General features: G+C 32.8%; 51 protein-coding genes, 1 tRNA gene and 4 pseudogenes (1 of these 56 only partly in view). 14 read left to right on the top strand and 42 right to left on the bottom strand.

Annotated elements, in window-relative coordinates; all coding sequences use genetic code 11:
• From CD034_RS08150 to lpdA, 6 genes are all read right to left on the bottom strand, one after another.
• Nucleotides 1-593 carry the 5' portion of a hypothetical protein gene (locus CD034_RS08150; RefSeq protein ID WP_002449415.1) on the bottom strand. The gene continues 181 nt to the left of window position 1, outside the view, so the window shows 593 of its 774 coding nt (coding positions 1-593); its start codon is at nucleotides 591-593; its stop codon lies off the left edge, out of view.
• A complete protein-coding gene (locus tag CD034_RS08145) occupies nucleotides 583-921 on the bottom strand; it encodes a PadR family transcriptional regulator (protein ID WP_002449459.1) in 339 nt (112 codons plus the stop codon). Before CD034_RS08145 ends, CD034_RS08150 begins: the two co-directional genes overlap by 11 nt.
• A gap of 153 nt (nucleotides 922-1,074) precedes the next feature.
• Nucleotides 1,075-2,358, bottom strand: coding sequence for a dihydrolipoamide acetyltransferase family protein (locus CD034_RS08140; protein WP_103288286.1), 1,284 nt, complete (start codon nucleotides 2,356-2,358; stop codon nucleotides 1,075-1,077).
• Nucleotides 2,359-2,372: 14 nt separating this feature from the next.
• Nucleotides 2,373-3,413 (bottom strand): alpha-ketoacid dehydrogenase subunit beta, encoded by a 1,041-nt coding sequence (locus CD034_RS08135; protein ID WP_049335336.1) that lies wholly within the window; start codon nucleotides 3,411-3,413, stop codon nucleotides 2,373-2,375.
• A gap of 69 nt (nucleotides 3,414-3,482) precedes the next feature.
• Complete coding sequence (locus CD034_RS08130) at nucleotides 3,483-4,436, bottom strand: thiamine pyrophosphate-dependent dehydrogenase E1 component subunit alpha (protein ID WP_103288285.1); 954 nt, start codon at nucleotides 4,434-4,436, stop codon at nucleotides 3,483-3,485.
• 41 nt (nucleotides 4,437-4,477) lie between these two features.
• On the bottom strand, nucleotides 4,478-5,830 hold the full coding sequence (gene lpdA, locus CD034_RS08125; RefSeq protein WP_103288284.1) for a dihydrolipoyl dehydrogenase: 1,353 nt from the start codon (nucleotides 5,828-5,830) through the stop codon (nucleotides 4,478-4,480).
• Nucleotides 5,831-6,090: 260 nt separating this feature from the next.
• Here lpdA and CD034_RS08120 point away from each other — a divergent pair, with 260 nt between their 5' ends.
• The gene (locus tag CD034_RS08120) at nucleotides 6,091-6,708 is read left to right on the top strand and encodes a CadD family cadmium resistance transporter (RefSeq protein WP_002454644.1); all 618 of its coding nucleotides are present in this window, start codon (nucleotides 6,091-6,093) and stop codon (nucleotides 6,706-6,708) included.
• Nucleotides 6,709-6,753: 45 nt separating this feature from the next.
• On the opposite strand, the gene CD034_RS08115 is transcribed toward CD034_RS08120, so the two are convergent.
• From CD034_RS08115 to CD034_RS08105, 3 genes are all read right to left on the bottom strand, one after another.
• Nucleotides 6,754-7,161, bottom strand: a complete 408-nt coding sequence (locus CD034_RS08115) for a carboxymuconolactone decarboxylase family protein (RefSeq protein WP_049437668.1) — start codon at nucleotides 7,159-7,161, stop codon at nucleotides 6,754-6,756.
• A 16-nt stretch (nucleotides 7,162-7,177) separates the two neighbouring features.
• Nucleotides 7,178-8,374: a 3M3SH-releasing C-S lyase gene (locus CD034_RS08110; protein ID WP_103288283.1), complete on the bottom strand. Its 1,197-nt coding sequence runs from the start codon at nucleotides 8,372-8,374 to the stop codon at nucleotides 7,178-7,180.
• A 177-nt stretch (nucleotides 8,375-8,551) separates the two neighbouring features.
• Nucleotides 8,552-9,064: a DUF308 domain-containing protein gene (locus tag CD034_RS08105; RefSeq protein WP_103288282.1), complete on the bottom strand. Its 513-nt coding sequence runs from the start codon at nucleotides 9,062-9,064 to the stop codon at nucleotides 8,552-8,554.
• A gap of 304 nt (nucleotides 9,065-9,368) precedes the next feature.
• Here CD034_RS08105 and CD034_RS08100 point away from each other — a divergent pair, with 304 nt between their 5' ends.
• Nucleotides 9,369-10,055 (top strand): type 1 glutamine amidotransferase domain-containing protein, encoded by a 687-nt coding sequence (locus CD034_RS08100; RefSeq protein ID WP_002449405.1) that lies wholly within the window; start codon nucleotides 9,369-9,371, stop codon nucleotides 10,053-10,055.
• A 70-nt stretch (nucleotides 10,056-10,125) separates the two neighbouring features.
• Here CD034_RS08100 and CD034_RS08095 read toward each other — a convergent pair whose 3' ends face one another.
• Nucleotides 10,126-10,947: a LysR family transcriptional regulator gene (locus CD034_RS08095; protein ID WP_103288281.1), complete on the bottom strand. Its 822-nt coding sequence runs from the start codon at nucleotides 10,945-10,947 to the stop codon at nucleotides 10,126-10,128.
• Nucleotides 10,948-11,061: 114 nt separating this feature from the next.
• On the opposite strand from CD034_RS08095, the gene CD034_RS08090 reads away from it, so the two are divergent.
• Entirely contained in the window at nucleotides 11,062-12,057 is a 996-nt protein-coding gene (locus CD034_RS08090) for a YeiH family protein (protein ID WP_103288280.1), read from the top strand.
• A 75-nt stretch (nucleotides 12,058-12,132) separates the two neighbouring features.
• Here CD034_RS08090 and CD034_RS08085 read toward each other — a convergent pair whose 3' ends face one another.
• The 10 genes and pseudogenes from CD034_RS08085 to CD034_RS08040 form a co-directional block, all read right to left on the bottom strand.
• Nucleotides 12,133-12,990 carry an ABC transporter substrate-binding protein gene (locus CD034_RS08085; protein WP_002454636.1) on the bottom strand — a complete coding sequence of 286 codons (858 nt, stop codon included), beginning with the start codon at nucleotides 12,988-12,990 and terminating at the stop codon, nucleotides 12,133-12,135.
• A 134-nt stretch (nucleotides 12,991-13,124) separates the two neighbouring features.
• The gene (locus CD034_RS08080; RefSeq protein ID WP_002454635.1) at nucleotides 13,125-14,468 is read right to left on the bottom strand and encodes a dihydrolipoyl dehydrogenase family protein; all 1,344 of its coding nucleotides are present in this window, start codon (nucleotides 14,466-14,468) and stop codon (nucleotides 13,125-13,127) included.
• Nucleotides 14,469-14,485: 17 nt separating this feature from the next.
• Nucleotides 14,486-14,926, bottom strand: coding sequence for a MarR family winged helix-turn-helix transcriptional regulator (locus CD034_RS08075; RefSeq protein ID WP_002454634.1), 441 nt, complete (start codon nucleotides 14,924-14,926; stop codon nucleotides 14,486-14,488).
• A 369-nt stretch (nucleotides 14,927-15,295) separates the two neighbouring features.
• Nucleotides 15,296-16,999 (bottom strand): ABC-ATPase domain-containing protein, encoded by a 1,704-nt coding sequence (locus CD034_RS08070; protein WP_103288279.1) that lies wholly within the window; start codon nucleotides 16,997-16,999, stop codon nucleotides 15,296-15,298.
• 100 nt (nucleotides 17,000-17,099) lie between these two features.
• Complete coding sequence (gene glcP / locus CD034_RS08065) at nucleotides 17,100-18,443, bottom strand: glucose transporter GlcP (protein ID WP_002488477.1); 1,344 nt, start codon at nucleotides 18,441-18,443, stop codon at nucleotides 17,100-17,102.
• A 152-nt stretch (nucleotides 18,444-18,595) separates the two neighbouring features.
• Nucleotides 18,596-18,835 carry a hypothetical protein gene (locus CD034_RS08060; RefSeq protein WP_002454631.1) on the bottom strand — a complete coding sequence of 80 codons (240 nt, stop codon included), beginning with the start codon at nucleotides 18,833-18,835 and terminating at the stop codon, nucleotides 18,596-18,598.
• A 429-nt stretch (nucleotides 18,836-19,264) separates the two neighbouring features.
• Nucleotides 19,265-20,044: pseudogene (locus CD034_RS08055) on the bottom strand ((S)-acetoin forming diacetyl reductase).
• A gap of 301 nt (nucleotides 20,045-20,345) precedes the next feature.
• On the bottom strand, nucleotides 20,346-21,740 hold the full coding sequence (locus CD034_RS08050; protein ID WP_002454629.1) for a YfcC family protein: 1,395 nt from the start codon (nucleotides 21,738-21,740) through the stop codon (nucleotides 20,346-20,348).
• Between the two features lie 304 nt (nucleotides 21,741-22,044).
• Nucleotides 22,045-22,560 (bottom strand): annotated as a pseudogene (locus tag CD034_RS08045) (ArsB/NhaD family transporter); the annotation flags it as partial.
• A gap of 52 nt (nucleotides 22,561-22,612) precedes the next feature.
• Nucleotides 22,613-23,479, bottom strand: a complete 867-nt coding sequence (locus tag CD034_RS08040) for a hypothetical protein (protein WP_103288277.1) — start codon at nucleotides 23,477-23,479, stop codon at nucleotides 22,613-22,615.
• Nucleotides 23,480-23,683: 204 nt separating this feature from the next.
• Between CD034_RS08040 and CD034_RS08035 the strand changes: the two genes are divergently transcribed.
• Nucleotides 23,684-24,364, top strand: a complete 681-nt coding sequence (locus CD034_RS08035) for a M15 family metallopeptidase (RefSeq protein ID WP_002449285.1) — start codon at nucleotides 23,684-23,686, stop codon at nucleotides 24,362-24,364.
• 113 nt (nucleotides 24,365-24,477) lie between these two features.
• On the opposite strand, the gene CD034_RS08030 is transcribed toward CD034_RS08035, so the two are convergent.
• From CD034_RS08030 to panB, 4 genes are all read right to left on the bottom strand, one after another.
• Entirely contained in the window at nucleotides 24,478-25,074 is a 597-nt protein-coding gene (locus CD034_RS08030) for a hypothetical protein (protein WP_103288276.1), read from the bottom strand.
• Nucleotides 25,075-25,223: 149 nt separating this feature from the next.
• On the bottom strand, nucleotides 25,224-25,607 hold the full coding sequence (gene panD / locus CD034_RS08025; RefSeq protein WP_049417501.1) for an aspartate 1-decarboxylase: 384 nt from the start codon (nucleotides 25,605-25,607) through the stop codon (nucleotides 25,224-25,226).
• Between the two features lie 5 nt (nucleotides 25,608-25,612).
• Nucleotides 25,613-26,464, bottom strand: a complete 852-nt coding sequence (gene panC, locus CD034_RS08020; protein ID WP_103288275.1) for a pantoate--beta-alanine ligase — start codon at nucleotides 26,462-26,464, stop codon at nucleotides 25,613-25,615.
• The gene (panB, locus tag CD034_RS08015) at nucleotides 26,448-27,275 is read right to left on the bottom strand and encodes a 3-methyl-2-oxobutanoate hydroxymethyltransferase (RefSeq protein WP_049417505.1); all 828 of its coding nucleotides are present in this window, start codon (nucleotides 27,273-27,275) and stop codon (nucleotides 26,448-26,450) included. Before panB ends, panC begins: the two co-directional genes overlap by 17 nt.
• Before the next feature lie 82 nt (nucleotides 27,276-27,357).
• On the opposite strand from panB, the gene CD034_RS08010 reads away from it, so the two are divergent.
• Nucleotides 27,358-28,212 carry an oxidoreductase gene (locus tag CD034_RS08010; RefSeq protein ID WP_065580995.1) on the top strand — a complete coding sequence of 285 codons (855 nt, stop codon included), beginning with the start codon at nucleotides 27,358-27,360 and terminating at the stop codon, nucleotides 28,210-28,212.
• A gap of 118 nt (nucleotides 28,213-28,330) precedes the next feature.
• Nucleotides 28,331-29,206: a helix-turn-helix transcriptional regulator gene (locus CD034_RS08005; protein ID WP_002454622.1), complete on the top strand. Its 876-nt coding sequence runs from the start codon at nucleotides 28,331-28,333 to the stop codon at nucleotides 29,204-29,206.
• A gap of 26 nt (nucleotides 29,207-29,232) precedes the next feature.
• Here the strand turns inward: CD034_RS08005 and CD034_RS08000 are convergent, their stop codons facing one another.
• Nucleotides 29,233-30,156 (bottom strand): hypothetical protein, encoded by a 924-nt coding sequence (locus CD034_RS08000; RefSeq protein ID WP_103288274.1) that lies wholly within the window; start codon nucleotides 30,154-30,156, stop codon nucleotides 29,233-29,235.
• 121 nt (nucleotides 30,157-30,277) lie between these two features.
• Nucleotides 30,278-31,150, bottom strand: a complete 873-nt coding sequence (locus CD034_RS07995; protein ID WP_103288273.1) for a trypsin-like serine peptidase — start codon at nucleotides 31,148-31,150, stop codon at nucleotides 30,278-30,280.
• 218 nt (nucleotides 31,151-31,368) lie between these two features.
• Here CD034_RS07995 and CD034_RS07990 point away from each other — a divergent pair.
• From CD034_RS07990 to lip, 3 genes are all read left to right on the top strand, one after another.
• Nucleotides 31,369-31,459 (top strand) — tRNA-Lys (locus CD034_RS07990).
• 152 nt (nucleotides 31,460-31,611) lie between these two features.
• Nucleotides 31,612-33,123: an MFS transporter gene (locus tag CD034_RS07985; protein WP_049417556.1), complete on the top strand. Its 1,512-nt coding sequence runs from the start codon at nucleotides 31,612-31,614 to the stop codon at nucleotides 33,121-33,123.
• Nucleotides 33,124-33,516: 393 nt separating this feature from the next.
• Nucleotides 33,517-35,784, top strand: coding sequence for a YSIRK-targeted triacylglycerol lipase (gene lip, locus CD034_RS07980; RefSeq protein WP_103288272.1), 2,268 nt, complete (start codon nucleotides 33,517-33,519; stop codon nucleotides 35,782-35,784).
• A gap of 216 nt (nucleotides 35,785-36,000) precedes the next feature.
• Here lip and CD034_RS07975 read toward each other — a convergent pair whose 3' ends face one another.
• From CD034_RS07975 to CD034_RS07960, 4 genes and pseudogenes are all read right to left on the bottom strand, one after another.
• Nucleotides 36,001-36,294: a hypothetical protein gene (locus CD034_RS07975; protein WP_002449192.1), complete on the bottom strand. Its 294-nt coding sequence runs from the start codon at nucleotides 36,292-36,294 to the stop codon at nucleotides 36,001-36,003.
• Nucleotides 36,295-36,420: 126 nt separating this feature from the next.
• Nucleotides 36,421-36,954 (bottom strand): VOC family protein, encoded by a 534-nt coding sequence (locus CD034_RS07970; RefSeq protein WP_002449191.1) that lies wholly within the window; start codon nucleotides 36,952-36,954, stop codon nucleotides 36,421-36,423.
• Between the two features lie 196 nt (nucleotides 36,955-37,150).
• Nucleotides 37,151-39,160 (bottom strand): catalase, encoded by a 2,010-nt coding sequence (locus CD034_RS07965; protein ID WP_103288271.1) that lies wholly within the window; start codon nucleotides 39,158-39,160, stop codon nucleotides 37,151-37,153.
• 208 nt (nucleotides 39,161-39,368) lie between these two features.
• Nucleotides 39,369-39,989: pseudogene (locus CD034_RS07960) on the bottom strand (nitroreductase family protein).
• 306 nt (nucleotides 39,990-40,295) lie between these two features.
• Between CD034_RS07960 and CD034_RS07955 the strand changes: the two are divergent.
• A complete protein-coding gene (locus CD034_RS07955; protein ID WP_002488489.1) occupies nucleotides 40,296-41,672 on the top strand; it encodes an amino acid permease in 1,377 nt (458 codons plus the stop codon).
• Nucleotides 41,673-41,750: 78 nt separating this feature from the next.
• Here CD034_RS07955 and CD034_RS07950 read toward each other — a convergent pair whose 3' ends face one another.
• The 6 genes from CD034_RS07950 to CD034_RS07925 all read right to left on the bottom strand — a co-directional run bounded on the left by CD034_RS07950 (nucleotide 41,751) and on the right by CD034_RS07925 (nucleotide 49,412).
• A complete protein-coding gene (locus CD034_RS07950) occupies nucleotides 41,751-43,052 on the bottom strand; it encodes an NtaA/DmoA family FMN-dependent monooxygenase (protein ID WP_103288270.1) in 1,302 nt (433 codons plus the stop codon).
• Nucleotides 43,053-43,147: 95 nt separating this feature from the next.
• Entirely contained in the window at nucleotides 43,148-44,182 is a 1,035-nt protein-coding gene (mcrC, locus tag CD034_RS07945; protein WP_002454615.1) for a 5-methylcytosine-specific restriction endonuclease system specificity protein McrC, read from the bottom strand.
• Nucleotides 44,179-46,299 (bottom strand): AAA family ATPase, encoded by a 2,121-nt coding sequence (locus CD034_RS07940; protein ID WP_002454614.1) that lies wholly within the window; start codon nucleotides 46,297-46,299, stop codon nucleotides 44,179-44,181. Before CD034_RS07940 ends, mcrC begins: the two co-directional genes overlap by 4 nt.
• A gap of 137 nt (nucleotides 46,300-46,436) precedes the next feature.
• Nucleotides 46,437-47,795, bottom strand: a complete 1,359-nt coding sequence (gene brnQ, locus CD034_RS07935; RefSeq protein WP_103288269.1) for a branched-chain amino acid transport system II carrier protein — start codon at nucleotides 47,793-47,795, stop codon at nucleotides 46,437-46,439.
• 214 nt (nucleotides 47,796-48,009) lie between these two features.
• Nucleotides 48,010-48,234: a hypothetical protein gene (locus CD034_RS07930; protein WP_002449204.1), complete on the bottom strand. Its 225-nt coding sequence runs from the start codon at nucleotides 48,232-48,234 to the stop codon at nucleotides 48,010-48,012.
• A gap of 185 nt (nucleotides 48,235-48,419) precedes the next feature.
• Nucleotides 48,420-49,412, bottom strand: coding sequence for a metal ABC transporter solute-binding protein, Zn/Mn family (locus tag CD034_RS07925; protein ID WP_002449309.1), 993 nt, complete (start codon nucleotides 49,410-49,412; stop codon nucleotides 48,420-48,422).
• Nucleotides 49,413-49,638: 226 nt separating this feature from the next.
• On the opposite strand from CD034_RS07925, the gene CD034_RS11235 reads away from it, so the two are divergent.
• From CD034_RS11235 to CD034_RS07915, 3 genes and pseudogenes are all read left to right on the top strand, one after another.
• Nucleotides 49,639-49,779, top strand: a complete 141-nt coding sequence (locus CD034_RS11235) for a hypothetical protein (RefSeq protein ID WP_153801330.1) — start codon at nucleotides 49,639-49,641, stop codon at nucleotides 49,777-49,779.
• Nucleotides 49,780-49,965: 186 nt separating this feature from the next.
• Nucleotides 49,966-51,513, top strand: coding sequence for an SLC13 family permease (locus tag CD034_RS07920; protein WP_064206847.1), 1,548 nt, complete (start codon nucleotides 49,966-49,968; stop codon nucleotides 51,511-51,513).
• Nucleotides 51,514-51,600: 87 nt separating this feature from the next.
• Nucleotides 51,601-51,938 (top strand): annotated as a pseudogene (locus CD034_RS07915) (arsenate reductase/protein-tyrosine-phosphatase family protein).
• Nucleotides 51,939-51,997: 59 nt separating this feature from the next.
• Here the strand turns inward: CD034_RS07915 and CD034_RS07910 are convergent.
• The 4 genes from CD034_RS07910 to CD034_RS07895 all read right to left on the bottom strand — a co-directional run bounded on the left by CD034_RS07910 (nucleotide 51,998) and on the right by CD034_RS07895 (nucleotide 54,521).
• Nucleotides 51,998-52,198, bottom strand: coding sequence for a hypothetical protein (locus CD034_RS07910; protein WP_002449526.1), 201 nt, complete (start codon nucleotides 52,196-52,198; stop codon nucleotides 51,998-52,000).
• A 194-nt stretch (nucleotides 52,199-52,392) separates the two neighbouring features.
• Entirely contained in the window at nucleotides 52,393-53,271 is an 879-nt protein-coding gene (locus CD034_RS07905; protein ID WP_002449266.1) for a mechanosensitive ion channel family protein, read from the bottom strand.
• 186 nt (nucleotides 53,272-53,457) lie between these two features.
• Complete coding sequence (locus tag CD034_RS07900) at nucleotides 53,458-53,970, bottom strand: universal stress protein (RefSeq protein WP_002449321.1); 513 nt, start codon at nucleotides 53,968-53,970, stop codon at nucleotides 53,458-53,460.
• Nucleotides 53,971-54,056: 86 nt separating this feature from the next.
• Complete coding sequence (locus CD034_RS07895) at nucleotides 54,057-54,521, bottom strand: hypothetical protein (protein WP_049437715.1); 465 nt, start codon at nucleotides 54,519-54,521, stop codon at nucleotides 54,057-54,059.
• 191 nt (nucleotides 54,522-54,712) lie between these two features.
• On the opposite strand from CD034_RS07895, the gene CD034_RS07890 reads away from it, so the two are divergent.
• A complete protein-coding gene (locus tag CD034_RS07890; RefSeq protein WP_049431596.1) occupies nucleotides 54,713-55,045 on the top strand; it encodes a hypothetical protein in 333 nt (110 codons plus the stop codon).
• A gap of 320 nt (nucleotides 55,046-55,365) precedes the next feature.
• On the opposite strand, the gene CD034_RS07885 is transcribed toward CD034_RS07890, so the two are convergent.
• A complete protein-coding gene (locus CD034_RS07885; protein WP_103288268.1) occupies nucleotides 55,366-56,565 on the bottom strand; it encodes a GTP-binding protein in 1,200 nt (399 codons plus the stop codon).
• A gap of 290 nt (nucleotides 56,566-56,855) precedes the next feature.
• The coding region (locus tag CD034_RS11455) for an MFS transporter (protein WP_258026835.1) at nucleotides 56,856-57,671 on the bottom strand (816 nt) is incomplete at its 5' end.

Raw genomic sequence — 57,671 nt, 5'->3', positions numbered from 1 at the left:
GCGAACAAACGCTGTTTCAAAACAAAACATAAAATCATTACAATTAACAACAGAATCAGTCCTATGATCACACTTTTTGATTCAGTTAGTGTAATGATATAATAAATGGGATAGTGTTTTGTAAGGTACGTACTTAATAGGATGAATCCAAAAATAACTGCTCCCCATATAAAAGCATAAATATATATTCGTCGTTGCTCTCCATACTTTACGAGACCCTTTCTAATTAAGAAAAAAGGTAAAATCGTAGTTATACAAAAGATAAATAAAATATTAATAATAAAACCAATTGTTACATTAAGTTGTTCTGTAAAAAAGTTTGGGATAATAAAAATAGCTAGCATAAATGCTGAAAATAAAGCTAAGTATTTAAATAATCCCCTAGTTAAAATTATATATTCTGAGAACTGATCAGCATAATCTTTTACTGAAGTATTTAGAATATCACTAACATCATCATGATTCTTTTCGGCAAGTTCGAAATGATCTCTTAACTCTTCTATAATATCATTAACCTCATGTTCATCTTTACCTCTAAATAAGAGTTCAGCCTTTAACTTAAATAAGTAGTCTTCTTTTTCTTTACTTATCATCATTATCACTCCTGAATATATGGTTCATACCTTTATTGAGCGCTTGCCACTTTTCTTTAAATTGCTGTAATTCTTTGAGTCCACTTTCTGAAATGGTATAGTACTTACGATTAGGTCCACCATTATCCGATTTACGCATGGTTGTATGTACATAACCTTTTTTATCTAGTCTTAAGAGCACTGGATAAATACTGCCATCACTAATTTCAGGAAATTGATGTTCCTTTAATTTCTCAAGAATTTCATATCCATACGTTTCTCCTTTTGCAATAAGACCTAAAATTGCTCCATCTAAAAGTCCTTTCATTATTTGATTAGATATTGTCATGTAATCACCTTTTACTAACTATCTTATAATATAAGATAGTATAAAATAATAGCTCCGTCAACTAACTTATAATGTAAGATAGTTGAGTATAAATAAAGCCCCAGAAGTACTTTATACTCCTGGGGGTCTTCATGATAAAAAGTTATTTATTATCTATAACATCAATAGATATGGATTTTCAATATATTTAGCAAGTACTTTTAAGAAATCAGCTGCGCCTGCGCCATCTAAGATTTGATGATCGAATGTTAAACTTAATGGGATACGAGAGATTTGTTTTACATGATCTCCTTCAAGAACAAGTTCTTTAGCTAGAGCACCGACACCTAAGATACCTGTTTCACCTAAATTTAAAATTGGTGTGAAGTATTCGATACCACTTGCACCCATATTTGTAATTGTAAATGTCGCACCACTAAGTTGAACGTCACCTGTATTTCCTTCACGTACTGCTTCAGCTGATATTTTAATTTCTTTTGCTAAAGTGCCAATACTTTTAGTATTTGCATTGTCAATGACTGGCACCATAAGACCATCTTCAAGTGATGTCGCAATACCTAAATGTACATCATCGTATTCTGTTAATTCACCGTTTTCATAACGAGCGTTCATTGCACCATATTCTTTTAATGCTAGGACTACTGCTTTAGCTAATAAAGCTGTGACTGTCAATTTTACATCTTGATCTGCATCTTTTAATTCTTCAGATAATCGAGCTTTAAAGTCTAATAAACGATCTGCGTTGACTTTGCGATGTAATGTTAATTGAGCAGTATTATTAAGACTTTGACGCATATTTTGAGCAATACGTTGACGCATTGGGTTTAGACCTTCACCAATGCTAGACACATCGAAGTTGTGTGCCGTTGAAGATGCACTTTCGTTAGACGTACCCGCTTCACCTTCATAATCATAGCCTTCTGAGTCTACACGTTGAATATCTAATTTTGTAATACGATCATTTCCACCTGTACCTTTAATTCTTGTGATATCAAGGTCCTTATCTTTAGCCATATTACGTGCTAATGGAGAGATAAAGATACGGTCACGTTGTTCAGGCTTCGCTTCTTTTTCTGTATCTTTTTTATCAGATTGTTCTTCATTTGAAGAAGCTTGTTGATCTTCAGACGTTGTGTCGTTATCTTTATTCTCTTGGGTAGTTTCTTCAGAATCATCGTCATCGCTTCCTACGTCTTCGCCTTCTTCTCCGATGATACCAAGCACTGCTTTTACTTTTGCATCTTCGCCTGCTTGTACTTTGATTTTTAGTAATGTTCCACTTGTAGGTGCTTCGACATCGTTTGTTAATTTTTCAGAGCTAATTGTGACAATGCTTTCGCCTTCTTCTACTGTATCGCCTTCTGATTTAAACCAATCTTCTACAGTACCTTCTTTCATTGTCATACCAAGCTTTGGCATAATAATATTTTCACTCATTGTGATACACCTCCCTACACGTTAGCCTTTTTTAAGTCATCAACTAATTCAGATGCTACGTCTAATACTTTATCTGCATTTGGAATATATGCCGCTTCTAAGTTTGATGCAAATGGTACTGGTGTATCTGGTGCTGTTACTTTTTTGATTGGACCGTCTAAATAATCGAATCCAATATCACCGATGACAGAAGCGACGTCACCAGCAATGTTACATTGTGGACTTGATTCATCAATAACAATTAAGCGTCCTGTTTTTTTCACTGATTCTAAAACTGTATCTTGATCCCATGGAGACACTGAACGTAAATCGATGACTTCTACTGAAACATTATCTTCTTCAAGTCGGTCAGCTGTTTCTTCAGCCACTGCAACCATTTTACCAATTGCGACAATAGTTAAATCATCACCTTCTCGTGTAACATTGGCTTTACCAATCTCAATCGTATAAGGTTCTTCAGGGACATTACTTTTTTGACCAAGTAATGTTTTATCTTCTGAAAATACAACTAAGTTATCGTCTTGAATCGCTGACATTAATAATCCTTTTGCATCATATGGATTTGATGGTACAACTACTTTAACACCTGGAATTGTTGCGAACATATTATATAGAGATTGAGAGTGTTGTGCTGCCGCACTTGCGCCAGCGCCATGAACGGTACGTACCACTAATGGAATTTTAGCTTTACCACCAAACATATATCTCATTTTTGCACCTTGGTTTAAAATTGGGTCTAAACCAAAGCCAATAAAATCGTTAAACATGAGTTCTGCGATGGGACGTAATCCGGTAGCTGCTGATCCTACAGCTGCACTTAATGTAATATGTTCAGAAATAGGTGTATCAATCACTCGTTTACGACTATATTTTTTAGCCAGTCCTTTTGTAACACCGAATACGCCACCAAATGTATCGTCGTCTTGAATATGTTCTACTTTTGCGCCACCTGAAACGTCTGTACCAATTAAGATGACATTTTCATCTTTCTCCATAGATTGATCAATCGCTTCATTAATCGCGCCCATAAATGTTAATTTACGTTCTTCACTCATCGTAAAAACCTCCTCGTCTGGTTAGGTTCGTTCTTATCTATTTCTTCATTTTAGTGCTTTAAAGGTTTGTTATGCAAAAACATCTTTGTATAGTGAATCTTCATCTGGTAATTCACTTTCGTCCGCAAATTTCACAGCATCTTCTACGGCTTGTTCAGCTGTGTTTTCAATATCATCTGCTTCTTCTTCAGTTAACCAACCTTCTTCAATCGCTTGTTTTCTGAATTCTACAGTGGCATTTTTATCTGCATTACGATCATCTGGTGATTTAACTTTTTGTTCGTCACCTTCAAAGTGACCATATTTACGATACGTATCACATTCGATTAATGTAGGACCTTCACCTTTTTTAGCACGTTCTACTGCTTCTTGTGTCGCTTGATAGACGTCTAAAACATCCATGCCATCCACACGTACGCCTGGCATATTATATGCAGAAGCACGTTCTGCAATTGTTTCAGATGCACTTGCATAGTCGTGTGTCGTACCTTCAGCGAATTGGTTGTTCTCACAGACAAAGATAACTGGCAAGTTTAAAATTGAAGCGAAGTTTAAACCTTCATGGAATGTTCCTTCATTTGCGGCACCATCACCAAAGAAGCATACCGCCACATTGTCTTTACCTTGGTTAATAATTGAAATACTTGCACCAATCGCAAGACCAAAACCGCCACCTACGATACCATTGGCACCGAGCATCCCTTTGTCAATTTCGGCAACATGCATTGAGCCACCTTTACCATGACCTAAACCATCACGTTTACCCATGATTTCTGCCATCATACCGTTTAAATCGCAACCTTTTGCGATAGCATGTCCATGACCACGGTGTGTACTTGTAATATAATCATCGTCAGTCAGTTGTGACATGACACCTGTGGCAACGGCTTCTTCACCGACATATAAATGTACAAATCCTGGGATTTGACCATCACTAAAAATTTTGTGTACCTTCTCTTCAAAAAATCGAATTTCATTCATTGTTTTATAAATCCAACGTGCTTGTTCTTTTTCCATTTTCATTGTCAATTCCTCCTATCTTTCATAGGGCGTAAGTGTAATAACTACATGTGAATTGCAGAACCAAAGTATGCATCCGCACCTTCGCCAATCGCTTCTAATAATGCTGGATGTGGTTGAATTATTTCGGATAATTCATAGATGGTACCTTCTGACGCTTTTACTCCTAGGACTTCGCCAATTAAATCTGTCGCATGAGGTCCTACAATAAAGGCGCCGAGTATTTCCCCATATGTTTGATCAATAACTAATTTTATAATTCCTTCATTTTCCCCTTTAATGAGCGCCTTCGCATTACCTTGAAACGCTGATTGTGTGACTTTCACATCATATCCCGCTTCTTTGGCTTGCTCTTCTGATAAGCCAATGGATGCCGCTTCAAGTCGTGTATAAATACAACGTGTAATGTTCTCTTGACGAACAAGTGGTGGGTGTTCTCCAGCAAGTGTTTCTGCTACATGAATACCATGTGCACTTGCAGCATGTGCAAGTTGATAACCTTTGACTAAATCACCAATCGCATAGACATGTTTTTGACTTGTTTGATAATGGTCATCGACTTTAAAGAACTTTCCATCCATCTCTAAATTTAAATCTTTAGCCACTTGTGTATTCGGTTGTCTACCTGTCGCGACAAGTAACGTGTCGAAGCTGACGTCATCTTGACCATCAAGTACAATTTTAGTTTTATCTACTGTTTTAATTTTCGCCTTTGTAATAATGTTAATGTCTTGATTTTCTAAATGAGATTTTAATAACTCACGTGTATCATCAATTTCAGTAAGTAAAATATCATCTGCCACTTCAACAATGGTTACGTTCACGCCAAGATCAGCCATTGATGAAGCGAGTTCTGTTGCGATGACACCACCGCCAATCACTGCTAATTGTTTAGGTAGTTGTTTTAAATCGAAAAATGTATCTGTTGTTTCATAATCGACGTTATCTAATCCATCAATAGGTGGTACAAATGGTTTACTACCTGTCGCTAAAATAATATCTTTACCTTGATACGTTTCATTATTTACTTTTACGTTTAAGTCTTTTGAAATGCTTGCTTCTCCCTCAATATAAGCTACTTTGTTTTTCTTTAGTAACTGTTTAACGCCACCCGTAAGTGTTTGTACCACTTTCTTTTTACGTTGTACAAATTTAGGAAAATCGATATTTAATTCTTTCGTCGTCATTCCCCAGTCATTAGCAACTTGAATGCTATGTGCTTTTTCCCCGTGTTCTAATAATGTTTTAGATGGAATGCAACCCACATTTAAACAAGTGCCTCCAGCATTGAATTTTTCAATGACTGCCACCTTTTTACCTAATTGCGCGGCACGAATGGCTGATACATAGCCTCCAGGTCCTGCACCAATCACAATCAAATCATATGATTCACTCATGAATGAACGCCTCCTTCCATAAGAGAACTTTTATTATTTTTAATATAAAGAGATTTTTGTAAGCGATTTCTAATCTCTTCATTTTCATTTTACACTTTATATTTTGAATTTTCAAATTATTTAGTATTTATTTTTTTTTATTTTTTCCATGCAAGTAGACATTAAAAATTTGGTGAAAATTTTAAAATAAAATCTATATAATTCTTATTTGAAATACGTTATACTTTATTCAATATCACTTTTAAAAGGACAGTTAAACTATGATTCAAACTATCATTACTGCTGCGATATTGTATATCGCAACTGCAGTCGACTTACTTGTTATTTTGCTTATTTTTTTCGCGCGAGCACAGACAAAAAAAGAATATAGAAATATTTATATCGGTCAATATGTAGGATCTGTGACATTGATTGTCGTAAGTTTATTCTTTGCCTTTGTCTTAAATTATGTACCTGAAAAATGGATCTTAGGATTACTTGGTCTTATTCCTATCTATTTAGGATTAAAAGTAGCTATTTTTGATGATTGTGAAGGAGAAAAAAGAGCGAAACAAGAACTAGACAAACACGGATTAACTAAACTAATTGGCACGGTGGCGTTAGTGACGATCGCGAGTTGCGGAGCAGATAACATTGGATTATTTGTCCCTTACTTTGTCACATTAAGCGTCTCTGAACTCATTGTGACACTAATCGTCTTTTTAGTTTTAATCTATGTCTTAGTGTTTACTGCACAGAAGCTTGCATCTATTCCTGAAATCGGAGAAACTGTAGAGAAGTTCAGTCGTTGGATCATGGCAGTGGTCTATATTGGACTTGGTTTATTTATTATTATCGAAAACCATACCTTGCAGACGATTTGGGGAATGTTATTTTAAATGAAAATTATTAAAGGACTCTAACCTAAGCTAGAGTCCTTTTATTTAAGGTTCTAATTTCATCATCGCACCAAATTGTTGTTGGGCATTTGTAAATGTGATGAACGTAATAAGTTCGACAATTTCTTTATCTGATAAATGAGACGTTAAGACCTCTGTGTACGTTGTAGGTATTTGATCTCCCAATTTGATATAGACTTCTGTAAATCCTATACATATTGCTGATTTTTCATCTGTTAGACTCCCGGTAGGCTTGCCTTTTGCTTTACAATATTGGCAACCATTTTTCTGAGCTAGCATACGGCGTATCTCTTCTTTAAGTTCTGCGTTTAACGCGCTAGTATTTTCTAGTGTGTCACTCAATGCTGACCACGTCTTCATAATGTCTTCGTGATGACCTAATAATTGTTGAAATGGTGTATGACCTATGTGTGAGGGTTCAATAATAGCCATGATATGTCCCTCCTATTTAAACTAAAGCCGCTTTTATTTTCTGTAGTCCCTTTTTCATCACTTCTCTAGGAACTGCAATATTAATTCTAATATGACCCTCTGCGTTATGAACAAATTGCTCTGCGCCTTCAATGATAACACCAGCGTTTTTAATAAAGAATTTCGCCATTGATTCATCAATATCTTTTTCTTTAATATAATAGCTTAAATCTACCCAAGCTAAATACGTTGCCTCTGGAATTTTAAACTCTGCATGTGGTAGTTCTTTTTCTAGGAAATCTGCTAAATAGTTAAAGTTATCGTCTAAATAATGATTCATTGCTTGTAACCAATCTTCGCCTTTTTCATAAGCAGCTTGCGTGGCAACCACACTTAGAGGATTTTCCGTACCAAAGTGATGTGTATTCCAAGTTTTTAGAAGCGATTCATTTTGAATAATGATATTTGAAAACATCAAACCTGCAATGTTGAAAGCTTTACTTTGAGACATAGTTGTAATGATTTTGTCGTAATCAGGGACAGCTTTGGCAAATGGGGTATGTGATTGACCTGAACGTTTGATATCACAATGGATTTCATCTGAAATGAGCCATACATCATTCTCTTTCATAATTTGACCTAATGTGGATAACTCTTCTTCTGACCAGACACGTCCCGTTGGATTATGTGGATTCGCAAAAATGCATAATTTAATATTTTCTGTTTCTACTTTTTTACGTACATCATCAAAATCAATCTCATAATATCCATGATGATTGATTAGTGGAGAATATACTGTTGAAATATGATTTTTATCACATGCCATTTTAAATGGTCCATAACTCGGCGTAACAATTAATGCTTTATCATCCTTATCACAAATATAACCTACAAGTTCAATTAACCCAGCCACAATACCGTGAGAGAATACGAGGTACTCTTGAGGAAAAGTGAAACCATAACGTTTCTTTGTCCAAGATACAAAAGCTTCATAATATTCAGAACCGAAGACGTTTGTGTAACCTAAAATTTTCTTATTTAAACGTTCACGAATCGCATTTAATACGACTTCTGGTGTACCAAAGTCCATATCTGCTACCCACATACGAATCAATTCATCATTATCTTTTAAATCTGACGTATCTGCATTACCAAAAAGATAACCTTTGTAGCCTTCCACATTCATTGAATTTGTATAACGACGATCAATGATTTCATCAAAATTGTAATTCACGATAGTTCCTCCTAAACATGTTCATGTGTTTTATCAATTATCATTCTAATACTTACGTTATATTCTGTATATCAACTTTACTTTTCATTCAACGCAGTAGACACGCTTTTTAAGCGAAAAACTCCTCACTTTTACATCAGTGAAGAGTTTAAAATTTAATATGTTTGAATACATATATTATGCTAGACCCTCAATAACGTATGTCACACCTAGGACTGCGAATGTAAATGCGATTAAGGTTGAAACAAAAATCATACCCATCATTGGATTAAATAATAAGATCATCCCTAAAATAATCCCTAGGATATTTACGATAATTGATAAACCACGTAATTGATGTTGTTGTGATAGTGTAAACAGACCGATAACCGAACTGAAAATAAACCAAAACGCAAACATAAATACAAAGAATACTGAACTTGCTCCAACATTAAATACAACAAGAATACCAAAAATTAAATCGATAATACCATTAATTAAAATTAATTTTGTATTTACTCCTACGAGTTTTTTTGCCGTACGACGGAATAAAAGTTGAATGACACCGCCTACCATAATGAGTAAGCCAATCAGCCAAGTCAGTGTATAGAAGTTTTGAACTGGATTACTAAATATAACCACGGCAATAATCAGTAATAGCGTACCAATGATTAAACTTGACCAATTTAATTTTCCACTATCTTGGGCCATTATTATCTCTCCTTTTTTATATTTAAAATTATATTTAAAGATCACTACAAGTATAATTTATCTATCATTAGAACACAAAAAACCTCACTAATCTATTGACTAGTGAGGATACTTTTACGAATTCATAGAATTGGTAAATTGTATATTAGTATGTACCACCATTAAGATTTTTCAAACAACTTTTGCAAAATTATTTTCAATCACATTAATTTATAATTTTAATATAAAAAATATACCTAGTATGTGTTATTCCTCTTTAAAAATGGGTAATTATGAATTACGTAAACAATTTAGGAGGTATACAATGAGTAAAGCATTAGTTGTAGTTACAAGCGTTTCAAAATATCCTGATATGAATCGTCCAACTGGATTATGGTTGGGTGAAGTCGTTCACTTTGCAGATGTATTATACAAAAATGGTTATGATATCGATTATATTAGTCCAGAAGGTGGCTATACAGCTATCGATCCTGCAAGTCTACAAGAAGATATGATGTCTGAATTAGATTGGAAATATTATCAAGATAAAGACTTCATGACACGTCTTGGTAGTACACTTACACCAGATGCCGTACGTGCTGAAGATTATGATATTATCTATTACGCAGGTGGTCACGGAACAATTTGGGACTTCAAAGATAATAAAGATTTACAGGAATTAACACGTAAAATTTATGAAAATAACGGTGCAGTTTCTTCTGTATGCCATGGTGCTATCGGCCTATTAAATGTCACAGATAGTGAAGGTAATTCTATTATTAATGGTAAAACTGTAACTGGTTTCTCTAATACTGAAGAAGAAGCAGTTGGCTTAGCAGATAAAGTTCCTTATTTAACAGAAGATGAACTTAAAAATCGTGGTGCACATTACGAAAAAGGTGACAACTGGAGTCAATTCGCTGTTATTGACGGTCATGTGATTACAGGTCAAAATCCACAATCTGGTAAAGCTGTAGCTGAAAAATTCTTAGAATTAAAAAACAATAAATAAGACACCCCGCAGTGTTAATAAAAAAGTTGGACCTTTCAATCTTTAGAAAGATCCACCTTTTTTATATACTCTACTTCATAATCATTTCAATGACAGCTCTAATATTTTTATCAATATATTTATCAACATGTTGAGCAAGGTAATAGTGACGTTTCACATTTAAAGTTGTTATCATTAATTTTTCATAATCCTCGGGATGAATTGCTGATTTTGAAATAATCGCAAACCCATTTCCAGCCTCTACCATTTGTTTGATAATCTTAATATTATTAATTTCTATCAAATATGGATTTAATTTTAACTCAGAAAGACCTACTTCCTGATAAAACCTTGTTCCAGACCCTTTTTCTCTAACGAAACATATATCCATTCTAGGTTGAAGCGACTTTTTGTAAATATACACCATTTCGTCTTCCATTATTTTCTTACATTCTATTGCATTATCTTGAATTTCCTTTTCTACAATACCTATATCTACTCTGTTGTGTTTAATATCATTTATAACAGAATCTGAATTATTAACACGTAAATGAATATGTAACTTAGGATATTGTTGCATAAGACTAGTAAGTTGTTCTGATAATAAATATTCACCATATGTATAACTGCTTCCAATTGTTAAAGTACCTGAGATGATTTCAGATTCCGATGTTAAGTTTTGCCATAATTCTTGTTCAATACTTTCCCGTTTCAATGCATATTGTAATAGCTTTTCGCCATCTCTAGTTAATTTTAAGTAGGGAGACTTAAATTCAAATATTTTAACATGATATTTTAATTCTAAACGTTTAATATCACGGCTCACAGAAGGTTGCGAAGTATATAAATGTTCTGCTGCTCTAGTAAAGCTTTCTGTTTTCATTACTTCAATTAATACCTTGTACGGATCCATGCATCATTCTCCTTTAAGTTTAATATAACATTTTTGATATATACACTATACTAATAATTTATTTAACGTTATAACAATAACGTGCTAAGATTTCATATCGAGGTGAACGTACATATGAAATCAATAATGCAGCCTTCATTTATGAAAGGTATTATGTTTACATTTATAATCGCAATGATCAGTTATATATTAGCTGAATTTCCTATTTTACATACGATTGGGGCATTAGCTATTGCCATCATTTTTGCGATGATATATCGCCAAGTCATAGGTTATCCTGAACATATTCGCCCAGGTATTACGTTTGCATCGAAACGTTTATTAAAATTTGCGATTATCTTATATGGATTAAAATTAAATATGGGGGATATTCTAGGTAAAGGCTGGAAATTACTACTTATTGATATCGGTGTTATTCTTTTTGCTATAAGTCTAACTTTAATTCTTAATACATTGATTAAAGGAAGTAAGCCGATATCTATATTACTTGCCATCGGAACAGGTGTATGTGGAGCTGCAGCTATTGCAGCAACGGCCCCTATTCTTAAATCTAAAGAAAAAGATATTGCAATAAGTGTAGGTATTATTGCACTAGTTGGAACTATATTTGCACTTATTTATACAGCTATCGAGGCTATTTTTAACATACCTACTATAACTTATGGCGCTTGGGCAGGTGTGAGTTTGCATGAAATCGCTCATGTCGTCTTAGCAGCAGATATTGGCGGGCCAGAGGCAATGACATTTGCTTTACTTGGAAAATTAGGCCGTGTGTTTTTACTTATTCCATTAAGCATTGGCTTAATTTTGTATATGCGTTATAAGTCACACTCAAGCCAAGTACAACAAAAAATCGATATTCCTTACTTTCTCATTGGATTTATCATAATGGCTTTTATCAATACATTTGTTCCTATTCCTTCATTACTTATGAATATTATAAATGTTATTACAACGGTATGTATGTTAATGGCGATGGTTGCTCTAGGATTGAATATCGTTTTAAAAGAAGTTATTTCAAAGGCACTTAAACCTTTCATAGTGATATGTATAACTTCAATTTGTCTGTCTGGTGTGACTCTCTTAGTTACTTCTATAATATTTAAATAAGTCAACATGTTATATGTTTATATTTAAAATAAAAGCGTGCATTTCACTATTTTGAAATGCACGCTTTTTCAATTATTATTCTTCAATATTTGTTAAGTCTTCTAAGATTAATTCTGATGCGATTAAGCCTCTGTATTTCGCCCAACGTTCACGGTTTACATCGTGTACACGTTGATTACGAACCGCTTCAATATTTAACCAATCTTCAGTTTCTTTTAATTTTTCATAATCTGTTTTGTTATCTTCATCTACCATAATCAATATACGTTCTGGATTGAAGCTTGCAAATCGGTCTGTATCTACTTTTAAGTAATCTGCGCCCATATATTCAGGTAGATGGTTTTCCATATCTTTAGGGACAGAACCATTAAAACCAACTTTTTGCAAGAATTGTCCAACATATGAATGTGATGCATGAACATATAAGCCATCATGTGTTGGTACAGCAGCAATAGTTGATAAGTCTTTATCAAGTTTAATATCTTTGCTTAAGTCTTCAACTTTTTCATTGTGTTGAACAACAAGTTCACGGCCTTTATCTTCTTTAGATACGAGTTCTGCAATTTGTTTAAATGTTTCAATACTTTGGTCGTAGTTAGCATCAAAACTTTCTAATAATACTGTTGGTGCTGCCGCATTTAATTTTTCAAATATTGATTCATGTCTTGTCTTATCTGCTAGAATTAATTGTGGTTCTGCTTTTTTAATCAATTCTGCATCAGGCTCTAAACGTGAACCAACAGACGTATAGTTACCTACTAAGTGTTTAATAGAATTTTCTAAGTTATTTTTATCTTTGTCATCAGCAATACCTGTGACATTCAATTCTAATTTAGCTAATGCTTCTACAAAAGAATATTCTAACGCAACGACTGATTCTAATTCATCTGGTATTTCTACGTTAACACCATTCGATTCAAATTCTTTACCCATAATATAAATCCCTCCAAATGAGATGACGTTTCATTTTTCGTACAATATAGTTATTTACGTTTTAGAGAAATTTAAACATTTCATTCTTTTATAAAAAAAACGATTAGCCACATGGACTAACCGTTTTTAAATTCTTATAACATGTTCATTTTTAATAAATCAATCACACCACTTGAAGCACCTGGGAATGCAAAGATAAGTTGATTTAAATCTTCCGCTGTCATACGTTGATTAATGATAAATACAAGTAAGTTTACTAAATCATTGGCAGCATCTGCATAGATTTCAGCACCTACTAAGTGTTTATGTTCATCTAGTACAATATACATTTCAGCTTCTGTTTCATTCTTATATTCGAATACCATTTGTTTACCGAATGGCACATGTTTTACTGTATATTGATCATTTTCTTTTGCGTCTTCTACAGTTACACCAATTTGTGATAAACGTGGAAGCGAATAAAGTACCGAAGGAATAGCTGGATATTTAATTTCATCTTGTACCATACCTAAAATATGTGCAGCAATGTAGTTTGATTCAAACGTCGCAGTTGGCGTTAATTTAGGAATCGTTTTATCTAAAACGTCACCGCTTGCGTAAATATTTTTAACATTTGTTCTTAAGTACTCATCTACTTCAATACCTTTTTTACTATAATTGATACCGACATTTTCTAACCCAATACCTTCAACATTTGGAACTCTTCCTGTTGCATCAAGTACATATTCTGTATTGATTGATAATCCAGATTCAGTTGTTAGTGTAAACGCGTCTCCTTCTTTTTTAACTGCAGCTGTATTTTCATTTAGATAGAATTTAACGCCTTCATCTTCTAATTTTTTAACTAATTTATCTACATGATTACGGTTAAATCCTGGTAAAATCTCATCTGTATGATGAACCACATGAACGTCAGCGCCAGTTTTAATCATGATAGATGCAAATTCGATACTGATAATTCCGCCACCAATGAATGTGATACTTTTTGGTGTGTCTTCCATCGATAAGAAGTCACGGCTATCATGTGTATATTCTTTACCTTCGATAGGTAATTTATTGCTATGTTGACCTGTCGCAACGACGATATTTTCAGTTTCAATCGATTCACCATTTACTTCAACTGTATGTTCATTTTTAATTACACCTGTACCATCATATACATCAATACCTTGTTGTTCAAATAATGATTTTAACTGACCAGCCATTGGATCAATCACTTTATGTTTATAATCCATTAAGTTTGACCAATTTACTTTAAGATTTTGTGATTCAACAATACCAGGATAGTGTGTTGCTTCTTCTAACACTTCAAATGGATTTTCAAGTAAGATTTTAGCATTACAGCCCCAGTTTGTGCATGTTCCCGCAATACGCTCTTTTTCGATAATTGCTACTTCTTTACCTGCATGTTTTAATGTTAAAGCTGCGTGCCAAGCTGCATGTCCACTACCAATAAATGTAACATCGTATGTTTTCATTTAACTCATCCTCTTCTTTATTTTTTATTGAGTTGTTTCAAACCATGTTCTAGTTGTTCTAATACGTCTTTTGCTTGGTTATATTTCGTTTTATCAAAATTTGAAGGTAAACATTCGGCTACCGCTTCAAAAACTGCTTCTTGTTGTTGATGTGCTTTTTCAGTAAGTGTCACCATCAGTTGACGTTTATCAGTTTCAGAACGTTCTCTTATGACCCATCCTGATTGTTCTAATCTTTTTAAAAGTGGTGTCAACGTATTACTTGATAAATCAAGTTGTCTACCAATCTCATGTAATGTTCGATTATCTTCTTCCCATAAAGCCAGTAAAACTAAATATTGAGAATACGTTAATCCAAATGGCCTTAATTGTTGTTCATAAAATTGTGCAAATAAGCGGCTCACATTATATGCCGAAAAACATAATTGATTCGCTAATGTCATTTCATCCTTTTTCAACACAGCACCTCTTTTCTATCGTTCGCGATTGATTTTAGTATAAACAATCTCGCGCGATTAATCAAATGATAAATATCCAAATATTTCTAAAATATTGAAGGTGAGAGATAGAATTTATTTTAAATTTGTTGTTTCACTCCCTAATACTTTTGCTATTTTAATCAGAAAAGTCTCACTTTCCTTTAATAAAAAGAAAAGTGAGTCTATGATTTACATATGTCCAATCGATAAATATTTATTTTTTTAATCTTCTTTTTGTGGTTTTCCGTATTCTTCCGTTATTAATTCAGATGCTTCACTATTAAGCAGACTTTTAATTTTTCAAAAGTAAGACTACCCGCCTACTAAAAAAGAGAATATATACTCTTTTTACTTCACTTTCAATCCTCTATATCGATTTAAGGTACCGATAAACTCTTGTTTACGAGGTAAGGCAAGATGTCCTGGATGTCCATTAAAATGAGAGAGCGCTTCTAACCCTTCATGCTCAATTAAACGATACATCTCATTTGTGGCTTGAATTATGGAATTCTGATTATTGATGCCATGACGTCTAAAGTAATCTAACATTACCGTAATAGCGTTTGTCTGACTATCATCCACAAGTTGTTCTAATCCTATTAGGTTAATAGGCTCATGACCATACATAATAGAATGTAACCCTTTTGATTTGAAACGATCCTCTTTTCCTTTTTTAGAGAAAGAATCCGTTAACGGTATGCGGTGAGATAGCACTCCAAATGATTGATTACCATCAATTTCTCGCTTATAGCCGTCAGTATTCGCAATTTCTTTTGCTTCCTCTGTTACATCTTTTAAATGATATTCATCCATCATTAATACTTGGTCAGCAACATCAAAATAATCTCCTGAACCGCCCACAATAAGAATAGTAGAAACACTATAATCTTCATATAATGATTTTACTTTATTAGAAAATGGAGTGATTGGCTCTTTTTCAGGAGCAATTAGTTGTTGCATACGACCATCACGAATCATAAAATTGGTAGCTGATGTATCTTCATCGACTAATAATAATGAACTTTCTGTTTCTAAAGCTTCGATTACATTTGTGGCTTGAGATGTACTACCACTTGCGTTTTCTGTAGAAAAGTGTGTCGTATCCTTCTTTCCTGGCAGATTATCAATAAATGGACTAATATCGACATTCTCAACGTTTCGACCATCCTCAGCACGTATTTTCATCGCATCATGTTGAGTCACCACAAATTCTCGACCGTCATGTTGAATGTGATCATATACACTACGCTCAAGCGCTTCTAATAGTGTCGATTTACCATGGTAACCTCCACCGACAATAAGTGTAATCCCTTGTGGAATAGCCATCCCTGTGACTGCCCGACCACTTGGAAGGTTGAATGTATGTTCAAATTTCTTAGGACTTGTGAATTGAATAGCACCTTTCATTGGAGCGTCCGACACACCACTTTTTCTTGGCAAGATTGAACCATTTGCCACAAATGCGACTAAATGTTCTGTTTCAAGTTGTTGTCTAATATAGGTCTGGTCTAGTTTTAATGCGACTTGTTCGTTCAATGCTTGTTGATTTAAATTTTCGTATTGTATCGCTTTTTCTACCATTCGAGGAATGCCTTGTATTATCGTATGTGATGCTGCTTTTCCTAGAATCTTACGTCCGGCTGCTGGTAGCCCAACTTCAATACGTATTTCAATCTCTTTATCATTAATCACTACAGATGTACGTTCGAGTATTTCTTGTCCTGGATGATCGATAAAGATCTTCCCATTTTTACCCGAACCTTTCACCGTACGATTGAAATGTTTTAACTGGGTATCCACTGTTCGAGTTAAAAAGTCTGAAGTCGCTATACGTTTATCTTTAGTGTCTAATAATTCATTAGGAATTTCAGTCTCATGTTTCCCAATAATGACACGCATTTTTGAAGGTGGCGCAAAAGGATCGACTTGGACATGATCTATAGCTAGACGGAATTTATCAAATTGATATATCCCTTTCATTCGTTTATAAGCGCCATATTTTTGTCCGTCTAAAGATTTAAGTAATCGTTCTAAATCTTTTGACTGTTTCATCTTAATTCCTCCGTTCATAGCATTACTTTTTTATGTTTACCCTTTTTTTAAAAAATAAAAAATCACTACTCCAAATCATTGAAGTAGCGATATACATACGTTATTCAGATTTAACACCTGTACGTAATCGTAACTCATGTTCAATTTCAGCTAAACTGCGACCCCGTGTTTCTGGAAGATACTTAATCACAAAGAACATCGCTAGTACGCCAATAGCAGCAAAAATTAAGAATACCCATTCTGTATCTAAATTATGATTTAAAATTGGGAATAATTGTGCAACGATTAACGTACCAAAGTTTAATACTAATGCCGCAATACCTGTTGCTGCTCCTCTTGCACGTGTTGGGAATAATTCAGGTAACATGACCCATAAAACTGGACCCCATGAAATTCCAAAGAACACGATAAATAATGATAAACAAATAATAATGACCCAGGCTGATGATTGAATACCGATTGACCAAATAAGCATCGCCATAATAACCAATGAAGCAATCATTCCGATGTTTCCTATAACGAGGAGTTTTTTACGATCGACACGGTCAACAATAAATAATGCCAAAATCGTTACTAATACGTTTACCACACCAATACCGACTGTACCGATAATTGAAGCAGAGCCACCTAGACCTGCTTTAGTAAAAATCGTTGGGGCATAGAAAATAACTGCGTTGATTCCGATAAATTGTTGAAAAATCGCAAAGATACACCCAATAATAAGCGTCGGACGTAACCAAGGTGATTTGATTACTGAGAATGTTGATTCTGATTGAGAAGCTATTTCTTTCATTTCTTTAATTTCAGCATCAATTGCATCTGGATTATATGTGATTTTCATTACGTCACGCGCTGCTTTTTCACTTCTATTTTCAAGAAGCCAACGTGGACTTTCAGGCATAAATGCTACACCAATTAATAAAATTAATGAAGGAACCACGGCTAAACCTAACATCCAGCGCCAAGCACCCATATCTGCAAAGGCATAGTTCACTAAGTATGCAGCTAAAATACCAATTGTAATCATTAATTGGTTAAGTGAACCTAAAGATCCACGTAGTTCTGTAGGGGCCATTTCAGTAAGATATACAGGTACCGTTGACATTGAACCACCTACGGCAAGTCCAACAATGGCACGACCAATAACAAGCATGACAATATTTGTTGAAAATGCTAAAACAAGTGATCCAACAATAAATACCAATGCGATAAATAGTACTAAGCGACGACGACCAATTCTATCTGATAAAGGTCCACTGCCACCTGCACCTACAATCGCTCCGAAAAGCATTGATGACACAACTAACCCTTCTATCGCACCATTATGTAAAGGAATATCCTTAGGAATATAAAGTAATGCGCCGGAAATAATACCGTTATCATAACCGTAAAGCAAACCTCCTAAAGCACCCAAAATAAAAATCAAATATTTATTTACTTTCATATAATATCCTTCCTTTTTCAAACTAGTAAATATTATACGTATTAATTGAAAGCGTTTCAATGTTTTTTTAATTTAATTTAAAAAAGCAATCTTCACATTATAGCTGTAAAGATTGCCGTTCATATTAATATGATATAAAATCGTTTTCTTTTCTAAGCAAGTAATAATGGACTTGAAAAAATAAGAAAGAAAATAATTGTTAAAAATAACGTGATACTATTAAATACTTGGCTGCCACTCATTAGACCTACAACACTTGAAACCACTGACAATAGCATGACAAAAAAGCCAGGTAAATACCAAAACATATCTGTAAATGTAATCGAAACTGCAAGTAGAAATGATAATATACATAAGATACCAGAAACTATATTCATATTGCTTAATCTCATTGATGTCTTCCTTTCTGTAAGATATTAATCATATTATATACTATATTTACATTTAAATTTACTATATATCATTATTTTTTTAAATATAAAATATCCTATCTAAATAAGAGTATTTTTAATTTTGATTGAATCTCTAAATATTTTTATTAAAACAAAGTTAAGGAGTATGATGTATAATATGCATAAACAATCAAAATTAAAACGTTCATTGTCTTTTAATTATTTTTTACTAAATACTCATTTTTAATGAGTTATACAATTTAGATGGATCCATTTATTATTGATATATTATGAACATCAATAAGGTTAAATATTTCATCATATACAGATATGTCTTCTAAAAGAATATAAAAATGCACCCCAAAAGTTAGATTTTAAGTCCAACTTTTGGGGTGCATATCAGTTTTAAAAAATAATAATTTGTTTAAATTAATGGAGTCTCATACCGCCATCAACAATAATAGTTTGACCAGTAATATAATCAGAATCACTACTAGCTAAGAAACCAACCACATTAGCTACATCTTCTGGTTTAGATAAACGTTTTAATGTGATTTGATCAGTGAATTGTTTCCAACCCCATTCTTCTGGTTGATTATTTTCTTTGGCTAATTTTTTAGCAATACCTTCCATCATAGGTGTTTCAACGATACTTGGTGCAAATGCATTTACTGTAATATCTTTGTCAGCTAAATCACGCGCAGCAACTTGAGTTAATCCACGAACTGCGAATTTAGTACTACTGTATAACGATAATCCCGCATTACCTTCAACACCTGCTTGAGATGTTGCGTTTATAATTTTACCGCCATGACCTAATTTTTCAAATTGTTCTAAAGCCGCTTGAATGCCTCAGAATACGCCTCCAACATTTACTCCGATAACTTGATTAAATTGTTCAGGTGTTACTGTATGGATAGGCGTTGTTGGTCCTAAACCAGCATTATTTACGACTACATTTAACTCTCCAAAATGTTCTACAACTTTACGTGTCACATCGAAAACATTTTCACGGTCAGATACGTCAGCTCTAAATGCGACTGCTTCTTGATCTTCTTTTGAAAGTGCTTCAGCAGCTTTTTTTGCGCCTTCTTCATTAAAATCGACAATAGCAACGTTAAAACCGTCATTAAATAAACGTTCTGCTATTTTGAAACCAATACCTTGTGCTGCACCTGTAACAAGTGCTACTTTTTTAGAAGTGCCCATTTACTACACCTCTTAAAGTAATATAACTTTCAATTATTATGTTAGCACTTTGTATGTAAAATACCATGAAAAGTTTGTGAACTTTTGAACAAAGTTTTAACTTTACTCCTTTCTGCCATAAATAGTAGCACTGAAGAACAATTTATATATTTTATTTACTAAGGCTATAAACGATCTTTAATGATTAAAACAAGTATCCTAAAGGGAGACATTATTTAATACCTTTACTTTTATATCTTTTTAAGACGCCCTTCTCACTACCTTCAGACAAACGTTAGTCTACCTTAGGTGTATATTTTCCTTAATAACCTATAACTAAAGCAATAGACATAGCAACGCTACATATCATTATCCATATTAATATAGGTTTCCATACAAACTTTACCCATTCCGTATAAGAAATTTTACCTACAGCTAGGGCTCCCATTAAAATTGCTGATGTAGGAAATAGAATATTACTGATTGCATCACCATATTGGAAGGCAAGCACTGTCAATTGTCGATTAATGTGAAGTAAATCTGAAATAGGCACCATCAATGGCATAGTCGTTAAAGCTTGACCTGATCCTGATGGGATAAAAAAGTTAAGCATAAATTGCAATATGAACATTGCGATAATGACTAAAGATGAGGGTACATCTGTTAGTAACGTCGTCATTCCATGAACAATAGTATCAATAATTTTTCCATTCTCTAATAAAACGATAATTCCTTTTGCAAATCCAACAATCATCGCGCCAAATAGAATATTTTGCATTCCTTCAACTAAGGCATCAAATGTTCCATTGAAACCAAGCCCACCTATAAATCCAGCTAAAATACCTGCAAGTAAAAAATTGGCACTCATTTCATTAAAGCCCCATCCGAATTTAAAAATACCAAAAACATTAAATATTATTGTGGCCATAATAATGATTAAACTACCTGCTTGTTTTTTACTAAAGTGTTGATATTCAATATCTTGTTGAATAAGTCCTTCTTCTTGTTCTAAATGATATACAATACTCTTCGTCTTATCTTGTTTGACTTTATTTGCATAGACCATGACAGTTGTAATAGCAGTTGCTAGTATAAGGAGATATATGATGGTACGAAGCCCCCAACCAGAGAACATCGGAAGTTCCGCAACAGTTTGAGCAACCCCTACTGTAAATGGATTTAACATTCCTCCACTAAACCCACTCGCGGCCCCTAAAATCACCATAGCTGCTCCTGTCAATGCATCATATCCTAATGTTCGTGCAATAATAATACCAATTGGAACAAAAATAATCGTTTCTTCTGCCAAACCAATCGTAAAACCTAAAATTGAAAAAGCCGTCATAGTTAAAGGAATCATTAAAAAATTCGCTCTTCCTAATGTTCTCATAGCTTTATTGACGCCATTTTCAAATGCACCTGTTTTATGCACAATCCCAAATGCACCACCTACTAAAAATACATAAAATACAATTTCGCCTCCACTTATAAGTCCTTCTGGAATTGCTCTAAAAATATTTAAAAAATTAATGTGTTCTGACGAAATAGTGTGATATGTACCTGACACCACTAATGTTTGTCCATTTTTCTTTTCTCTAACATATTCTCCTGCTGGAATAATATATGTCATAAGCCAAGCAACTAGAATAATAAACATTAATATTGCATAAGTATGTGGCGTCTTTAATTTAAATTTCCCTTCTTTCTTTTGTTCCATAGTATCCCATCCTTTTTTATATGAACTTTGAATATAAAATATATTTATTATCATACCTTATTTATAAGTAAATGATAAGATTACAATTTTTATAACAATTTATTAAATGACATCACTTACTGTTATTTCAAAGAAGACTATGCAATATTTACTATTAAACATGACATACTTCATGATATCCCTACGAATATCATGCTAGATATTGATCGTCAATGCCTTATTCAGAAAAAGTTATCGCGGTGATATTATATTTTATCGTCACTTAAATGATTAAAAGCCATAAATCTTTTGATTTTTGGCTTTTTTATAAGAGCTGTAATGTAATATATAATACTAATAAAGTCATAAATAAGACTGGAACCATTATGACAATACCTTTTTTAAAATAAATGCCCCACGATATTTTAATTGCCTTTTGTGATAAGACATAAAGCCATAATAGTGTTGCTAAAGAACCAATAGGTGTAATCTTAGGGCCTAAATCAGATCCAATCACATTAGCATAAATCATATCTTCTTTAAGTATATGCGCTGCTTGTGATTGACGAATAACAATCGCATCAATGAGCACGGTCGATAAATTATTCATCATATAAGATAATATAGCCGAGATGAAACCTACAATCATGATATTTGTACACAGTCCATGATTGGATATTGCTGAAAATATCTGTCCTAACATACTTATAATACCAACGTTCTTCAATCCAAAGACCACTAAATACATACCAATTGAAAAAATCACAATATTCCATGGTGCTCCTTTAATCACTTTTCTAACTGATACAGCGTTTGATTGTACTGCTAAAATAAGAAAAACGTTATGACAAGATTTAATTTAATCCTCTCACAACGTTTTATTAAACGATAATTTATTTTTCTTCTTTTACAATGTTACCTTTTTCATCTAACTTTTGAATCTTTCCATGTTTTGTTCTATAAGTGCCTAGAATTTCACCTTTTTTGTTACGATAATTCACAATCCAATTCCCATTATGATCTGTCATTTTCACATCATCCCATAAATAACCTGATTTTTTTAATTCTACTTCATCAAAATCAGAAATTAATTGATACACTTCGTTACGATAACGTGTATTGACACTACCAGATTTTTCTAAATCATTTGAAGCTAACGGATTCCCTTTATCATTAGCACTATCAGGTAACGCGTTTGAAATATGCATTTTACTTATAAGTTCTGGTAAAGCTTTATTATGTTTATATACTTCTTCTAAACTAGCTTCTTTTCCTTTATCAAGTAAATCGTTATAATCCAATGTACCTTTTTGCATACGTCCTACATAAACTGTATCTTTATTAACTCCAATTAGCGCTTGATAGGTACTTTTATCTGGATAAACCGTAAAGAACTGCATATGTTTTGGTGCATGTTTTACTGGTTGTTTCATTTTAACTAATGTAAAATCAACTAATTTATAATTATGTTTGCCCGTAGGTAATCTATATTCATAAATTCCAGTTAGAATTTCATTTTTAGTCAATGTATATTGATCGACACCATCAATACAGAATGCTAATGCTAATCGTTCTTTCGTGGATAATTTAGACGTATTGGTCGATGACGTTTCATCTTTTTTATCTGATTCGTTCTTTTTAGCTTTTTGAACGTTATTTTGATTTGATTTTGATTTATGATCTTCTTTTGAAGATTCATGCGTACTACAAGCAGCTAATAACATCATCATGATACTACCCAAAAATAAAATTTTTTTCATCTATTGGCCCCTCATACATTCTTCTCATTTTATTAATATACTATACATTATTTATACATTATTTGAAGGGGAAGATAAATATAAATTTTGTTAAAATACCACTTTTTCATAAAAGTTGTGTCTTATATAATTAAAAAACTATGTTACACTGTGTACAATGTTTCATTATTGTTTATAGCAATTAAAATTTAAAGGAGTTTAAGCATGAAAAAATTCTCTGCAATCTTAATAACAAGCGCTTTATTACTTTCAGCTTGCTCACATAGTAATGATAATAATGGTAAAAATGAAAATAATACTAAACAAACATCTCAACCTAATAAAAGTGATGACAATCAACAAAGACATACAAAAGTCATTAAAAACGGTCGTACGTATGTCGATGGTGTCTTAATTGTAAACAAAGATATCGGTCTTCCTTCAAATTATAATCCTGGTGAAGATCCAAAAGCCCAACAAGCTTTACAACAATTATTTAGTGCTGCACAAAAAGATGGCATTCAATTATACAAAATGAGTGGTTACAGAAGTTATCCTACTCAAGTACAACTATACAATCGCTACGTTGCACGTGATGGTAAAAAAGCTGCAGATAAGTATAGCGCACGTCCTGGCTACTCAGAACATCAAACAGGTCTTACATTTGACATCGGTGGCGTTAATTCAGATAAAAACTTATATGCAAGTTTCGGAAAAACAAAAGAAGGTCAATGGATTGCGAAAAACGCCCATAAATACGGCTTTATTGTGAGATATCCTAAAGGAAAAGAAAAAATTACTGGTTATCAATACGAACCATGGCATTTACGTTATTTAGGAAAAGATACTGCAACCAAAGTATATCAATCCGGTAAAACATTAGAAGAATATGTAGGATTAAAATAATTGATTCATCAAGAAACTTATTACAAAAAACCATGAGTAGATAAGGCTCACTCATGGTTTTTTTATATGCATCTAAATGTTTCACGTTGGTCTAACTTTAATTTATTGAGTTATTATGAGTGTAATTGTTGATCAATATACTCCCAAACTAGCTTACTGACTTCATTATATTGCTCAACTGTTACTGGCTTATCAGCATAATGGTAAACTGGATCTCCCGATCTATATACATAATTATTGTAATATTTAACTAGCTGATTATAAACTTGATACTCAACTTTTCCATTTTCAGAACGTATCGGACCATCTTGTGATGGTGGCCCTCCATCTTTTTCAATTATTTTTCCATTGTTTCTGTTAATCATAACATGCTGTTTAACAGAACTATTGATTCCAAACAATGGTGTTTCAAAAAATGCTTGATTAGCATTACTTTTATCTTTTCTATAAATCAAATCTTCAGTTGTATAAAAACTACCATTTGCATTAAGTTCATCACTCGCAATTGCTCTCGCCTTATCCAGAGTGATTGTTTTATTTCGTTGTTGCTGATTTCGATTATTATATTGTTGTTGCGTTTGATGTTGCTGCTTTGAAATGTTAGAGTTATCACTTTTGTCATCTTGAACAACGTTAATATTAATATCTTCACACGAGGCTAACAAAAAACTAGAAGACAATATTAAAATAGTTAGTTTCTTAAAATACATTATGTACTTCCTTTATAACAAATTACAAAATAATTGTTTAAAATATTATGTATTAATTTATTTTTAACATTTTGTAATAGTTTATTAAAGAGAAATAAAGAATTTTTTAAATAATAAGTACAAATTTTTTAGCCTACCTGCACTCTTAATTACTTAATTATTGTATTTTCTTTTTCATGTATCATTTGAACAATTTCATTATTCTCGTTCATAATCGCGACTTTAGGTGCATGATCGATTAATTCACGTTCGTCCAACTGTACATAAGTCATAATAATAACTATATCATCGACTTCTACTAAGCGAGAGGCAGCGCCGTTTAGACAAATTTTCCCACTGCCACGTTCGCCTGCAATCACATATGTTTCAAAACGTGCCCCATTATTATTATTGACGATAGCAACCTTTTCATTTGGAAGAATATCAACCGCATCTAAAATATCGGCATCGATCGTAATACTTCCTACATAATTTAAATTGGATTCTGTGACACGTGCTCTATGAATTTTACTATTCATCATTGTTCTAATCATTTTCTTTATTTACTCCCTAAAATAATATTATCTATTAAACGTGCTTTAGAAAATTTGACAGCTAAAGCAATAAAAATTTGACCATTTATTTCATTAACAACTTCAAGTTCAGGATAACTATAAATTGCGACTTCATCGATATGACCACTTGTATGTTCTTGTAAATATGTTTTTATTGCACCAACGAGCATATGACTTCGACGTTCACCTTCTTCATACATGTCTTTGGCTAATGTTAAACTTTTACTTAAATGAACCGCTTCTTTACGTTCTTCATCAGTCAAATACACATTACGAGAACTACGCGCAAGTCCATCGTCTTCACGTACTATATCGACGCCGACAATTTCAATAGGATGATTAAAATCTTTTACCATTTTCTCAATAATTACTAATTGTTGTGCATCTTTTTTACCAAAATAAGCTTTATTAGGAGTTACGATATTAAATAATTTATTCACTACTGTAACGACACCATCAAAATGTCCAGGACGTTGTGGGCCTTCTAAGACTTCCCCTAGACGTCCCACCTTTAATGTGACACCTAATTCATCTGGATACATCTCTTGAGCGGAAGGGTGGAATACATAATCGACATGAATATCTTTAACTAAAGAAACATCCTTATCAATTTGACGAGGATATGCATCATAATCTTCATTAGGTCCAAATTGTAATGGATTTACAAATACACTAATAACTGTCACATCGTTTTCTTCAACTGAACGTCGCATCATACTTAAATGTCCTTCATGAAGTGCACCCATTGTTGGAATGAAACCTATTGATTGACCAGACGCTTTTATGCGTTGTGCGATTGTTTGCATCTCTTTTACAGTATTAATTATTTGTGTCATTTTTATTAACCTCATCTAATACTTTTTTCTTATACGTATGTGCTTCTGCAGGAAATGCTCCCGCTTTCACTTCTTTATCATATTGCTTCATACCATCAATGCCTACAGATAAATCTGCAAACTGTTTTACGAATTTAGCATAACGTTCTACACCATAATTCAACATATCGTGATACACCAATACTTGTCCGTCTGTATCTTTGCCTGCTCCAATACCAATAACTGGAATGTCTAATTGTTTACTAATTAATCCAGCTAAGTCACTTGGAATAGCTTCTAATACTAAAGCCACTGCACCCGCTTCTTGAACGGCATGTGCATCACGAATAAGTTGTTCTGCTGCGTCTTTTGTACCACCTTGTAACTTGTAACCCATAACACCGACACTTTGTGGCATTAAACCAAGATGTGCAACAATTGGAATACCAATTTGTGTCGATTTTTTAATGAAGTCAGTTAAATGGGCACCTTCTGCTTTTAATGCATTCGCATTGGTTTGTTGATATAACGTTATCGCATGATTTAAATCATGTTCCGCACTTACGCCTACCGCTCCGATAGGTAAGTCTACAACGATAAATGTATCATCGGCGCCTCGACGAACAGCTTTACCATGATGAATCATATCATCTAAAGTAACTTGAGTGGTTGTATCATAACCTAAAACTGTCATTCCTAGCGAATCACCCACTAGAATCATATCAATATTGGCTTGTTGCGCTTGTTTTGCACTGGGATAATCGTATGCTGTAACCATTGAAATTTTTGTACCATTTTGCTTCATTTCCATAAGTTTTGACAAATTTTTCATTATTTTATCGATCTCCTATAACATTATCTCAATAATATCACGTATAATTATATGTAATATTTTAAAGAAAGGAAAGTTATAAATGCGTATTGCGATTATTGGACCAGGCGCTGTAGGTACGACGATTGCCTACGAATTACAACAAGTATTACCTCATATCACATTACTTGGAAGAACAAATAAGTCCATTCACTTTCAACCTGCAAATCAACATGTCATTGTTAAAGATATTAAGTCTATGACTAACTCCTTCGATGTTATTATTGTGGCAGTCAAAACGCATCAACTTGAATCTTTAGTTCCAGACTTAAACCGTCTTACTCATGATGAGACAACTATTATCTTAGCTCAAAATGGATATGGTTTGCGTTCAACTTTACCATTTAAACATGTCTACCAAGCTGTGGTCTATATTAGTGGACAGAAAAAAGACGATGAAGTGACCCATTTCAGAGATTCCCGTTTGCATATTCAGCATGATCATCGGACTGAACAACTTAAACGCTATTTAGAATATACTAAAATAGAACTTATATTAGAAGATCACATAGAAACAACGATTTGGTATAAATTACTTGTCAATCTTGGTATTAATTCAATTACTGCATTAGGTGGCAATACTGCACAAATTTTAAAAATTTCGGAAGTCTATCAATTATGCACGCGCTTATTAGAAGAAGGTAAACAAGTCGCTATAGCAGAAGGTATTACATTGCCTGACACGATTGTTGCAGATATTATGCATATCTATGCTGGTTATCCAGATCATATGGGGACAAGTATGTATTATGATGTGATGAATCATCAGCCCCTTGAAGTAGAAGCAATTCAAGGTTTTATTTATCGTAAGGCTAGAACACATCACCTTTCTACCCCATCGTTAGATACAGTTTATGCATTATTACGGTCTCACCATTCTTTATCCATTCAATATTAATGTTAAAATCAATGTTTAACTATTAATATTTTGTCAAATTATATAGTAACAAACTCTATTACAAGCTATATAATTATTTTTAAAAACTTTTTCACTTTAATAAAAGGGAGATATATCTTTGGATAAAGCAACACGTATACTTAATATGTTGACATTATTATTAAATGGTCATGTTGTTACTCAAGAAGACTTAGATCGCTTTACAAATGTCAGCAAAAAATCTATTCAACGTGATATTAATACAATTAATACATTTTTTTATGAAAGTCATTTTTGGAGAAGCAATCATACTAAAATCGTCTATAATTATCAATTAGGCGGTTATGAACTCACACATGATACTACGAACAAACAAAGTCTTGGTGTACTAAGTTTACTCATTAAGTTACAAAGTCTCACACCTATTCTTCATTACGATATTTACAAATTTTTCTTAAATGCGCTGTCGTCTGTCAGAATAGAAGATAAACATATTTTGATGACGATGTTACATCAATTCAAAGTACGTGATGATTTACTTCCTGGAAAACTATTAATGGATCTTCAAAAAGCCATCGTCAATAAACATAGAGTGCGTATTGAAGTAGATCATAACAAAATAACTATTAAACCATTATCTATTTTGTATATGCATTATGATTATTGGTTTACTTACGAATTTCAACATAAAATACATACTGTTTCTTTGAAATCGATATCATCCTTACACGTTCTAGATACAAAATTTTCTAAAGACTTCGCGAATAATGCAGTATTATTTGAAATGAGTACAACCATTTGGAATCAATTTAAACAACAATTTTCAATTAAAGAGATTGTTTCCCGTAATGAAGACACCATTTTGGCATGGGTAAATTGCACGCGATTTGATGCTTATTATATTGCTTATCAACTTGCTCCTCTAGCAAAAATTATTGCTCCAGAATCATATATCGATAGTTTTATTGAGCGTTTAGATGAAATTAAACGTACTTACACAGAAAACAACAGCTGACCATTAAAATCAGCTGTTCCTTTTTATTAATCAATTGGATCTCCATGTTCATCATATTTTGTTACTACACCGTCAGAAGTAACGATATATGAGCCAACTAAATCTCCATTTTCATCTAAAATTGAGAAGCCCCAATCTCCGTTTTCATCTTGTTCTGGTTCTTTATATGTGTACGTATCAGTATCTAATTGATGACCTTCATAATCTTCTACCTTATCAATGACATTTGCACGTGTTACTTTTTCAGTAGATGAAGATGATTCACTAGTTGTATTGTTTGAATCAGTATATGTTTTTCCATTAGTAAAAACGATTTGATTCACAATCTCCTTATAATTAGAATTCTCACCGTATTTCTCAAGTAAGGTATGGAGATCTAATTCATGACCTGTTTGTGAATTTACAAATTGACTGTATGTGCCTGGACTTTGGGTTGCGATAATTGTAACCCTATCGCCTCCTACTCCAATAAGCGTAGAAAATGAGCCTTTAGCAGGCTGAGTAGCATAGAATTTCATATTACTTGGTGCACCCTCTACTCCATTGTCTAATGCTTCTAATTGATACGTATCTATACTTTTTTGTTCGCCGCCACCGTTATAATTCGCAAAATATGAATGATTTCTTAATTCATTTGCAGTAATAGCATAGTCTGACACTGAAGGATCATTTAAAGCTAACGCTACTTTTTCAGCTTGAGATAAGTTGTCGATATTACTATTTGTTTTATTCTCTCGTTGATTGCTATCATTTGAACTTTTATTACTATCTTGTTGGGTATTATTTTTATGATTATCTGAAGTGTTTTTATTTGATGATTGGTTACTTTGTGATGTAGTATGTTCTGATTTTTCACTAGAATTATTGAGCCCAATCATATCTCCTAAATCACAACCTGCAAGTAAAGTTGTCGCCGTTATTGCGCCGATAGCTAAGTAATGTTTCTTCATTTATTTCGCTCCTTTTAAAATAAAAAATATATATTCAACTGACAATATTAAACAGACTCTGTATGTCGTTATGAAAAAGTACACACTTCATTATCTAAAGCATGTACTTTTTTTATATCAATTACTTAATATGTTGACGTACGAAACGACCAGCATATCCTTTAAACGATTCGCCACCAGACATTTCTTGTTTAGCATAAGCATCCGTTGAACCACCCATTAAGTTATATCCATATGTTCTTAAGCCATACATTTTTGTAAATGTACTATTTAACATTGGCGAGCCTGAAGCGCCTGATCTAAAAATATCTTTCGTTTGAATCTCGGTACCATTTGTTGAAAATTGAGTTACACGAAGTTTATTAAAATAGGCTTTTGTGTTGTCGTTATATTGCCATGGATATCCTAATGAATAAAGTGGCGAATTGAATTTCAATTGTTTAATCTCTGAATCCGTTGCAATTTTAACTGGTTTCACATATTTAGACATATTTTGTTTTGTGTGAACCACTGCAATATCATATTGTGGTACTTTAATCACTTCTGTTGCTTGGAAAACATATGGCATACGACTTCCATCACGATTCATTTGAAATTTAATATATTTCGGAGCCGCTGCACGACCATATTGATCATCGATCACGTGTGCATTTGTTACAAATGTATGTGCCCCAATCACTGTTCCTGTTCCCATAGAATCTTGTTTTCTTACAGATGCATCACGAGAGCCTTTTTTCCAGCCGTTTAAATTAGATACACGACCAATCGCCTTTAAATTATTTTGTGAGGCATTTGGATAGCGTTGGATTGAAATACTTCTGTTACTAATTTTTTTCGCTTTTAAATACGCCTGATATGAGCCTCTTTGTATACCGTCATAATAATAGTTGGTTTCTACAGCTTTAGCCTCTTGATGTTGGGCGGAATATCCGATTACACTGGCACCAATAATGACACTCGCTACTAATGATTTACCAAATTTAGATTTTAACATTAATTTGTCCCCTGCTTTCTTCCATTTAGAAATGAATTTGTTTTATGTTTAAAATAAAATATGTACATCAATATTATAAAACAAACAAAGGACAGTATGCGTCTTTTTTATAAAACAATTTATTTTTAACTTTAATGTACATTTATAAATTATTTACATAGAAAATATTTTTCTTTACAAACTTCAAAATATATAGTATAGTATTAAAGTAAAATCTTGGAGGGATACTCAAGCCTGGCTTAAGAGGCTAACCATTTTATGGTTAGTAGGAGCTTTTAGCTCGCGTTGGTTCAAATCCTTCTCCCTCCGCTATCTAAGAAACCTAAGATTAAATTCTTAGGTTTCTTTTTATTTTATATTTTATATATAAGACACTCTTATTTATTTTTCCAATTTATAGGAGTACAATAGTTAAGTTGCGAAATGACGATACACCATATTCATATATCGGAGTGAAAAAAATGGACTTTTGGTCATCTAAAAAAGGAAAAATGCTAGAAATATCAATACTTGGCATACTAACTATCTTCGGCATTGGTTCACAATATTTTTCAAATTTGGCTTATAGTTTAAATCAAGGTATTTTACAAACATCATTTGGTATAGGTTCTCAATATCTCATTATACCTTCTGTGATTGCTAACTTTGCCTTTGCACTTGGCGTGCCACTTGGACATACATTGACACACAAATTCGGGTTTAGACGTAATTTTTTATTCTTTGTAACTCTATTTTTAATCGGCTCGATTATCGGGCTTTTTTCTTTCGACCTAATTATTTTATCTATTGCTAAAGGTTTACAAAGTTTAAGTACCGGCGTCTTATTTTTCACACTTTTACCAAAACTCTTTCTCAACTTCCCTAGACAATACCGCAATGTATTCTTATTAATGGTTATTGTAGGTTTATTTGGCGCAAATGCATTGGGAGGTCTATCAGGTAGTCTATCTTTAGAATTAGATCGTTGGCATTGGATCTTTATTATTAATATTATTTCAGCTATCTTATGTCTTATTTTAGGTTCAATATTCTTAACAAAAGAAGAATATCAACATTCTGAACCTATTCATATTAGTCGTCCTATGATTATTTCATTAGTTCTTAGTACGATTGCTCTTACGCTACCGATGGGGATGCTTACACAAAAAGGGTACGGGTCTCTCTGGGTCTGGCCTATCCTAATTATAGCAATTTTATTCATTGTAAATTTTGTAGTTTTTAATCACGAAGCAAAACATCCATTTGTTCACTTTAAAACGTTATTAACAAAGAAACCACTTGTTGGTGCAACAATGGCTATATCTTCACATTTAGCCTTATTATGTGGTATTGCAGGAATTAATGTGTATATAATTAGAATCTTAAAATTACCTTTCACTATATCTTTACATTTTTATTTATTCTTTTTCATAGGTGTCATTGTGACAGGATTTATTAAAATGTTTATCTATAGTGCAGTAGGAGCTGGTGTTTTAGGCACATTAGGCTCATCAGCATTACTTTATGTCAGTGTTCATTGGATGATTTTACATGATATTGTAAATATTCATTTACTTTATATTCAAGGTTTCCTACTTGGTTTTGGTGCAAGTATGACACTTGTAAGTGGTGCTATGGCAACATTATTAGATGGCGATTTACTTCAAGCTGGTCAGCGTTCTCAAACGATGCACACAATACGTAACTACGCGGCAGCATTTCTTGTTCCAGTGATTGCCTATCTGATTAAATATAATATTCAAAAAGGAACACAATCTGTTTATACAGAAAATATTACAAACACTTCAATTTATATTAAGCGTATAAAAGATATTGCTATTGATGCTGATCATAAAGTATTTCTACTAATGATTATTTTCAATTCGATTATGTTAGTATCATCGATTATCCAAATGTCTCTTGGAAAAGGGAGACGTATTACACCACCTCGTTCGCCTAAAAACCCCGAGTTACATTTGAATATACACAAGTAATGATTTTTAAGGAACAGTTTACTTTATTAGGGTTTCGCTCCTTAGTTTACGATGTTATTACACATTTCAAGTTCATATATCCTTAAAATGTACATTTACTCTATGTAATTGTGACAGATTATTGACAACGCTTTCATATAGCGTTACTATCTATTTACATTCAATAGACAACGTTGATGGTTAAATCTCGTATGTAGCTCTGTTCTACATACGACAATTTTTCGCCATATTTGTAAACGCTTTCTAAATTGTCTGTTAAGAAAGGATGGTTACTTTGGAAAATATTAAAGCGATATTTAGTAAACTTTTCGGATTTATTCCACGTTCAATAATTAATATTTTTATTTAATCTATATATTTTATAACAAAAAACAATTAATAGAGGTGCTATTTATGAAAAAAAGTGAAAACAGATACAGTATTCGTAAATTCAGTGTGGGTGCATCATCCATTTTAGTAGCGACATTGCTATTTATGGGAGGCGGTGCTGCACAGGCAGCAGAAACACATCAGGAAGTGGGAAATCCTGAATCAGCTGTAGCACAATCTATTGGGGATCATAAAAAACAATCTGATAATCAAGAAACACGACAAGACAATGTTCAATCTGACGAACAAGCTACTTCTACATCTCAATCAGTAACTAATGAAAATGAAGCACAACGCTTACATAATGAAAACAAAGCTTCAACTCAAGTTAAAGATAGCACTGATCAATTAAATACTAATGAAGGAACAACTGACAACATTGTAACTCATCAATCTACAAAACATTCAGTAGCTGAAACTGAAGAAACATCAACTACAAAAACATCTTCTGATGACCCTGAATCAGTTTCAACTAAAGAGGAGCAACCTTCTCTTGAAACACAAGAATCGACTAAAAACACAATTCAAAAAGACACACTAGCCTCAGATAAAAAAGATAACACAACTGAAATATCAACTACTAAAAATCAAGCTCACTCTTCAGAAAACGTGACAAATGAAAGTCCGACAGAAGAGAAAACAACAACTCAAACAACGACTGCTGAAACCAACACATCATCTACAAAAGACAATACTTCAAAAACAACTGACAGTCATTCAACAAAAACATCTCAGTCAACACCTCTAACAGAGAGTAAAGAATTAACACCATCAAAAACTCAACAAGATTCAAATGTAAATCAGGATGCAATAAAAAATAATGACGTAGAGGCACCATCTACTGGAAAAACAAACGATACTGTAGACACAACTGAAACAAAACAAACAGTGACAGCTAAACAACCCACAGATCCTGCTGCACCTACAGTGAATACTTTAAACACTAAAGATGAAGCGATCTCAATTGACGGTACAACAAATGAAACTGTTGGACATAAAGATGCTAAAGATCAAAAAAATTCACAGGCTGGCTTAGAGACATTAGCTAATAATGCAGTAGCAACAACAAATAATACATCTCAACAGCAAGGTACGACAGAAACAAAAGATCAAACCAATAAAGTTGCTAAACAAGGTCAATACAAAAACCAAGATCCAATCATTCTTGTTCATGGTTTTAATGGATTTACTGATGATATCAATCCTAATGTTTTATCACATTATTGGGGCGGCGATAAATTAAACATTCGTCAAGATTTAGAACAAAATGGTTATAACGCTTATGAAGCAAGTATCAGTGCATTTGGTAGTAACTATGACCGTGCCGTTGAACTTTATTACTATATTAAAGGTGGTACTGTAGATTATGGTGCTGCACATGCAGAAAGATATGGACATGAACGCTATGGTAAAACATACGAAGGCGTTTATAAAGATTGGCAACCTGGTCAAAAAGTGCATCTAGTTGGTCATAGTATGGGAGGACAAACTGTTCGTCAATTAGAAGAATTATTAAGAAATGGTAGTCAAGAAGAAATTGAATACCAAAAAACACATGGTGGTGACATTTCTCCTTTACTACAAGGTGGACACGATAATATGGTTTCTTCAATTACAACATTAGGCACACCGCATAATGGTACCCACGCTGCAGATGAATTAGGAAATGAAGCACTTGTTCGTCAAGTGGTTTTTGATTTAGGTAAACGATTAGGTAATAAAAATTCACGTGTAGACTTCGGTTTGTCTCAATGGGGTCTAAAACAACAACCTGGTGAAAGCTACATCTCTTACCTTTTACGCGTTAAAAACTCTAAATTATGGCAATCTAAAGATAATGGTTTTTATGATTTAACACGTGATGGCGCGACAGATCTTAACCGCAAAACATCACTTAATCCAAATATCGTTTATAAAACGTATACAGCTGAGGCAACGCATCCGACTTTAATAGGAAAACAAAAAGCAGACTATAATATGTTCTTACCATTCACAGTGACAGGAAATGTGATTGGTAAAGCTACTGAAAAAGAATGGAGAGAAAATGATGGTCTTGTATCTGTGATTTCATCTCAACATCCTTTCAATCAAGCTTATACAGAAGCAACTGATACAAATCAAAAAGGTATTTGGCAAGTAACACCTACTAAACACGACTGGGATCATGTCGATTTTGTAGGTCAAGACAGTACAGATACAAAACGTTCAAGAGAAGAACTACAACAGTTTTGGTATGATTTAGCAGATGATTTAGTTCAAACAGAAGCGCTAACTTCAACTAACGAAGCTTAATATAATTTTTTGCGGAAAGGTGGTTGTCTAATGTCTGGTGATGTCTTTCAATTACTTGGTTCTTTCTTCAGAATAGTTAAAGCATTATTTTTCTAATTTCATATAAATAAAAGCACCTCCGAATGAGATGAAGACATTTTCACTCGTTAGGAAGTGCTTTTTATTATGTAAGATTTGTAAGAACATGATGTCATAAAGTGCTGTAAGTTTTTCAGTCTAGTTAGATGAACGTACATCTACATTATTATCGTTTGACGAGAATGCTTCTTCATTTGCTGAAAGTGTGATCTTTTTAGAGTGGTTAGAAGCTTTGACTTCATGACGTAATGCACTATTCAATCCTAATAAATTATTTGCTTGAGTTTCTTCACTATTGTAGCTTTCTAATCCATTCACAATTTCAGTCGCTAAATATTCACATGCATCTTGATTGTCAACTTCGACTTTTTCATTGATTATTGATTCAATTACTTCAATTAAGTCACATTTTTGAATTTGAATATCAATCATTTGTTCTACTCCCTTAAACTGTCATTAAGCCATTTGATAGGCTTTCTAGTTTATTACCCTGTTTCTAGAAAATGTACACAAAATCGTCACTGTCGAAAAATGTAATGCACTACTGCGTCCATTTTATTACTCATCGTTACTTTTAGGAATAAATACCTTCGCTTCACTATCTTTTGGATAATAAAAACCATTAGGTACAGTTTGAAGTTCGATTAAGCTTCCCCATGGCGCTCGAATATAAACGGTTTTATTATTCTCTGTATTCTCATATTTTGTATTAGAATGTGGTTCAGATAGTGGCTCTCCTCCTGCCTGTTTGACACGTTCTAATACATGTTCAAATTCGTCACTTTCAATATAAAAAGAAATATGTGTAAAACCTATATCTTGTAGTGATTGTGGTTCATGTTGTTGAGCGTGTTGGAATTCAAACATTTCAATATTAGGACCACAACCAAACACCATCATGCGTTTATGAATAATTGAAGTTCCTTTTTCTAGCCCTAAGATATGCTCGACATATTCGCCACCTCTTGGTTCATCATTTTTAGTTTGACTATCATATGCAATTTTTCCATCTAGTCCCTGTTTAAAAAAAGCAGTGGCTTTTTCAATACTAGGAACCGTAAGACCAATATGATTAATACCTCGATTCATCATATCTCCTCCTTACTCAAAAGAGTGCAAGACAGCATTCATTTTGAATTTATCGTCCACTCCAGTAACGTATCTCCAACTTGTGTTGATTGAAAAGAATTTGGAACAAACGCATGTTCAATTCAATCATCGACTGCCAATATATTAAAAAAGCCTAAGACAACACATTATGTCTCAGGCTTTTTCAAAAAATCATTCATTATTTTCTATCGAAATATCTGTAACGTTTGAATGCGTCAAGGATAGCTTGTGGTTCGCTAGATACTACAACACCAGGCGCATCTAAATCAATACGATTACTTTGTAATACATTTTTCGCTTCTTCAGTGATTACAACAGGTTTTTTATGATTATAGCTCATTTCAACAAAGTCAATCGCAGTCGGTAACATTTCTTTACCGTCTGAAAGAACGATTACACTATCAAATACTGTTGAACTTGCTGTGCTATAAGTTTCAGTAATACCAATTTCGTCATCATTAAGGTTTTTAGCTGTTTGTCCAACAAATGCATAGTTTAAGTCGTTGTTAAAAAATACTTCTGCATATGATTTTAATGTTTCAGCGCTAATATCACCATTTACAAGCACTGCTACAGAGTGTCCTTTTAGTGGGATATCAAATTTTTCTAATGTTAATTGGCTATCTTTAGCATCTGATTGCACTTCTTCGTTTTCTGCCGGAACTTCTACACCTACATTATTTGCTACGTATTCAGCTAATTTACGATCAACTTTATTAATTTGATTAACAGCATTTTGTTTTACTTCTGTTGATTTACATTTACCAATTTCAAATGAAAATGCATCAGCTAAATGTTGTTGTTCTGCTTCAGTTAAGCTGTTTTTATATAATTTAGCTTGAGTATAGTAATCTTTGAAACTATCACTACGTTGACGTACTTTATAACCTTCTACTTTTTCATGATAATGCTCGAAACCACCTTGTTCTTTAGGTGTCGTATGAGGGTCATTATTGTTCAAGCCATTTTTATGGTAGGCTGTTTGACCTTGATGAATATATGATTGATGCATTGCATCGCGTTGATTATTATGAACGTCTGCAACTGGGCGGTTAATAGGAATTTGGTTAAAGTTTGGTCCGCCAAGACGAGAAATTTGTGTATCTGTGTAAGAGAATAAACGACCTTGTAATAATGGGTCATTAGAGAAATCAATACCTGGAACAATATGTGCAGGGTGGAACGCAACTTGTTCAGTTTCTGCAAAGACGTTATCTACATTACGGTTCAACGTCATTTTACCAACAATTTTCACAGGTACTTGATCTTCTGGCCATAATTTAGTTGGATCTAAAATATCAAAATCAAAGTCAAATTCTTGTTCAGGTTTGATAATTTGTAAGCCTAATTCCCATTCAGGATAGTCGCCTTTATCAATTGATTCATATAAATCTTTACGATGGAAATCAATGTCTTTACCATGTAAGATTTGTGCTTCATCCCATACTAAGCTTTCTAAACCTTGTTTAGGTTTCCAGTGGAATTTAACAAAGTAAGATTGACCTTCTTTATTTACAAGTCTAAATGTGTGTACACCAAAACCTTCTTGTTGACGGAAGTTTTTAGGAATCCCTCTATCACTCATTGCCCAGAATACTGCGTGCATAGATTCAGGGTTTTGACCAATGAAATCCCAGAATGTATCGTGCGCTGAACCACCTTGTGGCATTTCATTATGTGGCTCTGGTTTTAACGCATGTACGAAGTCAGGGAATTTAATTGCATCTTGAATAAAGAATACAGGTGCGTTGTTACCTACTAAATCGAAGTTACCTTCATCAGTATAGAATTTAGTAGCAAAACCACGAATGTCACGTACTGTATCTGGAGATCCTTTAGAACCTTGTACAGTAGAGAAACGCACAAATACAGGTGTTGTTTTTTCAGGGTGTGTTAAGAAGTCAGCACTTGTATATTCACTTAAATCTTCATACACTTGGAATTCACCATGTGCACCGAATCCACGTGCGTGTACCACACGTTCAGGAATACGTTCATGGTCAAAGTGCATCATTTTTTCACGGAAGTGGAAGTCTTCTAGTAAAGTCGGACCTCTATCCCCTACTGTCAGTGAATTTTCATCTTCACTTACTTTCATACCACTATTTGTAGTCATTGCTGTACCATCATTATTTTTTCTTAGAGCATCTAATTGTTGTTGTTTTTTGTTTTCATTTGATTGATCCATACTTATCTCTCCTAGATATAGATTGGTATCGTAAATACATTGTTATGTACATTGTTTCCTTATTACGGGATACAGTTAGTTATTCCCATTTATAAAAGAATTAATCATTTTAAAGAAAAAATATATTCCCATAAATTTTTATTTAAAGAACTTTCTTTTATAATCGTTTATGAAAATATATTTTTTGATATTTTATATTAAACTTTAATTATTGGTAATCTACTACCTTATCAACTGGCATTCTATATGATGTATGAGGTTCTTTTTCTTTCTTACCAATCGCAACGATTAACACTGGAACGTAACGTTCTAAATCATATCCGAATGCTTCGCCAATTTTGTCATGCTCAAAACCACCGATAGGGTTCGTATCATAGCCATATTGTTTTGCAACTAACATTAATTGCATCGCAGCTAAACTACTATCCACTTTTACGATGTCACTCATAACTTCACGTGAACTATTTTTGTAAGTATCCATTACAAAAGGTAACATTTGGTCTTTTACTTCTTGAGGCATATGTCCTTCCTCAACCGCTTTGTTATAGATAAACTCGCCTTCCTCATAACATTGTAAATCACCGAAAATAACAATCATCGCTGATGATGTATCATTTTGTGACGTATTAAAACGAATTAATGGACGTCATTTTGCTTTCGCTTCATCACTTTCTACAACAACAAAACGCCACGGCTGCATATTCACTGATGAAGGTGCTTTTGTTGCCTTTCTAATGATTTCATTCATTTCTTCATGTGGAATTTTATAATTTGGATCAAATCCTTTCACAGATTTTCTACTTTCCAATATTTCGTTAAAATCGTTCATTCATTTCCCTACTTTCATATTTTAATTACGTAACCTAGATTATTAAATAAATTGAAAATAAATAGAAGTAATTTGCTTATAGATTTAAAAAAACACTCAATTTAATACATTATTAATTATAGTTAATAATGTATTAACATTTATCTATTAGACTATTATTTGATTAACAATAACTAAATAGGGTATCCTTAACCTTAACAAATAAATAATTTGAAATTTAGAAAAATTATTTATGTTATAACAAAGGGTATTGGATTCAGTCATAAAGTTTCAGTCATAAGGTTACTCATGAAAGGGAAGAAAATTATGGCAGAAGATAAACTGCAAAGAGAGTTGAGTAATAGACATATTCAACTTATCGCTATTGGTGGCGCAATTGGTACAGGACTGTTCCTTGGATCAGGTGAATCTGTACATTTAGCCGGACCGTCTATTTTATTGACTTATGTTATTGTCGGTTTTGTATTATTTATGTTTATGAGAGCAATGGGTGAAATATTGTTATCAAACTTAGGATTTAAATCATTTGGCGATATCGCCCATCATTATATTGGACCAATTGCTGGATTTATGGTCGGATGGACGTATTGGTTAACTTGGATTATCTCAGGTATGGCTGAGGTAACTGCAGTAGCGAAATATGTAGGGTATTGGTATCCTACAGTACCAAACTGGCTAACAGCTGCATTTACTATCTTAGTATTAGTCGCTTTGAACTTATTCAGTGCAAAGCTATTTGGAGAGTTAGAATTCTGGCTGTCAATTATTAAAGTGATAACAATTGTAGCCTTAATCATTGTTGGTATTGTGATGATTGTGCTTGGAATGAAAACATCATATGGACAAGCAAGCGTAACGAACCTTTGGTCTAGAGGTGGATTTTTCCCGAATGGTATTCAAGGTTTCTTGATGGCATTTCAAATGGCTATCTTTTCATTTATTGGTATTGAGTTAATTGGAATTACAGCTGGGGAAACTAAGAACCCACACAAAACGATTCCTCAAGCAATTAACAATGTACCTGCGCGTATTTTAATTTTCTATATTGGCTCATTAGCAGTGATCATGTCTGTAGTACCTTGGGATAAACTAAACCCAGCAGACAGTCCTTACGTAAAATTATTCGGCCTGATTGGTATTCCATTTGCTGCCGGTATTATTAACTTTGTCGTTTTAACAGCAGCTGCTTCATCATGTAATAGTGGTATTTTCGCAAATAGTCGTACAATGTACGGTTTAGCAGGTCGTAAACAAGGCCCACCATTCTTGCATAAAACAAATAAACATGGTGTACCTCACTATGCTATTTTAGTTACATGCGGCTTATTAAGTATTTCAGTTATTTTAAATGCAGTATTTAAAGATGCAACAAAAGTGTTCGTTCAAATTACGATATTTTCAACAGTATTGAATATTTTAATTTGGACACTTATCATGATTGCCTATCTAAATTATGTCAAACGTAATCCTGAATTACACAAAGATAGTAAGTTCAAAATGCCTGGCGGAAAATATATGGCATTTGCGATTCTAGCTTTCTTCGCATTTATCTTTATTATCTTATTAATTAACAGTTCAACTAGAATTGGAGTATTATTTATACCCGTATGGGCAATTATTCTTTGGATTATGTATCAAAAATATAAAAAAGAATCAGACAAAGCGAAAGTTAAAATGGAATAATATAAAGAACATTTTAGACTTCCCCCTAATGGAGGAAGTCTTTTTTCATGATATCTATTAAATAAAAGAGAAGCTTAATTATAGTTTCTCTGTATTTATATTTAAATGGTCTTTTAACATATGACTTTCATATTCTTTTCTAAACACGCCACGCGCTTGAAGAACTGGAATGACTAAATCAATAAATTTTTCAAATGCGTTTGGATATGTTGGTGACATTAACATAAAACCATCACACGCTTCTTTTTCAAACCATTCAATCATTTCATCCGCTACTTGTTCCGGTGTCCCCACTATCGTTTTATGCCCTACCCAAGTACCAAATCGATCTAATACATCGCGTAAGGTAAGGTGTTCGGTCATAACAGCACGCTGTACAGCTTCATAAACAGATTTTATAACTTTTTTCTCTAATGCATCATAAGGTGGCAATGATGGCACAACTTCATCTAGTGTCCATTCACTTATATCTAGACCAATGGCTTTAGATAATTGTTTCTTGCGTTTTTCAAGTGGGATTATATCATCTAATTGTTGTTTAAGTTTATAAGCGTCCTTCTCATTCTCATCAACATAAACGGTGAGACCTGGTAATACAAGAGGTGGTTGACGATTTTCTTCCATGGCACGTTGATGAATGTCTTGTCTGAACTGTTGGCCATCTTGTAAATTCCATGCAATTGAAAAAATAGCATCCACGTGTCGTACTGCTAAATCACGACCTGGAATAGAAGTTCCTGCTTGAAATAAACGTGGTCGACCATATTTTGGTGTTGGAATGTTAATAGCTCCGGCAACTTGAAAATACTTTCCTTGATAATGAAGTGGATGAATATACTGATGATTTAAGCCAATTCCTGAGTTTTTGTGATTAACGATAGCCTCTACAGTAAATGATTCCCATAATTTTTTCATTACATTAATAAATTCATCTGCTCGTTCATAACGTTTTTCAAGATGTGGTAAAGCTTGCATCGAGTAGTTTTGTGCTTCTAAATCAAATTGAGATGTTACAATATTTGCCCCAATACGCCCATGAGATATTTGATGTAAACTTGAAAGCATACGTGCTGCAAGATAAGGTTCATAAAAAGAAGAAGAAATGGTACCTATCAAACCAATTGAATGTGTTTCACGTGAAATGGCAGCAAGCGCCGTTAGTGGTTCAAAATAATAAGAAATATGTCCCGTTTCTTCTCCAGATATATATTGACCATCACCTAAGAAGAATGCATCCAGTTTACCTTTTTCGGCTAATTTCGCTAACTTAATTTGAAAATCAATATCTCCAACTTCTTCAACATATGAATGTGGTAGTCTCCAAGAGGCAGGATGTAGACCTGTACTATAAGCTAAAACAGATAAATGCATGTGTTTCATTGTCATTAACCCCTTTGTTATAAGTCAAAATTGTCATTTTAATTTGCATATATCGTATATGAATTGTTGAAATTTTACAATATCTACTAACTATTTTATATCTTAAAATAATTATATACAATATCATCTAGTTGTTTAGCAATATGAATAAAATCTTGATTTAAATCCAATGTTTTGACACTAATCGTATTGCCACTCATCTGAAACGTATTATCAGGTACAAGTTGTTCATCCGTTTTCGCATACAATAACATCCCCGCAACATTTATCTGTTTCGATTTTAAGTGAAATGCTTCATTTTTTACATACGCAAATATTTGATATAAATTTCCAGAATGAATCGTTCTTGTATCAAAATACTGTTGTAACGTCGACGTATAATACTTTGTATCAATAATTAAGCATTTTTTCCCATAAGTGAGCATGACATCACTTCTCATTGTCGGTAACATGTGACGATAATCATCATCAATGGCCCATGGAATATGAGACGCGGTGACTTTTAACTGTGGAAATTCCTTTTTATAATAAGCCCTAACAAACCGTTCATATAAACGCGCCATCTGTTGTTCATCTTCGAACATCATCGTTTCTCTTGAACCGCTTCTTTCTGACTGAATTCGTCCTTGCGTAACAAGGTAACAAATAGCCATTAACATACGATATGTTTCGTGATGACGATCAAATCGTAACTGCCAATCAATATGTCGATAATCTAATATATCTACTTGTTCAAAATATATCAGCAGTCGTTTTAACGCTTTTTTACGTGTGCGCGAAATATCTAATTTTAGAACATTAAGCATTGTTGTTTTTAAAATTTGATTCATATACGTATTAATTGAAAATTCATCATACGTGCAATTTAACTGTTTATGCATCATTGTTCCTTGTTGTATGGATGCTGTGACATTAATCTTTCCTCGTATCACATTAAGCGAGTCATTGTGTTCTAAATAGTCATGTTGAAGACCATATTTTAATTGACTCGATACGCCTTTAATCAGGAGCGCACTATATAAATCTGCCACATTATTAAATGATTCTGTTGCTATATGTTGATAGCCTTTCTTATTCAAAACTGTAAACGCGTAAGACAACATATAATAAATATTATGAATGTTAATCATTGAATCGCTTCCCTTAAACGTACCTTCCAACTATCCACTTTTGAAGGGTCGTCAAACCAATATTCTTTTAATAATGGTATCATTTCGAATTCAATAATATTTGATAATTCAGACTCTGTGACATCAACCATATTACTGAAATAACTATGGCCAATAACGAACCCCTCACCTAACATATCATCATCTCGAATGTCGACATTCAGTGCTTGAATTGTATCAATTAATGCATCAAATTGTGGATTTTTTAAATTTTCTTGATAATGTTTAAATTGTATGGTTTCAAAGGCAGGATTCATATCAAAAAATGCAAATCGACGTCGTAGTGCATAATCAAGCATGGCTAAGCTTCGATCTGCTGTATTCATCATACCAATAATATAAACATTATCTGGAACACAGAATTTCTCATCTGCATAGAGTAATTCTATTTCCATTCCCCTCTTATCATTTTCAATTAACATAAACAACTCACCAAATATCTTACTTAAATTGCCACGATTAATTTCATCGATAATAAAGAAATGGTCTTTCTCATTATCTTCTTCTGCTTGCTTACAAAAATTGTAAAACGCACCGGTACGCAATTCAAAGCCAGTTTCAGTAGGACGATAACCCATCACAAAATCTTCATATGAATAGCTTTGATGGAATTGTACAAGTTTCACACGTTCTTTATCTTTAACACCTATCATTGAATAAGCCAATCGTTTCGCTGCATACGTTTTACCTACGCCTGGTGGCCCTTGTAAGATGACATTCTTTTTTCTTCTAATTAATTGCACAAGCGTGTCATAGTCTTCTTCATTCATAAATACATCGTCTAAGAATTGTTCTGCTGTATAAATGGGATAAGTCGTTTGTGTAGCAACCACTCCATCAGAATGTTCAACTGAAAATAACTCATTAAATTTCCGAATTGTTTCACTATATGGCGTAATTTTAGTGAGCGTCTTATTTAATGTTTTGATTGGAATCTTCCAGTTTCCTTTCTCCTTCCAAACAAGGTGAATAATATTTTTATCATTTTTATATTGATGATTGGATGAAACAACGCCCCATCCTACAATATCAGTCTGTCCTTTTTTCACATAAACAATATCCCCACGTTTCATTTCTTTACTAAATTCCCATATGGCATTAACCGTATGAATATAATGATGCTGATTATGGTTCAATTGTTGTAATTTTTGATTAATCTCTTCTTTAGATGCATATTTCGAGAAATCTTCTAACTCGTTATATCCAATAGACATTTCTCCATTCTCAATAAAAGAAGCAAAATCAACATCTTGTGGTTTTGGAGAATAAATCCAATAATTCACGACTTCTAAATCCTTATCTGCATCGATATCTTTTACTTTTGAACTTTGCTTGACTTCCTTTGATTTGCGCCATGCTTCATAACTTAAATCAATAAAATCATTCAAATAGTTATCCTCTTTTAAAAATAATTTTAATTTTTCAATAATCATTAAATACGTGGTCGCAGTTAATGATTGTTTTAAGTTAACCTCAAAATTGATATACTTTGTACTGATTTCGCTTTCTTCAAAAATATACCAAATCGCTCGAGAATCTAAATTGGCAAATGTGTCAGAATCAATCCAAAATAATCCACTGGTTAACTTACCCATACCGATTCCAGGCTGAGCCATCACTTGATTAAATTTTCTCTTAAAGTTATTTTCATTATCTTCACTTTTATCTGCTGAATACAATAAAGCAATTTCAAACAACGACCATAAATTTTCAATATCTTGTGCTTCACGATCATTCTTAAAATTATAAAATGTAGCACGTAAATTCATCACTGTCGGAATACCATCAAAATTTTGTGGTATATCTGCTTTCACATCAAATAGTTTGGCCATTTCTTCTATAATTTTAATTCTATTTTTTTTAGTCATAGAACTCTTATTAAATAATCCAAACACAGTAAATGGATCCATATCTATCATTTCATTATTAATTTCTAATTTAGGCATATTGATTTGAGTGTTAATATAAAGTTCTTGTATTTTCTCAATCAATTGATCACGACAATTTTGATATTCTAACAATTTATGAGCTAAGGCTTTATAAAAGATTGCCCATGTTTTATCTATTTTATAGTCCATCTTTATTTCTCCTCAAAATTATTATTATCTTCATTTTAATGCATTTTATAAATATATTTATACCTTTAAATATATAAAAAAATAAGCTATAAGATCGTATGATTTCAACTTCTTATAGCTTATAGTAAATGGCTTAATTATGCTTGAACTTCGTGTTTGTTGCCACGAACTTTATAGACAATAAGTCCGATAATAAATCCAATTAATGCTGGGACAATCCATCCCATACCAATATCAAAGAATGGTAAATAATTCTCAGCAAAACCGATTAATGATTGTGCGAAGTTCGTTTTCACAAAAGGTTCTGGACTCGCTTTAATACCATCAAAAAATGCAGCAATCACTGTAAATAATGTAGTAAATCGATACACAATTGACGAATTATTAAATAAATGACTTACTAAGGTTAGTAAAATCAGTGTAATGGCTAATGGATAAATAAACATTAATACGGGTAATGAGTACATAATAATTTTTGTTAATCCGACATTCGCAAATATAAACGCCAATACATTAACCATAGTGGCTAATACAATGTAGTTCGTTTTAGGAAATAGTTCTGTAAATGTTTCTGAAAAAGCTGTAATTAAACCAATTGCCGTTTTTAAACACGCCACAATAATAATAAGTGATAAAACAATAATTCCGAAATCACCTAAATAATGTTGGGCAATTTGTGCAAGGGCAATGCCCCCATTTTCACTTACTTTAAATTCTCCAAGACTCATTGTTCCCATTACTGCAAGAAGTGTATAGATGACACCCATGCCAATAATGCTAATGGCCCCCGATTTCACTGTTTCTTTAGCAATATCATTAGGATTTGTAATACCTAATTTTTTAATAGTCGTTACAATAATGATTCCAAATGCTAGTGATGCCAGTGCATCCAATGTATTATACCCATCGATAAAACCTTTTAATAATACACTCTTATTGTAGTCAGGACTTATTGGTGCATGACTTATACTGCCCATTGGGTGAATCAATGCAAGTACGACCACGATACCTAATAAAATCAAAAAGACTGGATTTAAGAACTTGCCAATATAGTCTAAGATTTTAGAGGGTTTACGTGCAAAAAACCAAGCTACGATAAAGAACAACATACTAAAGACAGGTAAAATCCATTTTCCACTGCTTGGAGAAACAAATGGTGAAAAAGCAATTTCATATGATGTTGTTGCAAGTCTTGGTAAAGCAAAGAAGGGTCCAATAACAAGATAAAGACCAATCGTAAATATGTATGCATAAATTTTACTTACGCGTGAAGAAATTGCAAATACACCATTCGTCTTAGAAATACCAATCGCAATAATTCCTAAAAATGGTAAACCGATTGCTGTAATTAAAAATCCTAAATTCGCAAGTAATACGTTTGCGCCTGCCATTTGCCCTAGATGAAGTGGAAAAATTAAGTTTCCTGCTCCAAAGAACAAACCAAAAAGCATCGACCCAATAAAGAGATTCTCTTTAAATGTAAGTTTCTGTTTCATTGTCTTTCCTCGTTTCCCTCTTAAAGTCATAATAGATATTATACATTTTTTTAAAATCAATTTCTTTAGAATTTTTAAAAAAGTTAGATAATAATATATAAAAAAACTTCTCTTTGCATGATTACATTCATTTTTTATGCAAAAAGAAGTTTTAAGTGTAACCTTATACTCATCGATATTTATCCTTAATTATATAATTTTTAGTTATACAGACTTAGCTAATATATGTATCTGCATGTTCAAGGCGATATGTTTCACCTTTTGCTTTAGCTTCTTCATAAGCTTCATATGTTGTATGTTTAACATCTTCAACTTTGTAATTTACCGTTTTCGCAAATTTCCTTACATCTTCTTCATTTTTGGCCAATACAAATACCGTTAAAATATTGTCATCTACAATGTCTTTATGGTGTTGGTAACGTAGTCTATAAATATTCATGACGCTGTCTCCTTCCAATCTATTAGTGATAAACCCTTACTTCATAAAAATAATAAATAATGCCCTACATATTATTTAAATTTAATATACCACTTTTTTTTGAAAAAGGAAGCCTATAAAAAAGAAGTAAGATAGAATTTACTTGATCTTCATATCTTACTTCTTTACTTTAATATACTTTAATTTTAAGATTCATTTTTTAAAGCTTTTTCAATAGCTTTAATATTTTTCTTCATAAATGATTGATACGTATTACTGTCATTATCTTGTTGTTTAGTATGAGAACCCATATTATAAAATGAAATTGTTTTTGCATGTGTTTCTTTTCTAACCGTGTCTGCAACTTTATTCGACACATTTTCTTCAGCTAGGATATAGTTTACCTTATCCTCTTTAATTTGTTTTACAATAGTTGTAAGATCTTTTTGACTTGGTTCTTCAGCATTCATATTTTCGATTCCTTCTTGCTTAAAACCATAGCGATCAGCTAAATAACCAATAGAATCATGTGAAATATATACTGTTTTACCTTCTTGACCTTTAACAGCACGTTTCATATCTTTATCTAAATCCTTCAAATCACTAACTAATTTTTTATAATTCTTTTCATAGTCATCTTTATGTTTAGCATCTTTTTTAACTAATTCATCCTTTATATCTTTCGCAAATTGTTGACTTAATACAGGATCTAACCAAACATGAGGATCATATTTACCATGATGATGCTCATGTTCTTCGTGCTCGCCATGTTCTTCGTGTTCACCGTGTTCATGTTCATCCTCTTCGCCTTTTAACAAATCGGCTTTATTTAAAGATGATTCTAATGATAATGTTTTATTTTTATCATTCATCGCATTTGCAATTTTTTTAGCGACTGGGTCTAGATTATCCCCTGTATATACAAATAAATCTGATTTACCAATATCGACCATTTGTTTTTGACTCGGCTCATATGTATGTGGATCCATTCCATTCGGATAGACTGATTCAACATGAACGTATTTACCACCAATTTGTTGAGCAAAAGATTTCAGTGGATATACTGTCGTTTTTACCTCAAGCTTTTCATTGTTCTCTGATTTTTTATCTTTATCACTACCACTATTGGATGTTCCACAAGCTACAAGTGACAACGTTAAAATACTGATGAAGACTAACATTAAACTTTTCTTAATCATTTTCTTCTCTCCTAAATAGTAATTATTACGTTTTAATAATCGCATTTCATATCGAAATTGTCAATGGACGATTTAAAAAAATGAAAATGATTAAATAATTATATATAATTGTTGTTTTACTACAGTCAGAAAAAGGACCGAAAGTTATAAAAGGATTTTTATTATGAAAAAATTTCTTCTAGATAAATAAGGCATTATTGAAACATTTAATAGCAAAAGTAAAGTAATGCCTGAAACAATGAGTGGAGAATGTATTGCTATAAATAAAATTAAAAATGATCAACATATCCATATTACTGAACCTAAAGAACCAACTGTTAAGTTAACAATATTAAGAAAAATGATTTCGGACAACTTTAATATATAAGTAACAGAGTGAAACAGAATTCCCATTAAATTCATTGTTTCGTTCCTTTTCATCTCAATATTTCTATGTTTATTAGCTTTAATTAATAGTTTTTTGAAAATTTTGTGTATTTTAAAATACAACTCCTAAAATAAAGCGCTTTCTTGTTAAAATAATAGTGTAACTATTTTAAGGGGGACGATGATAATGACAAAGGGGAATCAAATCACTAATCAATCTAAAAAAGAAACATCTAATAAAGGATATAAACCATTATGGATTGTGATTAGTTTTATCGTATTAGTAATGATTTTATTATTACCTACTTCAAGTAGCTTACCGGTCATGGCTAAAGCAGCACTTGCCATTCTTGCTTTTGCTGTAATCATGTGGGTTACTGAAGCAGTATCTTATCCAGTTTCAGCTACTTTAATTTTAGGACTTATTATATTATTACTTGGCTTTAGTCCTGTTCAACATCTCTCAGAACAACTTGGTCATCCTAAAAGTGGAAACGCCATTCTGAAGGGAAGCGAATTATTAGGCACAAACAATGCTCTGAGTCTCGCATTTAGTGGTTTTTCTACTTCTGCAGTAGCACTTGTGACCGCCGCTTTATTCTTAGCAGCTGCCATGCAAGAAACCAATCTTCATAAACGGCTAGCACTTTATGTCCTTTCTATTGTAGGAAATAAAACAAAACATATTGTTATCGGTGCAATTTTAGTATCAATTGTATTAGCCTTTTTTGTACCTTCTGCTACGGCTCGTGCTGGTGCTGTTGTACCCATTTTACTCGGGATGATTGCAGCCTTTAAAGTGAGTAAAGATAGTAAACTAGCATCACTCTTAATTATTACATCCGTACAAGCGGTATCGATTTGGAATATCGGTATTAAAACTGCCGCTGCGCAAAATATCGTCGCTATCAATTTCATTAATCAAAACTTAGGCTATAACGTGTCTTGGGGTGAATGGTTTTTATACGCTGCACCGTGGTCTATACTGATGTCTATTGCCTTATATTTCATTATGATGAAAGTAATACCACCTGAACGAGATGCCATTGAAGGTGGTAAAGAATTGATTAAACATGACTTAAACGAACTAGGTCCAATGAGTGCTAGAGAATGGCGACTCATTGTCATTTCTATCTTATTACTGATCTTTTGGTCTACTGAAAAAGTACTTCACCCTATCGATTCAGCAAGTGTTACTTTAATTGCATTAGGTATGATGCTCATGCCTAAAATCGGTGTGATTACTTGGAAAGGCGTTGAAAAGAAAATTCCATGGGGGACAATTATCGTCTTTGGTGTAGGCATCTCACTTGGTAACGTCTTACTTAAAACAGGCGCTGCCCAATGGCTCAGTGATAAAACATTTGGGTTAATGGGACTAAAAGAGTTACCAATTATCGCAACGATTGCACTCATTACATTATTCAATATTTTAATTCATTTAGGTTTTGCGAGTGCAACAAGCTTATCCTCTGCACTGATACCCGTATTTATTTCATTAACATCAACATTAGGGTTAGGCGAGCATTCTATCGGCTTTGTTTTAATACAACAATTTGTGATTAGCTTTGGATTCTTATTACCAGTGAGTGCACCACAAAATATGTTAGCCTACGGTACAGATACATTTACGGTTAAAGATTTCTTAAAATCAGGTATTCCTCTCACTATTATAGGTTATATTCTTGTGATTTTATTTAGCTTAACGTATTGGAAATGGTTAGGTTTAGTGTAAAATGAGTCAGATTCATTTTATAGATAGAGAGGTTTATCATGACCAAAAAAACCATTTATTTGTACAGTGAATTTTTGTCGTAGCCAAATGGCTGAGGGTTTTGGAAAAGCAATTTTAGGTGATGAATGGAATGTATATTCAGGAGGCATTGAAACACATGGTGTTAATCCTAAGGCAGTTGAAGCCATGAAAGAAGTAGTATCAACATTTCAAATCATACCTCTGATTTAATTAATAATACGATTTTAAAACAGTCAGACTTAGTAGTAACATTATGCAGTCATGCTGATGCGCATTGTCCTACTATGCCATCAGGTGTTAAAAAAGAACATTGGGGCTTCGATGACCGAAAATATGGGTCAGCATTCCAACGTGTTCGAGATGACATTAAAAATGCGATTGAACAATTTAAGTATAAAACATAATAAAACAGCAGTTACTACGTATTTGACGTAGTAACTGCTGTTTATTGATATAGCCATGCTTACCAAAAGTCACTTGTTACAATATTTTTTCTCTCAATGTCTAAATTTGGAATGTCCCTCTCATTCGCAACCGCATCTTTATAATTTAAATTAAGTGCCTCAATGGCTTTATCAAACGTCACATTATCTTTACACATGTACTCCCATACATTTTTATTGATGTACGCATTACCATCATAATAAAAGTCTTTCACCCACATTACTTATCATCCCTTTCTATTTATTACAGTTTGATATTACACCTAAAGTGTAATATAGGCAAACCTTAAATAATTAGAAATCATTAATTATTTATCAGTTTATATGATGATAATTAAATAAATTTTTAGTCATAAAAAGTTATTATAAAAAACTTATGAAAAAAATTTAAAAGCCTATTATTATAAACATTTGTTTATTTTTCTTCATCTTCTAATTTCACAAGTGTTGGTTTAGGCGTATGAATGCCTACATCGTTAAAGTAACTTATGATTTCTTTTCTTAATAAACGTTGGCCTGGAAAATGCATGCCTGGTTTAACATGAGCTAATAATTTAATTACCATTTCATTACCATCAATACTATCTAAACCGAGTAAATCAGGTGCAGCAACGAACATATCATATTTATCTTTTAATGTTGGTAAGAATGCTTTTAATTCTTTTTCAATAACGTCATAATCTTCATTTGGAGAAATCGGAATTGCAATAAGAGGCGATACATCTGTCTTAGAATAATTTACAATTTCACTAATTGTCCCATTAGGTAAGGTATACACTTCTCCAGTATCAGATTGAATACGTGTAGATCGTAAACCTATTGTTTGTACTGTCCCTTCTGCAATCGTTACACCTGACGAATTAATTTGAACATAATCGCTGACGTCAAATTGTCCTTCAAAAATAACGAAAAAGCCGGTAATGATATCTTTTACAACAGTCTGGGCACCAAAACCAACTGCTAAACCAACAACACCAGCCCCAGCTAAAATAGCTGAGACGCTAATTCCAAAACGAGAGAGAATCGATGTAAGAACAATAAACCAAACAACATAACTAATTAAGTTTTGAACAAGTGTTGAAAGTGTCTCACTTCTTTTAATTTTATAGCGTGTCTTCTTCTTCTCATTGACTTTAAAAAATTTCGTTACTACTTTTCTAGAAATTGCAATAACAATCATACCTAATAAGATATAAGCAACAATAATTAAAATATTGGCTAGTAAATTTTGATAAAATTCTATCTTCGTCAATGGTTCAATAAATTTAATAAACAGTTGTTTCATTTGACTCATGTTGATATAATACTCCTTTTATACTTAGATTTTTAAATGATTGTGCGCTATTATTTAGAACACGACACTTAAATAAAAATGATACCATATTTTATATATTATCTGAAATAATCATTTGCTTTATTCCAGAATAAAAAACTTCATTCTCACTGCTTCGTGAGAATGAAGTCATATATTAAGTCATCATTACTTATGTTCTGAACTTTCAAAATATCGTCTTCTAAATGCTGGAGTTGCTACTTTTGATTCAAAGTCTTCTGGAATTTCTTCAGTACGTACAACTAATACATCACATGGGGCATGACGTACAATCGCTTCTGATACCGAGCCAATCATAAAACGTTCGACTGCATTTAATCCTGAAGCACCACACATAATTAAATCAACATCTAATTCATTTGCTAAATTTTTAGGAATGAGTAATTTCGGTGGGCCAAATTCAAGTCGTGTTTCTACATTTGTCACGCCTTCTTTAACGGCAAGTTCTTTATAGCCTTCAAGTAACTTCTCAGAATACTCTTTAGACGGGTCAAATTGAGATGCGTACACTTCATACGCAGTATATGTTCTCGTATCAATCACATGCACAATTGTGAGCTTTGCATCATTACGTTTTGCTACATCAACGGCTTTATTAAAGGCCCATTCTGCTTCATCTGATCCATCAACTGCAATTAAAATGTTTTTGTATGCTAACATTTTAATCTCCCCCTTCATCTGTTCTCACCTTTATTTTAGCACTGTTTCAAAAAAATGAGTATTAATATGTAAAACGCTTTCAAAAACTATATATTACGTTCTTCTTTATCAATTTGATGTTGTAAGTAGGATAAAATAGCGCTATAACATCCTAATGATATCGTTAAAATAAATGGTAATAGTTTGATTGATACTTCTCGGGCATGTTTAGAACTCGTTAATGTTAAATGATCAGTTAAACCTTGCATATCTATATGACTAAAGCATGCATAACTAATAATTACAAAAAAGGTTAGCGTCGCTATTAATTTCATTTTATTTACAAAGTCACTACTAAACTGAATCAATGAAAAAGCTAAAATAAGAATAATAATATTGAATATAACACTAAAAATAATCCACAACATAATAAATGTCGGCTGATTTAATTTCCCCATGTTTAAAATATTTCCTTCTACCATTAGAGGTATTAAGAAACTAAATAAAATTGAAATGCTAAATGTAATGATCACTGTTAGTAATGCCCCTAACAGTTTTAAAAAATCCCGCATCATATCCACCTTTTAAAAGTTAATATATTAATATTGTACAATTTAATACATTTATATGCTATATTCATCAAAATATTTAATTAACTATTTTCAACATCAATCTTATACTAACTTACAGTGTTGTAATTTTAGAATGTCTTACTTACTATTTATTTTATTATATGTTTTTATAGAATTGAGGTGATCATGATATGCCAAATGAAAATTATAGAGAAAGTGATATTTTAGGAGGCATTAGCTATTTAAGTGTCTTCTTTGCACCAGTATTATTTCCACTTATTGTATGGATCGTCGCACAACCACCAGCTTCGACCCATGCTAGAAATGCGTTATTCAATCACATCATGAGTTGGGTTATGGTGGTATTAGGATTAGTAACCCTATCTATTTCCCCAGCTTTTGTAAATAGTGAACACGGTATCGGCTGGATTATTGCAATCCTCATCGCAGTTATTTTCTTTATATGGGCACTTGTGCTATTTTTAAAAAATATCATTAGAGGTATTCAATTAATGATGCCATAAAAAAAAGAGGAAGTGACGATAATTTCGTCGTTTCCTCTTTAATTTTATTAATCTCTTGTTGTATGAAACTAAAAAATGACCAATCAAATATTTTAAATTTTATCGTTTTCAGTATAAAAGGCAATACTATAATGTTGTTTGTGAGAATTATATATATACTTTTATTCCATTATGATTACCTACTGTAATTATAATAAGGTTTGGTCGTTTTAGTATTAGATTGCGCTTGCAATACTATATTACGAAAAGTAGTATGATGTTTATATGAAAATTGTAATCAATATTTTTATCATCATAACTTGTTTAATATCCATTATTTCTTAAGGTTTTCTTATTTTCCAACGATAAGGATCTTCAAGTTGATGCCAATCAGAATTCATTTCGCTACTATTCACCAGGCATTCATCGAGTTCTTTTTCTATTTTTTCTTGATCTAAGTCGGTACCAATAATGACAAATTGTGTATTTCTATCCTCATATTCAATATCCCAACTTTCCGCTACGTCACGACGTTGAGCAAGTATCTCTTCCCGTTTTTCTTTAGACATTGATGCAACCCAATATGTAACTGGGCTGATATTACATGACGATCCTGCTTGTGACAGTAAACACGCAACCTCGTTATATTGCGCAAGCCATACAATCCCTTTTGAACGAACAATGTTTTGAGGCATTTGTTCTAACCAATCATTGAAACGTTTCGCGTGAAACGGTAATCGTCTTGAATAGACAAACGAATTCATACCATATTCTTCAGTTTCTGGTGTATGCGTCTCATGGCCGCCTTCTGTTAGTTCCTTAATCCATCCTGCAGAATTGCTAGCTTTTTCAAAATCAAATCGTCCTGTATCTAAGACATCATTAATATCTACTTGAGACTGCGTTGTTTTAATTATTTTTGCATCTGGTTGTAATGTTCTAAGTATATGTTCTAACTTATCTAGCGCTTCATTTGTAACTAAATCTGTTTTATTCAATACAAGTACATCACAGAATTCAACTTGGTCTATTAATAAATCCGCAATCGAACGTTCATCTGTCACATCCGCACCTTGATTACGATCCACAAGTAAATCTTCTGAATGAATATCATTAACAAATCGATTCGCATCAACGACCGTAACCATCGTATCTAAACGACAAATCGAAGTGAGATCTATTCCCATCGCTTCATCGATATACGAGAATGTTTGCGCTACAGGTACTGGTTCAGAAATGCCTGTAGATTCAATAACGATATAATCAATATTGCCTTTATGTACAAGTCGTTCAACTTCTTTTAATAAATCGTCCCGTAACGTGCAACAAATACATCCATTAGATAGTTCAACTAATTTTTCATCTGTTCTAGACAGTCCACCACCATCAGCAACTAAATCTTTATCAATATTAACCTCACTCATATCATTCACAATAACTGCAATACGACGGCCTTCTCGATGATTTAAAATATGATTTAGTAACGTTGTCTTCCCTGAACCTAAATAACCACTTAATACAGTTACAGGTATCTTACTCATTTATATTCTCTCCTTTTAAATCGTAATTATTACGATTTAAATTGTACAGAGATTTTTAATAATGTCAATATTAATTAAATGAATGATGTTCTATAGCGAGTGATTTACCGCGTAATCATTAGTATGTCTTCACTTATACTTCAAGGTTTGATATTCCTTAAATGTATTAAATTTTTAATGACATCATGATATTGTTTATGAAACATTGCTGATAGTTTTTATAAAAAAAGAGCGAAAAATTATTTTTCGCTCTTACAAATTATAAATAAATTTTTTTATTTTTTAATATTTCATTCAAATTTTGCGTTAATAAATTTAACTGAGATTGCACCCAGAAGCATCATGTTTCCTGCAAACAATAACATGGCAGGCATTGAACTTCCTAATAGTGGGAAAAGTGCAAAGCTTACTACAGAAGCGACAATTTGTGGTAAACAAATACTTGTATTAAATAAGCCTAGATAAGCACCTGAATTTTCTCCGTCAATGGCTTCGGTTAATAGTGTAAAAGGTTGGGTATTCATCGTTAAGTTATTAATACCAATGAATATAAATGAAATAATGAGTAACCATTGGTTATGAATAAAGAACATTGAAATAAGACCTAATCCACCAAAAATTAATCCAAAACTATACCAAAATTTTCTTTGAGAGGGTTTAGATTTTGCAATGACAAAACCAAAAATAACTGAACTTAAAAATTGTATACAGTATAACACACCATACCAGTTTCCTGCTGCTTGATATCCTGCTGAAGAAGGGTCTGTCGCATTCCATACATTTTTTGCTATTGCACCTGTTGAATACGTCCAGAGATACATTAATGCAAACCAGTTAAAAAATTGAACTACACTAATTTGCCAAAATTGTTTAGGCGCAGTTTTTAACAGTTGCCATAAATTTAATTTCTCATTCCTATTGTCATCTGAAATGCCGTGATAATAGTTATATGTTTTAGGTTCATATTCTTTAACGGAAAGAACCGTCCAAATAGAAGCAATGAGTAATACCGCTGCTGCAATATAATAAGCTATTTTTACTGTCATCGGTACTTCCCCTTTAGGCGCTACATTACTCATTCCCATCATTGTTAGTAAAAATGGTAA

Source organism: Staphylococcus hominis subsp. hominis (assembly GCF_002901845.1).
GTDB classification, from domain to species: Bacteria; Bacillota; Bacilli; order Staphylococcales; family Staphylococcaceae; genus Staphylococcus; species Staphylococcus hominis.
This window is presented reverse-complemented; position numbering and strand designations above follow the sequence as displayed.

Coding starts and splice junctions, on each gene's coding strand:
- CD034_RS07995 (WP_103288273.1), bottom strand. CDS start 31,150: ATGTTAAAATCTAAATTTGGTAAATCATTAGTAGCGAGTGTCATTATT.
- panB (WP_049417505.1), bottom strand. CDS start 27,275: ATGAAAAATTTGTCAAAACTTATGGAAATGAAGCAAAATGGTACAAAA.
- CD034_RS07900 (WP_002449321.1), bottom strand. CDS start 53,970: ATGTTAGCATACAAAAACATTTTAATTGCAGTTGATGGATCAGATGAA.
- CD034_RS08085 (WP_002454636.1), bottom strand. CDS start 12,990: ATGGGTAAAGAATTTGAATCGAATGGTGTTAACGTAGAAATACCAGAT.
- CD034_RS07890 (WP_049431596.1), top strand. CDS start 54,713: ATGCCAAATGAAAATTATAGAGAAAGTGATATTTTAGGAGGCATTAGC.
- CD034_RS08080 (WP_002454635.1), bottom strand. CDS start 14,468: ATGAAAACATACGATGTTACATTTATTGGTAGTGGACATGCAGCTTGG.
- CD034_RS07985 (WP_049417556.1), top strand. CDS start 31,612: ATGGACTTTTGGTCATCTAAAAAAGGAAAAATGCTAGAAATATCAATA.
- CD034_RS08115 (WP_049437668.1), bottom strand. CDS start 7,161: ATGGCTATTATTGAACCCTCACACATAGGTCATACACCATTTCAACAA.
- CD034_RS08050 (WP_002454629.1), bottom strand. CDS start 21,740: ATGGAACAAAAGAAAGAAGGGAAATTTAAATTAAAGACGCCACATACT.
- CD034_RS11235 (WP_153801330.1), top strand. CDS start 49,639: ATGCCTGAAACAATGAGTGGAGAATGTATTGCTATAAATAAAATTAAA.
- CD034_RS08100 (WP_002449405.1), top strand. CDS start 9,369: ATGAGTAAAGCATTAGTTGTAGTTACAAGCGTTTCAAAATATCCTGAT.
- CD034_RS07965 (WP_103288271.1), bottom strand. CDS start 39,160: ATGGATCAATCAAATGAAAACAAAAAACAACAACAATTAGATGCTCTA.
- CD034_RS08140 (WP_103288286.1), bottom strand. CDS start 2,358: ATGAGTGAAAATATTATTATGCCAAAGCTTGGTATGACAATGAAAGAA.
- CD034_RS07975 (WP_002449192.1), bottom strand. CDS start 36,294: ATGATTGATATTCAAATTCAAAAATGTGACTTAATTGAAGTAATTGAA.
- CD034_RS08000 (WP_103288274.1), bottom strand. CDS start 30,156: ATGAAGAAACATTACTTAGCTATCGGCGCAATAACGGCGACAACTTTA.
- glcP (WP_002488477.1), bottom strand. CDS start 18,443: ATGAAAGTAAATAAATATTTGATTTTTATTTTGGGTGCTTTAGGAGGT.
- CD034_RS07950 (WP_103288270.1), bottom strand. CDS start 43,052: ATGAAACACATGCATTTATCTGTTTTAGCTTATAGTACAGGTCTACAT.
- CD034_RS07895 (WP_049437715.1), bottom strand. CDS start 54,521: ATGCGGGATTTTTTAAAACTGTTAGGGGCATTACTAACAGTGATCATT.
- lip (WP_103288272.1), top strand. CDS start 33,517: ATGAAAAAAAGTGAAAACAGATACAGTATTCGTAAATTCAGTGTGGGT.
- mcrC (WP_002454615.1), bottom strand. CDS start 44,182: ATGATTAACATTCATAATATTTATTATATGTTGTCTTACGCGTTTACA.
- lpdA (WP_103288284.1), bottom strand. CDS start 5,830: ATGAGTGAATCATATGATTTGATTGTGATTGGTGCAGGACCTGGAGGC.
- brnQ (WP_103288269.1), bottom strand. CDS start 47,795: ATGAAACAGAAACTTACATTTAAAGAGAATCTCTTTATTGGGTCGATG.
- CD034_RS08145 (WP_002449459.1), bottom strand. CDS start 921: ATGACAATATCTAATCAAATAATGAAAGGACTTTTAGATGGAGCAATT.
- CD034_RS07970 (WP_002449191.1), bottom strand. CDS start 36,954: ATGATGAATCGAGGTATTAATCATATTGGTCTTACGGTTCCTAGTATT.
- CD034_RS07905 (WP_002449266.1), bottom strand. CDS start 53,271: ATGAGTCAAATGAAACAACTGTTTATTAAATTTATTGAACCATTGACG.
- CD034_RS08120 (WP_002454644.1), top strand. CDS start 6,091: ATGATTCAAACTATCATTACTGCTGCGATATTGTATATCGCAACTGCA.
- CD034_RS08030 (WP_103288276.1), bottom strand. CDS start 25,074: ATGTATTTTAAGAAACTAACTATTTTAATATTGTCTTCTAGTTTTTTG.
- CD034_RS07930 (WP_002449204.1), bottom strand. CDS start 48,234: ATGAATATTTATAGACTACGTTACCAACACCATAAAGACATTGTAGAT.
- CD034_RS08090 (WP_103288280.1), top strand. CDS start 11,062: ATGAAATCAATAATGCAGCCTTCATTTATGAAAGGTATTATGTTTACA.
- CD034_RS08095 (WP_103288281.1), bottom strand. CDS start 10,947: ATGGATCCGTACAAGGTATTAATTGAAGTAATGAAAACAGAAAGCTTT.
- CD034_RS08010 (WP_065580995.1), top strand. CDS start 27,358: ATGCGTATTGCGATTATTGGACCAGGCGCTGTAGGTACGACGATTGCC.
- CD034_RS08105 (WP_103288282.1), bottom strand. CDS start 9,064: ATGGCCCAAGATAGTGGAAAATTAAATTGGTCAAGTTTAATCATTGGT.
- CD034_RS07955 (WP_002488489.1), top strand. CDS start 40,296: ATGGCAGAAGATAAACTGCAAAGAGAGTTGAGTAATAGACATATTCAA.
- CD034_RS08070 (WP_103288279.1), bottom strand. CDS start 16,999: ATGAAACAGTCAAAAGATTTAGAACGATTACTTAAATCTTTAGACGGA.
- CD034_RS08130 (WP_103288285.1), bottom strand. CDS start 4,436: ATGAAAATGGAAAAAGAACAAGCACGTTGGATTTATAAAACAATGAAT.
- CD034_RS08060 (WP_002454631.1), bottom strand. CDS start 18,835: ATGAGATTAAGCAATATGAATATAGTTTCTGGTATCTTATGTATATTA.
- CD034_RS08135 (WP_049335336.1), bottom strand. CDS start 3,413: ATGAGTGAAGAACGTAAATTAACATTTATGGGCGCGATTAATGAAGCG.
- panC (WP_103288275.1), bottom strand. CDS start 26,464: ATGACACAAATAATTAATACTGTAAAAGAGATGCAAACAATCGCACAA.
- CD034_RS07910 (WP_002449526.1), bottom strand. CDS start 52,198: ATGTGGGTGAAAGACTTTTATTATGATGGTAATGCGTACATCAATAAA.
- CD034_RS07925 (WP_002449309.1), bottom strand. CDS start 49,412: ATGATTAAGAAAAGTTTAATGTTAGTCTTCATCAGTATTTTAACGTTG.
- CD034_RS07920 (WP_064206847.1), top strand. CDS start 49,966: ATGACAAAGGGGAATCAAATCACTAATCAATCTAAAAAAGAAACATCT.
- CD034_RS08035 (WP_002449285.1), top strand. CDS start 23,684: ATGAAAAAATTCTCTGCAATCTTAATAACAAGCGCTTTATTACTTTCA.
- CD034_RS08040 (WP_103288277.1), bottom strand. CDS start 23,479: ATGAAAAAAATTTTATTTTTGGGTAGTATCATGATGATGTTATTAGCT.
- CD034_RS07940 (WP_002454614.1), bottom strand. CDS start 46,299: ATGGACTATAAAATAGATAAAACATGGGCAATCTTTTATAAAGCCTTA.
- CD034_RS07885 (WP_103288268.1), bottom strand. CDS start 56,565: ATGAGTAAGATACCTGTAACTGTATTAAGTGGTTATTTAGGTTCAGGG.
- panD (WP_049417501.1), bottom strand. CDS start 25,607: ATGATTAGAACAATGATGAATAGTAAAATTCATAGAGCACGTGTCACA.